Here is a 44039-nt window from a genome sequence, read left to right as displayed (position 1 = left end):
CACCCTCGTCGTTCCTGCGAAGGCAGGAACCCAGTGGCGTTGGTGATGCCTCATGCGCCGTCTTAACGACGCTGGGTCCCGACTTTCGTCAGGACGACGGAGGTTGGGGTACGGTTAATCGACAAAAACACCCTCGTCGTTCCTGCGAAGGCAGGAACCCAGTGGCGTTGGTGATGCCTCATGCGCCGTCTTAACGACGCTGGGTCCCGACTTTCGTCAGGACGACGGAGGTTGGGGTACGGTTAATCGACAAAACCACCCTCGTCGTTCCTGCGAAGGCAGGAACCCAGTGGCGTTAGTGATGCCTCATGCGCCGTCTTAACGACGCTGGGTCCCGACTTTCGTCAGGACGACGGAGGTTGAGGTACGGTTAATCGACAAAACCACCCTCGTCGTTCCTGCGAAGGCAGGAACCCAGTGGCGTTAGTGATGACTCATGCGCCGCCTTAACGACGCTAGGTCCTGTCCTTCGTCAGGATGACGGAGGGTGGGATACCGCTAATCGATAAAAACACCCTCGTCGTTCCTGCGCAGGCAGGAACCCAGTGGCGTTAGCGATGACTCATGCGCCACCTTAACGACGCTGGGTCCCGACTTTCGTCAGGACGACGGAGGGTGGGGTACAGGGTATCGATACAACCACCCTCGTCGCTTATTGGGCGCCACCGCCCTGCTCGTTCCACCCGCCACCCAGCACCTTGTAGAGCGTAATACGATTGCTCTGCTCGGTCAGCCGCAAGGCGATCAGCGTCTGCTGCGCGCTATACAACGAGCGCTGCGACACCAGCGTGGTGAGATAGCTGTCGACGCCGTTGCGATAGCGCGCCTCAGACAATCTATAACTCTTTTCGTTGGCCGCCGTCACCCGCGATTGCGCCGTCAGGCGTTGGTCCAGCGTGGCCCGCAACGACAAGGCATCCGCCACTTCGCGAAACGCGGTCTGGATCGCCTTCTCGTAATTGGCCACGTCGATATCACGCGTGATCTTGGCCGAATCGAGGCTGGCCCGCAGGCTGCCGGCGTTGAAGATCGGCAAATTGATCGATGGCACGAAGCTCCACGATGCACTGCCCGGCTTGAACAAGCCACCCAGCGTCTGGCTGGCCGTGCCGCCATTGGCCGTCAGCGAGATGCTGGGGAAGAACGCGGCACGCGCCGCACCAATGTCGGCATTGGCAGCCTTCAACGTGTGCTCCGCCGCCAACACGTCGGGACGACGCAGTAACACTTCCGACGGCAGGCCGGCAGGCGTGGGCAGCAATACGCTGGCCGCCTCCGGCAAGCCTTGCGGCAAGTCCTGCTCGTCGAGGTCGCCCCCCACCAGCAGACGCAGGGCATTGATGTCCTGCGCTACCTGCGCCGTGTAGCGGGCCACATCGGCGCGGGCGGACTCGACCGTGGCTTCCTGGCTGGCCAGGTCGACGCCGGAGGTGGTGCCGATGTCATGGCTGCGCTGGCTCAATTCATACGTGCGCGACTGGCTCTGCAAGGTGTCCTGCGCCAGCTTCAGCAATTCGCGATCCGAGGCCAGCGTCAACCACGCAGTGGCGACTTCGGCCACCAGGCTGATCTGGGTGCTGCGCCGGGTTTCTTCCTGGTAGCGATAGGTTTCCAGCGCCGCGTCGGACAGGTTCTTGAGACGTCCGAAAAAGTCCAGTTCATAAGACGAGATGCCCACCGTCACGCTTTGCTGGCGTGCGATGGTGGCGCGCCCGCTGGTGGTCAGCTCGGCCGGCGTGCGGCTGGTGCTGCTGGTGCCGGTGGCGCCGATGGCGGGAAAACGGTCGGCGTCGGTAATGCGATATTGGGCACGCGCCTTCTCGATATTGAGCGCCGCCACCCGCAGGTCGCGATTGTTCTGCAGCGACTGCTCGATCACCTTCTGCAAGCGCGTATCGAGAAAGAACTGGCGCCAGCCGATGGCGTCGGCGGCATTGGTCTGCGCGGCGCGCTCACCGTTGGCGGCAACGATCTGCTTGCCATCTACCCGCTGCGACCAGTCGGACGGCACCGGCGCCGCCACCTGTTGATAATCGGGCGCCAGGTTGGCGCAACCGGCCAATGCCGTGGCCAGGGCCAGCGCCATGACAGTACGTTGCACCATGGTCTTTTGCTTGTGTTGGAGTGCTTGCATCACACGCCCTCCTTTTGCAGGGAATGATCGGTGCCGCCAGTGCGCTCTGCGCGCGCCTTGGCGCGACGGTCGAGCCAGCTGCCGATCAGGAAGTAGAACAGGGGCACGAAGAACAGGCCCAGGACGGTCGCGGTGGCCATCCCGCCCAGCACTCCGGTGCCGATGGCGCGACGGCTGGCCGAACCGGCGCCGCTGGCGATGGCCAGTGGCAGCACGCCGAACATGAAGGCCAGCGAGGTCATCAGGATCGGACGCAGCCGCAATTGCACCGCTTCCAGCGTGGCGTCACGCAGCGACTTGCCGGACTCATGCAGCTGCTTGGCAAACTCGACGATCAGGATCGCGTTCTTGGCCGATAAACCGACCGTGGTCAGCAAGCCCACCTGGAAATAAACGTCGTTGGACATGCCGAACAATCCGGTCAGCAACACCGTGCCGATGATGCCCAGCGGGACCGCCAGGATCACCGCGAACGGCACCGACCAGCTCTCGTAGAGTGCGGCCAGGCACAGGAACACGAACAGGATCGAGATCGCATACAGCATCGGCGCCTGGTTTCCCGAGAGGCGTTCCTGGTAGGACGCGCCGGTCCACTCGAAACCGACGCCGGAAGGCAGGGCCGCGACCATGCGTTCGACCTCGTTCATGGCGGCGCCCGAACTGACGCCGCTGGCCGGCTCGCCGACGATCTCGAACGACGACACGCCGTTATAGCGCTCCAGCAGCGATGGGCCATAGCTCCACTTGCTGCTCAGGAAGGCCGAGAACGGCACCATCTGGTCGGCCGAGTTGCGCACATACCAGCGGTTGATGTCTTCGGTCTGCATACGGAAGGCCGAATCGCCCTGCACATACACCTTCTTGACCCGACCATTGGAGAGGAAGTCGTTGACGTAGGTGCCCCCCATGGCGGTCGCCAGCGTCGAATTGATGTCGGCCGTAGCGATCGACAGCGCATCGGCCTTGCGGTCATCGATGCTGACGCGCAGCTGCGGCGTGTCGTCCAGGCCGGTGATACGCACGTTGGCCAGCAACGGGTTCTGGCGTGCCTGCTGCAAGAACTGGTCGCGAGCCTTGATCAATGCATCGTGGCCCACCCCACCGACATCCTTGAGTTCGACGTCGAAGCCCGAGCTCTGGCCCAGGCCGCGCACCGCCGGCGGGTTCATCAGGAACACCCGCGCGCCGCGAATCTTGGACAGGTCGGCATTGGCCCGACGCACCAGGGCGGTAGCGCCCTGGCCGTCGCCGGTGCGTTCGCTCCAATCCTTCAGGCGGATGAAGGCACGCGCGCCGTTCTGGCTGTTGCCGCCGACACCGGCGCCGACGATGGCCAGCACCGAATCGACCACCTCGGGCTTGTTCATGAAGTATTCCTGCACCGTCTTCACCACGGCCCGGGTCTGCTCGGCGGTGGCGCCGGTCGGCAACTGGATCTGCGCCATCAGCACGCCCTGGTCTTCCTCGGGCAGGAACGACGTCGGCAGGCGTACGAACATCACCGCCATGGCCACCACGATCAGGGCATACATCAGCAGCCCGCGCTTGCCGCGCTTGAGCAGGCCGCCGACGCCGCCGCGATAGCGCTCGGCATTACGATCGAAACTGCGGTTGAACCAGGTGAAGAAACGCCCCTGCTTGACATGACCCGGTGCGTGCGGCTTGAGCAACGTGGCGCACAGCGCCGGCGTCAGCGTCAGTGCCACCAGCACCGACAGCGCCATGGCCGAGACGATGGTGATCGAGAACTGGCGATAGATCACGCCGGTGGAGCCGCCGAAGAAAGCCATCGGGATGAACACCGCCGACAACACCATGGCGATACCCACCAGGGCGCCGGTGATTTCCTGCATCGACTTGCGGGTGGCATCCTTGGGACTCAGTTTTTCTTCCGCCATCAGGCGCTCGACGTTTTCCACCACCACGATGGCATCGTCGACCAGCAGGCCGATGGCCAGCACCAACCCGAACATGGTCAGCGTGTTGATCGAGTAGCCGAACATGGCGAGGATGCCGAAGGTACCCAGCAACACCACCGGCACCGTGATGGCCGGAATGAAGGTGGCCCGCAGGTTCTGCAGGAACAGGTACATGATCAGCACCACCAGCACGATCGCCTCGATCAGGGTCTTGACCACTTCTTCCAGCGAGACCCGCACGAACGGCGTGGTGTCATAGGCGATGTTGGTCTTGAGCTGCATCGACGCCGGGAAGTAAGGCTCGAGCTCGGCCAGTTTCTTCTTGACCGCATCGGCGGTATCGAGCGCGTTGGCGCCGGTGGCCAGCTGGATCGCCAGCGCCGACGACGGCTTGCCGTTCTGCTGCGAGGCGACCTGGTAGCTTTCGCCGCCCACTTCGACCCGCGCCACATCCGACAGCTTGACCACCGAGCCGTCGGCCGACGACTTCACGATGATGTTGCGAAATTCGGCCGCGGTAGTGAGCTTGCTGCGGGCCGTGATGGTGGCATTGATCTGCTGCCCGGGGACCGCCGGCAAGGCGCCGATTTCACCGGCCGAGACTTCGGTGTTCTGCGCCGTGAGCGCGCTGGTGACATCGGACGGCATCAGCGCATATTTCTGCAGCTTGGTCGGATCGAGCCAGATCCGCATGGCGTAGTTGGTGCCGAACGCGGTGACGTCGCCCACCCCCTCGACGCGGCTGATCTGGTCGGTCAGCGTGCTGCTGATGAAGTCGCCGATGTCGATGTTGGTGATGCGCGGGTCTTCCGAGGTCAGCGACACCACCATCAGGATGTCGGTCGAGGCCTTGGTGACCGTGACGCCGTTGTTCTGGACCGCCTGCGGCAGGCGCGCGGTGACCTGCTGCAGCTTGTTCTGCACCTGCATCTGGGCCACGTCGGGATTGGTGCCGGCGGTAAAGGTCAGCGCCACGGTGGCGCTGCCGGCCGAGCTGGAACTGGCCGACATGTATTGCAGGTTGTCGAGGCCTTTCATCTGCTGCTCGATCACCTGGGTCACCGAGTCTTCCAGGGTCTTGGCCGAGGCACCGGTATAGGTGGCGCGGATATTGACCTTGGGCGGCGCGATGTCCGGATACTGTTCGAGCGAAAGCTGGCGGATGGACATCAGCCCGCCCAGCATGATGATGATGGCGATGACCCACGCGAAGATGGGCCGGTCGATGAAGAAACGTGCCATGTGCGCTCCTTACTTCGCGCCGCTGTTGGCAGCGCCGGATGCGGTGGCGCCGGCGGTGCCGCCCAGCGATGGGTCGGCGGCAGCAGCGGCGGCTTCCTTGGCCAGGTCCTTTTGCAGCGTGTCGGTGACGTCGATGGCGCGCGGGGTATCGCCCGGACGCACCTTCTGCAGGCCGTCCACGATCAGCTTGTCCCCTTCCTGCAATCCCTTGCTGATCCACCAGCTGTTGCCCACCGCACGCACGGCGGTCAGGATCCGTTGCTCGACCTTGCCGCTGGCGCCGATTACCAGGGCGGTGGCGGCACCGGTCTGGTCGCGGCTGACCGCCTTTTGCGGCACCAGCAATGCGTGCTCGTCGACGCCTTCTTCCAGCACCGCCCGCACGTAGGAACCCGGCAGCAGGATGCCGTCCGGATTGGGCACCACCGCGCGCAGCGTGATCATGCCGGTGCCGGTATCGACCGACAGGCCGGAGAATTCGAGCTTGCCGCGGCGGTCGTAGGTCGAGCCATCTTCCAGCAGGATCTTGACCTGGGCCGCGTTGTCGCCGCTCTTCTTGATCTGGCCGCTGGCCAGTTCGCGCTTCAGGCGCAGCAGGTCGACCGTGGACTGGGTCACGTCGACATAGATCGGATCGATCTGTTGCACGGTCGTCAGGGCGGTGGTCTGGCTGGCCGTCACCAGGGCGCCGGGCGTGACGCTGGATTTCTCGATGCGACCGGAGATCGGCGACAGGATGCGGGTGAATTCGACATTGATGGCGGCCGTCTTGACTGCCGCCTTCTGCACCTCGACATCGGCCTGGTTCTGGCGCAGGGTGCTCTGGGCGTCGTCATTGTCCTGCTTGGCGACGGCGTCGATCTTGTCGAGTTCGGCGTAGCGCTGCGCCTTCAGGCGCGACGAGGCCAGCGTGGCTTCGGCCTTGAGCAGCGAAGCCTTGGCGCTGTCGAGCGCGGCCTGGTAGGTCGATGGATCGATCTGGTACAGCGGCTGGCCAGCCTTGACGGTGGCGCCTTCCTTGAACAGCCGCTTCTGGATGATGCCCCCCACCTGCGGCCGGATGTCGGCTGCCAGGTAGGCGGTGGTGCGTCCGGGCAACTCGGTGGTGACGGCCTGGCGCTGGGTCTTGACCACTACGTAGCCGATCTCGGCCTGGGTCGCGACAGGCGCCTGGTTGCCCGACTTCGAGCAAGCGGCCAGCGTGGTGGCCAGCAGGACGGCGATGGCCAGGGAGCCGGCGGCGGTATTCTTTTTGAGCATTGTCGTGGACTTTCTGCGCGACGACATACTTGCCAAAGTGGCAAGCGACAGGCGCAATGAGCTATCGGACCGGCAAGGATACGAAGCAAATGTGGAGCAAATTTGAGGATATTGTGCTTTGCAACAAATCACCCTTTGCAGGATTTATCTTGATACCCTGACGGCCTGACTTTCTGCTCCAAGACCCGCATGACCGCGCGCAAAAACCTTCCTGCCCCGCTGGCGGACCTGACCGATCGCTTCTTCTATCGCGCCAACATCCGCCTGAAACTGTTCTACGCGATGCTGGCGCTGATCGTGGTGGTGATCGTGGCTGTCAACGGCGCCGGTCACTACATCTTCACCCGCGACTTCCTCGGTTATCTGAACGAACAGGCCCAGCAACGCATGGAAGACATGGTGCCGCGGCTGGAACAGGCCTACCGCGACAACAACGGCAGCTGGGAATTCATCCGCGACAATCCGCGCACCTGGTTTGCGCTGATGAAGCCGGCCATCGTCGAGCACAACGGCGCAGGTCCGGCGCCCGGCCCTACCTTCACCCCCTCCGACCTGACCGGGGCGACGCTGCGCTTCTCGCTGCTCGACACCCAGCGCAAGTTCGTCATCGGCTATCCCAACGTCGGCGCCGATGCGATGCTGCGTCCGCTGATGAGCAATGACACGCTGATCGGGTGGGTGGCGCAGACGCCATTCGAAAGTGTCATCGGTGCGGTCGACCTGCGCTTCCAGCAAAGCCAGTTCCTGGCGCAGACCGCCATCGCGGTGATTGCCATCATGCTGGCCGCGTTCCTGGTGGTACGCATCTCGGGGGTGTTGCTCAAGCCGCTCTCGCGGGTCACCAGTGCCACCCATAAACTGGCCGGCGGCGACTATGCGACCCGGGTCGAAGTCGAATCCGGCGACGAGGTCGGCCAGTTGGCGCATGACTTCAACCTGCTGGCCATGACGCTGGAGCGCAACGAAAAGCTGCGGCGCGAATTCATGGCCGATGTCTCGCACGAACTGCGCACCCCGCTGGGTATCCTCAACGGCCAGCTCGAGGCGCTCGAGGATGGCGTGCTGCAGGCCGACGAACACACCATCCGTTCGCTCAAGAGTGAAGTGGTGCATCTCAACAAGCTGGTCGGCGACCTGTACGACCTGTCGCTGGCGGACGCTGGCGCGCTGACCTATCGCAAGGCCGATATCGACCTCGCGCTGCTGTTGCGCGACACGGTGCAGATGATCGAGGAACGCTATCGCAAGCGCGGGCTGCGTATCGAAGTGAGTCTGCCCGAATCGATGCCGGTGCATGCCGATGGCGCCCGGTTGCAACAGCTGTTCAATAACCTGTTCGAGAACAGCCTGCGCTACACCGACCACGGCGGCCTGCTGCAACTGCACTGCCGGCTCGAACAGCAGCAATGGCAAGTGATCTTCGACGATAGCGCACCGGGGGTCGAGGCGCCTGCGCTGGCGCGCCTGTTCGAACGCTTCTTCCGGGTTGAGGCGTCGCGCAGCCGGGCCGGCGGCGGCGCCGGACTGGGGCTGGCCATCTGTCGGCGCATCGTCGACGCCCATCAGGGCAGTATCGTGGCCGAAGATTCGCCGCTGGGCGGGCTGCGCATCCGGGTCAGCCTGCCGGCCGGATTTGCCACGCCTGTGGCCGAACTCGTCCAGGAGTCAACCCCATGAGCGAAGCCGATTTCCAGTTCGCGCCGCCGACCAACGCCGACATCCTGATCGTGGAAGACGAACCCAAGATGGCCGAACTGCTGCAGAAGTACCTGGCCGCAGCCGGGTATCAGTCGCGCCATGTCGACCACGGCGATGATGCGCTGCCGGCAGTGCGCCAGAAACGCCCGGACCTGATCCTGCTGGATATCATGCTGCCCGGACGCAGCGGCTGGGAGATCTGCCGCGAGCTGCGCGAATTTTCCGACGTGCCAGTGCTGATGCTGACGGCACGGGTGGAAGAAGAAGACCGCCTGCGCGGCCTGGAGCTGGGCGCCGACGACTATATCTGCAAGACGCCCTTCAGCCCGCGCGAGATCGTGGCCCGCGTCAAGGCCATGCTCCGTCGCAACAGCCGTGGACAACAACAGCCCACATCAGCGTCCGAGCTGGCGGCGCTGGATGTGGACGATGCCCGCCACCAGGCGAGCATCGCCGGTGAAACCCTCAACCTGACGCCACTTGAATTCAGGTTGCTCAAGACCTTCTCCAGCGCACCGGGGGTAGTCTTCTCGCGCGACCAGTTGCTCAACCACCTGCATGACGAAAACCGCGCCGTCACCGATCGCGCCATCGATACCCACATCAAGAACCTGCGCCGCAAGCTGGAGCCGTTCTTCCCCGGCCACAACGTGATCCAGGCAGTGTACGGCGTGGGCTACAGCTTCGAGTTGCCACGACGGCCACCACCACCGTAGCGGTGGCCGCGCCGCTCAGGCCACAGCCAACACGGCAGTGGCGCCCGCACGGGCGATGGCCTGGTCGCTGTTCCCAAACAACGGGTTGACCAGCGTGGCCGACAGGATGCCAGCCCCCAACTGGCTCCACTGGCCGTGATGGGCATAGTGATAGGCAAGTTCACCGCCAATGGCCAGGGTGTCGCTGCCCCGCAGACGATGATGCGCCAGCGCCGCCGAGACCGACCAGAGGTCGAGCCCGGGCAGGTCATTGCGCGCCCGGTCGTACTGCTCGGCTATGCCATTGAAGTCGTACAGGGCAATCTTGTGTTGTCGGGCGATATCGTCGGCATCTGCCTGGTAGTCGTCGGTGCTGTCGAGCACCAGTTGCAGCAGCGTGCCGCGCACCTGCGCAGCGTCGCCGTACCAGTTCTCGACGCTGATGCTATCGCCCGAATCCAGTTCGAGCACCAAGTCAAGGCCGGACTTGCGCAACGCCAGCTGGTCGAGACGCACGCCGCCCAGCGACAGTGTCGGTCCGCCGGCCGTGGCTGCAGCAGCCCCGGGACCGGCATCGAACGCGAGCGTATCGTGACCATCGCCGCGATTGAAGACGATGACATCGCCCTGGCGACCACGCACCAGGCGGTCGCGCCCGCCACCACCTGCCAGCAGATCGCAGCCGTCGCCGCCGGTGAGCGTGTCGTCGCCCTGCCCGCCTTCCAGCAGGTCGTTGCCGGCGTGGCCCCATAGCTGATCGGCGCCGCCCCGGCCATTCAATACGTCATGGATATCGGCGTCCAGATCGTCGCCCTGCCACCATTTCGCCCCGCCCCTGCCGTGCAATATGTCATCGCCTGCGGTCGCGTTGACGGCGATCGAGCGGCGCTCCAGTTCCGGAAAGCTCCAGCGACTGCCGTCAACGAAATTGATCGCCTCGATATACGCCTGGCCGCCGTCGAACAGGTTCTTCAGGGTCAGGCGGCTAAGCAGGTCGTCGCTTCCCAGCACGAGATGATGGCCGACGCGCGCCAGTGTGATGTCGGTTTGCCGCAGTTCGGCGGCGACTTCGATGATATTGCCGCCGCGATCCGGTCCACCACCTTCGTCGACGATATCGAAGCCCATGCCGATGTCGAGATAGTAGGTGTCAGCCCCGGCGCCGCCGTACAGCAGATCGTTGCCGTCGCCGCCATGGATCAGATCGCACCCCAGGCCGCCATGCAACACGTCGTTGCCACGACCGCCATCGATGCGGTCATCACCGCCCCCGCCATCGATCACGTCGTCGCCACGACCTCCGGTCAGGATGTCATCACCGGCGCCACCATCCATGTAATCCGGTCCGCGACCACCATCCATGACGTCGTTTCCCGAGCCGCCATGCATGATGTCGGCATGCTGGCCACCGGCCATCCGGTCATTGCCCGGGCCGCCATACATCCGGTCGCGACCGTCGTGACCATTGATGATATCGTCGCCGCCGAGACCGAACATCTGGTCGCCGTCGCGCGACCCTTCCAGTACATCGGCGCTGTCGTCATAGCCGTAGAAGGCGCCGCCGCTGATGGCCAGTTCGGACAGACTGCGATGCACCACGCGACCATCACGCAATTTCAGGCGCAACGCTTCACGAATGGCGGCATTGCTCCACCGGGTGCCGTCGGCAAATTCGATCTGCGCCCGGTCGAAACCGCGCCGTACCCGCAGGCAGCCGGGCTCGCTGCCTGCCACCTGCAGGATCAGGTCGTCGTGGTCACGCATCAACATGAGGTCTGCCGGAAGGATCCTGGCATCGATCTTGATCATGTCCACGCTCTGCGTCCACAGCGGCGCCGGCGAAATGAGGTCGACCTGGACGCTGCGCCGCATGGTCACCGTGTCCAGCACCGGCGTGCCATAACCGAAGATGCTGTCGCGACTCTTGCGCTGTCCCGACGGATCTTCCAGGCCCTGCGCGCCGGCCTGCTGTTGCTGCCTGATCGTAGTGCCCCAGCCCCGTCCGAACGGCAGGTCGGTGGGCTCGGCCTGGTGCTGCGCGGCCTGCGCCTCGATGGCGGCAATATCCCATGTCGTGCCGTCGTCGAAGCGCACCTGCTCGACACGATAGCGCGGCGCCCGGAACCAGTTGCCCACCCGCAGGCCACTGGTGGTGCGGCGAATCCGCAGCAGCAAGTCGTCGCCATCGCGCAGGACCTCGATATCGGCAGGCGTGAGAGCAGTGGTGACGCGGATGGTGTCGGCGTTACCGTGCGTGAAGTCGTCATCGTAGACATAGTCCTGCCCCATCGCGCGCCGTAGTTCGTAGGTATCGTTCCCGGTGCCGCCGATCAGCACGTCGTTGCCGAAACCGCCATCCAGGTCATCGTCGCCAGGCCCGCCCACCAGCCGGTCGTTGCCGCGATCACCCGTCAATGTATCGTCGCCCGCTCCGCCGTCGATGCTGTCATTGCCCTTGAATCCGCTGAGCACGTTATTGCCGGCATTGCCGATCAACCTGTCATTGCCTGAATTGCCCATGCCATTGAGGTTGGCGTGGCCGGTCAGCTCGAGACGCTCGACATGACGGCTCAACTTGAAACTGACCGATGCACGGATGGTGTCCCAGCCTTCACCCTGTTTTTCCTGGATGGCGGTGTCTTCATCGTCGACGATATAGGTGTCGTCCCCCTTGCCACCGACCAGCCTTTCCCGCCCCGATCTTCCGACCAGGATATCGGCCGCGTCGGTACCGACCTGTTGGCTGGCGCGCGACACCGTTGCGGACCCTGCCTGCACCGACGCTTGCTGCTCGTCGGTGGGCGATTGCGGTGTCGGCGTCTGGCTGCCCTCCTGGTTGACGGGATCTGGCTGGGTCTGGCCTTGCTGTTGATTCTCCATGATGATCATGCTCCATGAGACGGTGACTGTAAGAGCGCTCCGGATGGGAAAAGCGCACGGTAATGGCTATCCACTACCGCGCGCCCATGGTCACGCCGTCGTCATCGCGAAGACATCAATGACGCACGAGAAATGCCGGCATTGGCATCGAGCGACGTTGATGCTCATCCATAGAAATAACCGTCATGCCGGATTTCGCTGGCGATCAGCTTGTCGACGCGACCGAAGCCGTTTTGGTTGACGGCATGCAGCGCCATGTGCGCGTCCATGCCGCGCCAGTCGCCCTGGGTCGCGTAGCGATAGGCCAACTCTCCACCATAGGCAGTGGTGTCGCTGCTGCGCAGGTGGAACTCGCCCAGGGCTGCGGCAATCGACCATTGATCCAGGCCGGCATCGATCTCGCGCGTCTGGTCGAACCGGTCCACCAGCGCACGAAAATCGAACCAGGCGATTTTCTTGCCATGCATCGGATCGGCTGCCCCCTCCTGGTAGTCGCCGCTGGATTCGGTGACGAACTGCAGGCGCTGGATGATCTTTCCTTCGTCATTGCGATAGGGCAGGTGCGCGTTCCACACCTTGTACCAATCACCGAGGCGAATGCTGTCGTCTTGTCCCAGATCCAGAACAAGGTCGTTACCGCTGCGGGACAGCGCCAGGTCGCCGTAATTGATGCCGCCCAGCGACAGGGTGCCGCCCGGGTGACCCGCTTCGGCAGAGTAGCGGTCGAAGTGATAGAGCGTCTCGATCTTGTCGCGACCATCGCCTCGGTTGAAAGCGATCACGTCGGGCTCCTTGCAGCCGTAGAGGATGTCATTGCCACGCCCGCCGATGAGCAAGTCGCGACCGGCGTCGCCGCGCAGGATATCGTCGCCGTCGCCGCCGTCCAGCAGGTCGTTGGCACCATATCCGTACAACGCGTCGTTACCGCCCAGGCCCTGCATCAGATCGGTTCCCGATATATCGGTGGCGTAGAGACTCATCGGGCGATGACGACTGAATTCCAGGAACCGGTCGGTGCCGTACAACAGGTCGGCCGCTTCGCTTGCGGTGGCAGTGCGGGAACGTCGTTCCAGTTCACGGAAGTCCCAGCGCGTGCCGTCGGCGAACTGCATCGACGTGATCGGTTCGAACGGGACCGAGAACATGCTGCCGACCGTCATCCGGTCGCTGGTCCCGGCGATATCCATGTACAGGCTGCGCGTGTCGCGTGAGAAAAGAATGTCTTGCGGTCGCACGCCTTCCAGCACCTTGATGATATTGGCCGCATCGTCGCGGCGATTGTTGTCGTGCACCGTATCGCGCCCCATGCCCCGGTACATCAGGTAGGTGTCGCTGCCACGCCCACCGTCGAGCATGTCGTCGCCGGCGCCGCCATCGAGCACATCATCGTCGTCGCCACCGTAGAGTCTGTCGCTGCCGGCGCCGCCCTCGAGAAGATCATCGGCGCCGCCGCCATGCAGCGTGTCATCGCCGTCGCCACCGTCGAGATGGTCTTCGCCCAGCAGGCCATACATCACGTCATGATGGGCGCCACCGTGGAACACGTCGGACGTATCGTCATAGCCCCGCCAGAGATTACGACCAGGCTGCTGGCCGGTATGGCCGGTGACCGGCACGCCCCGCTCTATGCCGGGCTTGATCTTCTCGCGCACGGTTGCGTTATCCCACAGGACGCCATCGGCGAAGTCGATGCGAATCCTGTCCTGTCCCTCGCGCAGCGTCAGCGCGTTTTTCAGGTACCAGCCGCTGCCCAGTCGCAACCGCAGATCGGTGTCGGCCTCGCTGCGGCCGTAGCATCGATCAAGCGACAGGTCTTGCCCGCTGTAGCCGGCGCCGATCTTGACTGTGTCGATGCCGGCGCTGATGTTCTCGAACACTGCGCCCCGGCAGTAGCCACGGCTTGCATGGGTCAGCAGCGGCACCGTATCCTGCACCGGCACGCCATAGGCATAGATCGAGTCGCGCCCGATGACGTCACGCTCGCCGAACGGGTCGGATCCGATGGCCGGCACTTCGGCGCGTGCCGACATGATTGCCGCGCTCCATGCCTTGCCAAAGAGCAGGTCGCCGGCGTGCGCCTGGGCCGCGTTCCCCTGCTCTGCAAGCGCGGCACTGTGCCATACGCTGCCATCGCCGAAATGCACTTGCGCGACCTGATGGCGACTGCCGGCAAACCAGTTTCCGATGCGCATGCCTTCATCGCTGCCGGCGATCAACAACAGCAGATCGTTGCCATCGCGGCGCACCGCGATATCCTGCTGCGACAATCCGGCGCCGACGTCGATCCGGTCGGCGCGCCCGGCGGCATCGTCTTCTTCCCACACATAATCCTGCCCCATGCCGCGCGCAAGCAGATAGGTATCGTCGCCGGCCTCGCCAATGAGCACATCGTTGCCGGCGCCGCCGTCGAGCAGGTCGCGCCCGGACCCGCCCACGATCCGATCATGGCCAGCGCCGCCGTAAAGGCGATCGTCACCGGCGGCGCCGTCGATGCTGTCGTTGCCGAATCCGCCCAGCAGGCGGTTGGCGCCGAGATTGCCGATGAGACGATTGTCGAGATCGTTGCCGGTGCCGTCGATGGCATCACTGCCGGTCAGCTCCAGCCGTTCGACATGGCCCTCAAGCAGGAACGACACCGAAGATTTCACGCGGTCCCGGCCCTCGCCTTCATGCTCCACGATCCGGTCGCCAGCATGGTCGACGATATAGCTGTCGTCACCGGGACCACCGGCCATCACGTCGGCGCCGCCTCTTCCATCGATGATGTTGTCGCCGATATTGCCGTCGATGGCATTGTCCAGCGCGTTGCCGGTCGCGTGCGCATTGCCATAGGAATAGCCTTTCAGGTAGCCGGGAGCGCGGCCGTCATCGCGTGTCTGCAGCGTAAGCGCTTCGACATTGTCGGCCAGGGTATGGCTCACGCCGGAAAGCACGTGGTCATAACCGCCGTCGGCGCTTTCGATGATGGTGTCGCCCGTGTTGTCGACGACATAGGTGTCATCTCCCGCCAGGCCCTGCATGCGGTCGGCGCCACGATCGCCATCGATCACATTGACACCGTCATCGCCAACGAGGAAATCGTCGCCGGTGGTGCCCCGCAGCGCCGGGGCCGGCGCCCGCAGGGGTGACTCGGCATCGTCGTTGAAGATGAAGTTGGACGCGCCAAGCTGCCCGGCATCGACGGCCCTGAGCGTAATATATTGCGTCGCGCTCCGGGCCGGGCCCAGCCAGACCCGCAGGTAGCGTTCGCCGTTGTAATACAGGACGGAGAAGTTCAGGTCGTCAATACCGTGCACGCCGGCAATCTTCGACAGGTCGATCTTCTCGTCGGGATCACCGACGTCGAAGTCGCTGACCAGGTTCTTCATCAGGCCCAGTGATACCTGGTGGCCGCTATCGGCGGCCACTACGAAACGATCGCTACCGGCGCCACCCTCGGCCCTGGCAGCGAGCGGCGCGCTGCCCTCGACGCGAATGAGGCTTGCCGTCAACAGCGCTCGCTCCTGCGCGTGGCCGGCGAGCGCGTCATCGCCGTCAAGATGCAGGATATCGTCGCCGTCGCCGCCCGACAGCAGGTCGCGGCCGGTGCCGCCATACAGGATATCGTTGCCGCCACCGCCGTAGAGGCGGTCGTCACCGGCGTCGCCGTGCATCACGTCGTCGCCCGCAGCGCCAGTGGCCCGGTCGTCGGCGTTGCCCAGCCAGAATGTGCCGCTGCTGGCGGCCACGATATCGTCGGCCAGGTCGGAACCCCAATGCAGGGTCCCGCCACCGCTCACCTCGCGCACCTGTACGCCATCGGCCACGGTCAGGCTGTGCGCATGGCCTCGCCGGAAAAGGAGGCCGCCGATCCAGCTGCCGGCCATCTGCTCCGGATAGGTATTGACGTCCTTGAGCACGATTCGCCTGCCGCCGTTATAGATGCGCAGCACGGCATCGTTGCCTTCTGTTTCGACATTGATCTGACGCAGCATCGTGCTGGCCGAAAAACCCGACATCAGCAGCTTGTCTTCGCCCAGCGTGAAATCGGTAATGACATCGTCCGGCGCCGTGACGCCCCACGGTTGCGGGCGTCCCAGCTCGATGACGAAGACATCGCGCCCGGCGCCGCCACTGATCGTACTGCCGCCATCGCGGCTGACAAACAGCACATCGTCACCGGCGCCGCCCAGGAGCACATCGCTGCCATGTCCGCCCACCAGAATATTGGCGGACTGGTTGCCGATCAGCGTGTCGTCGAACTCGCCACCGATGACATTCTCGAACTGTTCCGGCCGATCAATCACCAGGGCCTGACCGGCGACGACGGCGTAACCTTGCATCAGATCGACCTGGCTGCCACTGCCCATGGCGGCCAGGTCGATGGTGTCGACGCCACCGTTATCGTCCTTGAGCAGGTTGCGCCCGGTCAGCGCGACCAATGCCCCGAAGGCATCGGTGTAGACATAGTGATCGTCGGCGCTGGCGAGGCTGCCATAGGCGTTGAGGCTCCATTCATGCAATATGCCGGTCTCGCCACTGACGGCATCGGCGACTTCCAGGGTCCATTCGCCTGCGGCCCGCTCGCCCCGCAGGCGCGCACTGGTGAAGACATGCTCGAGCCCATGCGCGCCGTCGAAGAAGGCGCTGTCGCCAAGTTCTCCGGGCCCGGCCTGGGGCGGGCGTCCGGGTCGTTGCATCAGGATCGATTCGGTTCCCGCCGGCGAAATCAGCCTGATCGTCAGGTCGCCCGGCCGGGCATGACTGATCTTGAGGAGAACCTCGACATGTTCGATCAGCAGATCGGCTTGCGGCACCCCGGGCGCCATGGGCTGCGCGCTCTGCAGCAATTGCATGCTGTGCTGCAGTGGCGCCTGGCCATCAGGGATCGCCAGGTCGATGGTCCCCGAGTGCGCAGGCTGGGCCGCCCATACTTCGTTGTAGGCCGTGTGTTGCGTGATCCAGCGCTCGGCCAGACGCACGGCGGCACGCGCGTCGACCTCGCCGTAGCCGTAATCGTGGCTGACCACCATGCCGCCGCCGTTCCAGTTGGTCGCGCCATTGACCTGCCAATCGGAACCGACGTCCTCGACCCAGTGCGCCGACCATGCCAGGATCTGCTGCACATCGCGATAACCGAGCGCTGGATTGGCTTCCAGCATCAGCGCCACGATGCCGCTGACGATGGGCGCGGCATAGCTGGTGCCCGTACGCCGCATGTCGGGCGCGCCAATGCCGGTGACCAGCGCCGCGCCCGGTGCGCTGACCAGCACGCTGGCGCCAGGGGTGGAAAATCGCTGGAGCATGCCGTCCGGGCCGCCATGCCGTGCCACCGCTCCCACCGTGATATTGGTGCGGCTGTTGCTCACGCTGTTGTAGTTGGTGTTGGTGCCCTTGATGCGCTCGTTTCCGGCCGCCGCGACGATCACGGTTCCCAGGCGCTCGCGCCCACGGCGAACGGCATCGGCAAACGCCGGCAAGTGCGCATTGAGTGTTGCCGGCTGGGCGATGAGCGCAAAGCGTTCGATTGCGCCCCAGCTGTTATTGGCGACATCGTAATGACGCATTGCCGACAGCAGCGGCGTATCCGAGTCTCCGATCCAATGCCCGCCGACAGTCGCACCGTAGGCGACACCAAGTCCAGCCTCGCCATTGCGCGCGGCGACCATGAGGGCCGCGACAATGGTGGCGTGCAGACTGGGCTGGTCGCCGTCGGAACCGCCACTACTGCCCGCCGCGTTGACGACCCAGGCAGGGTTGAGGTTGGGCGCCAGTTCGCGATGCCGCACATCCAGGATAGCGCGGCTATCGGCTTCATCGGCCCCGGGTTCGAACTGGCCTATCGTCACGCCACGCCCGATGTAGTCGCGCCAGACCGGCAGGACATTGGCCTGATCCAGATGCCACTGCTGCGTCAGCAACGGGTCTTGCGGCAAGTCTCCGCTTTGCAGATAGACCGTCGCAGGGGCGGAAGAAATACTGCCCTGCATGTCGCGCACCGTATAGCGAAAGGACATGATGCCGGCAAAATCGGGGGCCGGCGTGAACAACACATCACCCGCCTCGGTGAGCGTCACGCTGCCGCCGACAGCATCGGTGACGGCCGCGATGCCGAGCCCGGCGCCTTGCCAGTGGAGATCGTTGGCGAGCAACTGGCTGGCGGCAATCAGGTGCGGCTGGCGGCGCTCTATTGCCTTTGCCTCGGCATCCAGCCTGATCACATCGGCGACCGGATGAGGTGGCGGCGCAGCGCCGACATCATCGGTGGGAAGGTCGATCTGGGCATCGATGAAAGAGGCCGTCTCGACATTCCTGACGAAATCGCTGCCGCCACGCCCTTGCACCAGATCGGTAATCCACACGCCACCGCTGGTGGCGGTAAATCGATATTGCGCCAGTCGCCCGGCAAATCTGACGACGTCGCGGCCGTCTCCTCCATCGATGATTTCGTCTCCTTTCTGGCTGAAGAGGATGTCGTCTTCGGGGCTACCGGTGTTTGCCGCGGGCGGCGAGACGTCATGCTGGTATGTCGTGACCATGCTGTTACTCCTGGAATTTGTCTGGATCGGATAAGGGTGGCGGCCTCGGCGGCCGGACAGCGGACAGTTTGTCGAACAGGATTTGCAAGACGTTGACGGTCGGCATCCTGACGCTGCGCAGAGCATGCATCTTGTCGTTCGGATGACGAGCAATGAATCGCGCTCACGCGAGAACCGACGCGATCTGCCTGCAAGAAAATGCGAGATTTGCTGCCGACTTGTGCATCGACAGCGCAACGGGATCATCTTGACGGGCCGATGCCGGCGCCCCTGACATAGGCGCGCCGGTGATGCTGAAAGAGTGAAATGGATGGGACTTAACGCTCGCGACCGTACTCGTGCAGCGTCTTCTGGATCGGTGAAAGCAGATATTGCAGGACGGTGCGACGACCGAGGTGGATCTCGGCCGTCACCTGCATGCCGGCCAGCAGGCCGTGTCGCTTGCCGTCGACGCCCTCCAGCGCCTGCCGGTCGAGCCGGATGCGCGCCTTGTACGGCGGCAGGCCGGTGTCATTTTCCTTCTGCTGGCTGGCATCGGCCCCGAGATGCTGCACGCTGCCGTTCATCATGCCGTAGCGCTGGAACGGAAACGCCGCCAGCTTGACCTGCACCTGCTGCCCTTCGCGGACCAGCCCGACGTCTTCGTTGCGCACCCGCACGTCGGCATACAACGGTTCATCCGCCGGCACCATGGTCAACAGGATATCGCCCGGTTGCACCACGGCGCCCACCGTGGTGGTGGCCAGGTCCTTGACCACGCCGCTTGCGGGCGCCTTGAGTTCCATCAGGCCTTCGCGATAGGTGCTTTTTTCCAGGTCTGGCTGCAATTGCGCAATACGTGCCAGGAGCGTCGCCTGTTCTTCTTCGAGTTCGCGCCGGTAGTGGCTCTGGCTATGCGCCAGGCGACGCGACTGCGCCTGGATCGCGGCGGCAAGCGCCGACACCATGGCACGCTGGGCGTCGAGCTCGCCGCGCTTTTCGGTAGCGTCGCGCTGGCGTTCGCTGGCGGCCAGCACGCTGGCAAAGCCTTCGCGCTGCAACGCGCCGAAGGCACGCGCCGATTCTTCATAGACCGGTAGCGTATCTTCCAGCTTGCGCTGCTGACGCAGTGCACTGTCGTGCTCATGTTCGGCACGGCGCAACACCGAGCGCTCCTGCCCCAGGTTGTCCAGATGTGCGCTATGTCGCGCGGCGTATTGCTGCTGCACGTGCTCGAAGAGTTGCGGATCGTCGCTCGCCCGCCGCTGCATCGGACGCTGCCCCAACTCGGCACGCACACGCCGCAGTTGCATGTGCTGGCGCATCAATTCACTATCGACCCCGACACGTTCGGCGCGCGCCACGGTGGTATCGAGTCGCACCAGCGTCTGGCCGGCAACCACCTGATCACCCTCGTCGACCAGCAGCTCACGCACCACCCCGGGCTCGGCCGGCTGCACGATCTTGAGCAGGGTCTGCGGCACCAGGCGGCCATGGGCACTGGCGACGACATCGAGCTTGCCCACGCAAGCCCAGATGAACAGTACGGCCAGCAGCAGGCAGACGCTCCATAGCACCACGCGCGCGACCTGACCCGGATCTTCATGTTCGAGCGCGGCCAGTGGATGAAGCCAGCCCGCGCTGAGCTTAGACGGAGCTGCCTGGTCGTCCGCTGGCGTGGCGGCAGATGATGCGGTCGTTACCGATGGCGCGCTCATGGTGTGGCGTCCTCGGCGGCCACCGGTGGTGTCATGGCCTCGACCCCGTGCGGTGTGATGCGATAGAGCGCATCGACCACCAGGCCCGGCGGCAGCCCGTGGGTGATGAACAGCATCGTGACCTTGCCCCGCAATTGATTGACGGTCTGGGCGAAGGCGGCGGCAGTGACGCCGTCAAGCGCGCTGGTGGCTTCGTCGAAGATCAGGATCTCGGGACGCTTGAGCAACGCCCGGGCAATCGCGATGCGCTGTCGCTGCCCGCCGGAGAGGCCGACGCCGCGTTCACCGATCTCGCTCTGGTAGCCCTGCCCCAGGGCTTCGATGTCGGCATGGATCTCGGCCATGCGGGTGGCCTGGCAAATCTGCTCGAAGCTGGCCAGCGGATTGGCCAGCAACAGGTTGTCGAGGATGGTGCCGGCAAACAGCGTGGTCTCTTGCGGCACCACCCCGAAGTGCCGGCGCAGCTCATTGGCGCCCAGGTGCCGGATATCGATGTCGTTGATCAGGATGCGGCCTTGCCGAGGCACATAGAAGCCCTGCAGCAGCTTGGCCAAGGTGCTCTTGCCGCAACCCGACGCGCCCATCACGGCCACTGTCTGGCCACTGTCGATGTTGAGCGACAGGCCCTGATACAGCCAGGGCTGCTGGCTGTCGTAGCGGAACCCCAGCCCGACGATACTGACTTCGCCACGTCGCTGCGCTTGCCGCGTGGGCTGCAGCACATAGGGCTCGGGGACGGCATCCATCAGGTCGCCCAACCTCGCCACCGCCAGGCGCGCCTGCTGGAATTGCTGCCACAGGCCGACCAGGCGCATCATCGGCTGCGACAGGCGGGCGGCAAACATCTGGAAGGCGATCAACATGCCGATCGTGAATTCGGGCGACTCCATCACGGTGTAGGCGCCGATGCCCAGGATCAGCAGGGTCATGGCCTGCTCCAGCAGGCCGGCCACGGTGTCGTAGGAATTGCCTAGCTGGCGGGTCGAAAAACCAGCCTGCAGATAGGCCGCCAGGAAGCCGCGGTAGCGACTGCGCAGTTGCGGCTCGAGTTGCAGCGACTTGACGGTCTCGATGGCCGCCACGTATTCGGTCACGAAGGCCTGGTTGCGGGCGCCCATCATGAACTGCCGTTGCAGCCGGGCCTGGAACAGGGGTGCTACGGCCAGGCTGAGGCCCATCACCATGGCCAGCACCGCCAGCACGATCAGCGCCAGCGAGGTGCTGTAGTAGAACATGATACCCACGAAGATCATCAGGAAAGGCAGGTCGAGGATCAGCGTGATGGCAGCACCGGCGAGGAACTCGCGAATCGTCTCGACGCCCTGCAGGCGTGCCGTGACCACGCCGGTCTGCCGGTGCTGGAAGTACACCGGCGGCAACCGCAGCAGATGCTCGAAGACGGCCGCGCCGAGGCTGGCATCGATGCGGTTGCCGGTATGCAGGATCAGGTATTGGCGCAACCACGACAGCAGCGCCGAGAACAACGCAAAGCAGGCCATTCCGATCACCAGCACCACCAGTGTGCTGCGGGTGTGATGCACGATGACCTTGTCGATGATGGTCTGCGTCAGCAACGGCGTGCCCAGCGCCATCAGCTGTATCACCAGCGAAGCCAGCAGGACCTCTTGCCACAGGCGCCGGTACTTCAGCAGTTCGGGACCGAACCAGGCGAAACCGAATGGGCGGCGCAGCGCCCGCCCGTCCGGGTCGCCATCGGTCGGTTCGCGCACCGGCCGCGACACCAGCAGCACATCGCCGGTATGGCGCTGCGCGAGTTCGTCGATGCCGATCTCTTCCGGGCCGGCCTGCCCTGGCAGCGCGATCAATGCGCTGCGGTCATCACGCCCCAGGAGCAGGCACGGGCGGTAGCGCTGGTCACCACTATCAGGCAGCGGGTGCAGCCACAACAGCACCGGCGCGACCAGGGTGCGCAGGCGTTTGAGGCTGCGTCTTCCAGGCTGCACATCGAAGCCCGCCTGTTCCAGCGCCTTGGCCAGCAAGCCTGCGCAGTAAGGCGCGCAGAACTGCTCTGCCAGCAATGCCGAAGAAAACGGCGTGCGATGCAGCGCACACAGGCTTTGCACGATCCAGAAGAAATGTTCGCGCGTCAGCTCGCGCGAATCGGCGGCGGGAGAACCTCGCCGGAAGAATTGGCTGAACGAATGTTTCGACATGAAAACATTCTCGTGTCCAGCGCCACGCGGTCCGGGAAACTACGTCCCGGATAAGGTCCAATTTCGAATTAGTTGTACCGCACATGCAAAAGGACAGCCGCATGGCTGTCCTTTTTTTCATGCCTACATCAGGCTCGCCTGAGGTTCGCGTCAGGCCCGATTGAGCTTGAACACGCTGACCACCTGCGTCAGCTTGCCAGCCTGGTCCTGCAACGACTGGGCCGCGGCTGCAGCTTCTTCGACCAGTGCCGCATTCTGCTGGGTGACTTCGTCCATCTGGGTGATGGCGCGATTGATTTCATCCAGGCCGGTGCTCTGCTCGTGGCTGGCCGAAGTGATCTCGCCCACGATGTCGGTCACGCGCCGCACGCTGGCGACCACTTCCGACATGGTGGCGCCGGCCCGCTCGACCAGCTGGCTGCCGACGCCGACCTTCTCCACGGAGTCATCGATCAAGCCCTTGATTTCCTTGGCGGCCGAGGCCGAGCGCTGCGCCAGCGAACGCACTTCGGATGCCACCACCGCAAAGCCACGTCCCTGTTCGCCGGCACGTGCTGCTTCCACTGCGGCATTCAGGGCCAGGATGTTGGTCTGGAAGGCGATGCCATCGATCACGCTGATGATATCGACGATCTTCTTCGACGATTCGTTGATCGAGCCCATGGTCTGCACCACCTGGCCCACCACGTCGCCACCCTGGATGGCGATCTCGGAAGCCGATACCGCCAGTTGATTGGCCTGGCGCGCATTGTCGGCGTTCTGCTTGACGGTGGCGGTCAGTTCTTCCATGGCCGACGCCGTTTCTTCCAGCGAGCCTGCCTGTTGCTCGGTGCGCGACGACAGGTCGAGGTTGCCGGTGGCGATCTCTTCCGATGCCGTGGCGATGGTATCGGTGCCGACCCGCACTTCGCCGACGATGCGTTGCAGGCTGTCGTTCATGGCCCTCAGCGAATGCATCAGCATGCCGGTCTCGTCGGTGCTGGTGGCGCGGATATCCACGGTCAGGTCACCCTGGGCCACGCGCTGCGCCACTTCCACCGCATCGTTGAGGGGGCGCGATACGATGCGCGCAACGGTCAGGGCCAGGCCGAACGCGATCACCACGATCGCCGCCAGCAAGCCGACGATCCACACCCGGGCCGATGCGTAGGCATGGTCGGCCAGCTCGTCCGAACGGGCGCTGCCGCTGTCGTTGACCTTGACGATGCCATCGAGCTGCTCGTTCATGGCCCGGAACAGCTTGTTGGATTCACCCTTGAACAGGGCGCGCGCCTCTTCGGTCTTGTCAGCCGTACTCAACGCAGTCAACTGCTTGTCGATCTCGACATAGGCCGCGAAGGTCTTGCTGAATTGCTCGTAGATGGTTTTTTCCTCGGGCTCCGAGATCTGCTTCTCGTAGGCCGCACGCTGCTTGGCCAGGATTTCAAGGCGCGACTTGATGGCCTTCTCGGCATCGGTGCGGTCGCTCTCCTGCTGGGACGTCAGCATCTGCAATTCGGAGATGCGCATGCGCGGCAGCGAAGCCTGGATGGCCTGCGCCGACTTGATCGTCGGCAGCCAGTTCTGGGCGATGTCGGTCGACGCCTGATTAACGGCATTGAGTTGCCGCAAAGAAAACACACCAAGGATCACCGTCAGGACGATCACGGCGGCAAAGGAAAGAATAAGTTTTCTGGCTATCTTGAGGTTGTAGAACCAGGTCATGGCGCCCTCGAATCGGCTAAGCATGCAATATCGCAATTTGCATTCTAGGCACCTCATCCTGAGCCCATATCGAAAAGCACCGATGGCTTTAGCCAGCATTTGCTGCATTGCCTGGCGCCAGGCTGACAATGCCGTCAGCATTGGTCGTCGCCGAACAACAGGATTCAGGCGCGCGGACGGATCAAGCCACAGTCGATGAACACTTCGCGCGCCAGCGGAACGATCTGTTCACGCGCGGCTGGCGCCAGTTCTTGCAGATATGACACGAAATAATTGATGGGTGGCACGGCGGGGTTCACCTTAAGTATCTTCAACGCGCTGCTGGCGGCTGCCTCGCGCGCCATTGGTCCGGGCACGATGGCGATGCCATGACCGTCGGCCACCAGTTTCTGGATCAGCGCAATCGAATTGCAGCTGCCGCCGGCCGGCACGATGGCGGCATGCGGCCCGAACCAGTTGACGGTGGCCGATTGCAACGACGACGGCGCGACCAGGTTCAATACCGTGCAATGCGCCAGGTCCTGCGGCCCGGGCACGCGCACCGGTGGACGAAAAGACCGTGGCGCCACCCATTGCAGATCGACGCTGCCCAATGGCTCGTCGACGATGTGGGCGGCCGACATCGGGCTGCTCAGGATGGCCATGTCGAGCTCGCGCGCATTGAGGCGGCGACTGAGCTCGGTGCCGATGTCTACCTGCAACTCGACCCGCAGCTTCGGAAACAATAACTTCAGGCGCGCCAGGAAGGTCGACAAGCCGATCATGGCCGACGATTCGTTGGCCCCCAGCCGCAGCAGGCCAAGGCCCGGGGCATCTTCCGGCCGCGCCCCCGAGAAGCGCTCGGCCAGTTTCAGGATCTGCTCGGCCAGCCCGAACAGCTCGCGCCCACGCGGCTTGAGGCCGAGCTTGTAGCCACCACGATCGAACAGTTGTTCACCGACGATGTCTTCCAGCTCACGCAAACGTGCAGTGACCGCCGGCTGGGTCAGGTTCTGGTGCCGCGCGGCGGCGTGGACGCTGCCCAATCGGGCTACCCAGTAAAAGCTCTCAAGCTGCTGCAGGCTAGGTCGCATGATAAATATTTTTTATCTTGATGACGTCAAATGGTAATTATCTTTAATTATCTGCGGAGCCTAGAATTTTCGCCAGTGACATGGGGAACACACGCGCCGGCGTGATCAAGGCGGTCTTCCCTGCGCGCGCCCTCACCGCCTCCAGGAGAATTTGATGCAGACCACCCCAGCCGCACTCGACGCCACTTCCACCGCTGCCCAATGCCGCCGCCTGATTCGCAGCGGCGGCTGGCCCGCGCCCACTGCCGGCCTGGCATCGCGTTACGTGCAGGTCAACCTGGTCATGTTGCCGGCCGCCGAAGCCGATGATTTCCTGCGCTTCGCGCAGCGCAATCCCAAGCCTTGCCCGGTGCTGGCCGTGAGCGAACCGGGCGACTTCGCGCCGACGTCGATGGGCAGCGATCTCGACTTGCGTCATGACGTGCCGCGCTATCGGGTATTCGAACATGGCCAGTTCAAGGCCGAAGCCGAGAACATCGCCAGCCTCTGGCGCGACGACCTGGTCACCTTTGCCATCGGCTGCTCGTTCACCTTCGAACACTCGCTGCTGGACAACGGCATCGCCATCCGTCACATCGACCAGGGGCGCAATGTGCCGATGTACCGCACCTCGCTGCAGACCCTGCCGGCCGGCAAGTTCGGCGGCGACATGGTGGTGAGCATGCGCCCGTTCAAGGCGGCCGACGCCATTCGGGCGGTGCAGATTACGTCGCGCTTCCCGGGCGTGCACGGGGCGCCGGTGCATATCGGCGACCCTGCGCTGATCGGCATCGACGATCTTGCGCGACCGGACTTCGGCGATGCCGTCACCGTCGCCGACGACGAGCTGCCGGTGTTCTGGGCCTGTGGCGTCACGCCGCAGGTGGCGTTGCTGCAGGCGCGCCCGACGCTGTGCATCACCCATGCGCCCGGCCACATGCTGATCACCGACCTGAAGAACAACGACTACGCGGTGCTGTAGGCGATGTCCACCTCGATCTTGCAAGGCGTGCTGGTGGCGTTGATCTGGGGCGCGCAACCGGTGGTGTCGCGCTATGGCTATCAATTGGGCCTGTCGGCCGAGGACGCGACCCTGGTGCGCTATCTCGCCAGCGGCCTCCTGATGCTGCCCTATGCGCTCATGCGTGGCCTGGGCAACGCCTGTGGCATCGGCTGGCCGCGTGCGCTGTGCCTGTTCATGCTGTCAGGCCCGTTGTTCAGCCTGATCCTGATCGGCGGCGTCAGCTATGCCCCGGCCTCGCATGGGGCACTGATCCATCCCGGCCTGACGCCCTTGTTCGGCGCCCTGATCAGCCGCTTCGTACTCAAGCGCGCGGAACGCTTCTCGATGGCGGGCATGGCCTTGCTGCTGGCAGGCATCGCCCTGATCGGCTTCGACAGCCTGCACGGGCAGGCGGCCGCGGGAATCGACGGCGCCTGGCGCGGCGACCTGCTGTTCGTGCTCTCGGCCTTCATGTGGGCCTGGTACATGGTGCTCAACAAACACTGGGGCACGCGACCGCTGGATGTCGTCGCGCTGGTGCAGGTGCTGTCCCTGAGTTACGTCGCGCCCTACCTGATGCTGCACGGCATGCAGGCCTTCGCGCACCCCGCCAGCGCCCTGGCATTGCAGGCCTTCTTCCATGGCGTACTTGTCAGCGTGCTCAGCGTGGCGATGTTCAACGGGGTGGTGGCCAAGCTCGGCGTGAAGGCATTGATGCTGGGTGCGCTGTCGCCCCTGTTCGGTCTGGCGATCTCGGCGCTGGCGCTGGGCGAGACGCTGCGCCCGGCGTTGCTGGTGGGCGCAGCGGCCATCGTGGCGGGGCTGGCCTGGTCCATGCGAACCCCGACCGCGCCGATAGTGCGCCAGGTCTGACAGCCGACGGGCGGACGCATTTCACGCATGCATGGCAGGGGAAACGGCATGGTGGGTCACCCGGCGGCAGCCATCCGTGATGCGTGACCTCCTTGCATCACAAAATCCTGGCAATCCTGCATTCCTTCGATAGCACTCAAGACACCCTTCCCCGAGACTATGCGCCAGGCAGATCCTGGCCACGATGGCGACGGCTGCCTTTTCTTGCGAAGGAGCTAAGCGTGCATCCCACCGTCAAGGTGCGGGTCGATCTGCTGGGGGACGACCTGGTGCAGCACACCATCCTCAGGTTCACCGACGCTCGTGGTCGGGTCATCGAATACGGCCTGGCGCCCGACGCCATGCACGCCCTGCCCACCGCCCCCGATGCTGAAGACATCCGGCACAGCGCCGAAGGGCCGACGTGGGTGCTCACCGAAGCGCAATACCGACGCCTGGTGAGTGAGATCCAGCGCTCGCTGGCCAACACGCCCTGCCCCCTTGCCTGATGCCCCTTGCCTGATTCCCATTGCCTCAGAACGGCCGGTCTGCCTTCACCGCAGGCGGCGCCGATCCGTCGTCGCGACGCTCATGCCAGTCGCCGCCCAGGGCCTTGATCAGGAACACCGACACCAGCAATCGCTGCCCCATCAACTGGGCCGATTGTCGTTCGCTGTTCAATAACGATTGCTGCGCCGTGATGACATCGAGATAGGGCGTCACGCCGCCGTCATAGCGACTGTTGGCCAGGTCCAGCACGCGCCGGGCACTGGCGATGGCCGATTGCGATTGCTGGTAGGCGCGGTCCAGCGCGGCGATGCCGGTGATGCCGTCTTCGACTTCCTGCATCGCGGTCAGCACCGTGCGGCGATAGCTGGCCACCGCCCCTTCATAGCCGGCCTTGGTGAAATCGACGCCGGAACGCAGACGCCCGGCGTCGAACAGGCTCTGGCTGGCCGATACGCCGAGCGACCACAACAGGCTGGGCGCGTTGAACAGGCTGCCCCAGTTGCGGCTGTCCACGCCGTACGAAGGCGACAGCATGAAGCTCGGATAATAGGCGGCGCTGGCCACCCCGATCTGCGCATTGGCGGCGGCCATGGCGCGTTCGGCGCTGGCGATGTCGGGCCGGCGCTCAAGCACATCCGAGGGCACGCCCAACGGGATCGGCGGCAACTGGATCGGCGCCGTCGAGGGCGCGATGGCGAAGACCGGCGCCGGCGTGCCGGTGAGCGTGGCGATGGCATGCTCGTATTGCGCGCGCTGGCGTCCCAGGATGTCGACCTGGGTCAGGGTGTTGTCCAGCAAGGCCTGCTGCTGCGCGACGTCCAGTCCCGAGGTTGCGCCCAGGTCATGGCGCGATGTCGCCAGTTCCAGCGCGCGGCGTTGCAGGGCGATGGAGCGCTTGACCACGTCGATCTCGACATCGAGCTCACGCAGGTTGAAATAATTGCTGGCCAACTCGGCGCCCAGTAACAGGCGCGCGTTCTCGACGTCGGCCGCCGATTGCTGAGCCTGTGCGCTGGCGCCTTCCACCACGCGCTGCACGCGCCCGAAGAAATCAAGCTCGTAGCTCACCCCCAGGCCCAATGCGAAGTCGTTCTGCACGGTGCCGTAGTTAGGCGAGTTGTAGTTGGTCAGCGGGCGGTTGGCCGAGATGCGCGAGCGCGCAGCGCGGGCGTTGATGCCCACCTGCGGAGATTGTCCGGCCGCAGCCACGTTGAGTTGCGCGCGCGCCTGCGCCAGCCGGGCCACGGCAATCGCCAGGGTCTGGTTGCCGCCCAGCGCCTGCTGTTGCAGCGCATTGAGTTGGGCGTCGCCGAAGCGCTCCCACCACGGTCCACGCACGGCGGCATCCTGCGGCTGCATCACCCGCCACGGCGCCTCTGGCGTCCAGGCTGCCGGCATGTCGACTTGCGGCGCGACATAATCGGGTCCGCTGGCGCAACCGGCCAGGGTCATCATCAAGGCGACGCCGGCCAGTGTGATCGTGACGCGCCTGCTGATCACGATGCCGCCTTCTTCTTGTCGCCGTCGGCGCCGGCTTTTTCTTTCTTGACCTCCTTGGCAGGCTCGACCACGTCACCCTCGGCCAGCGAATCGGAAGGATTGAGGATCAACCGCTCGTTGCCCGTCAGGCCATCCAGCACCTCCACCGTCAAGCCAAGGTTGCGTCCCACCCGCACCTTCTTCAGGCGCACATGATTGTTTTCATCCAGCACCGCCACCTGGGCGCCGTCGCGACGAAACATCAGGGTGTCGGCCGATATCAGCAGCATGCCGCTGGACGGCAACGGCAATGCGACCTGGACGAAGGCGCCCGGCAACAATGCATTGTCGCTGTTGGGCAGGCTGACCTCGATCTGCATGGCGCGCGTGGCAGGGTCGATGGAGCCCGCTGTGCGCGCTACCTTGCCCTCGAACTTGCGCCCCCGCAATTCGGCCTGGGTGATGGTCACCTTCTGGCCCGCCTTGACCAGGTTGGCATACGACTGCGGCACGTTGATATAGGCCCGCAGCGGATCGGTCTGCGACAGCACGAACAAGGCCCGGCCCGCACCCGGATCGATCAGGTCGCCGACATCCACATTGCGGCGCGTGATGATGCCGGCGAACGGGGCGACGATACGCTTGAAGCCTTCCACCTGGCGCAGACGCTGGACGTTGGCCTCGGCCGCGGCCAGGTTGGACGTGGCCTGGGTGTAGGCGCTGCGACGCTCGTCGAGTTCCTGCTGCGACACGGCGTCCTTCTTGCGCAGCGCTTCCCAGCGCGCCATCGAACTCTTGGCCAGGTCCATGCTGGCTGCTGCCTGGGCGCGGGCCGCCACCGCCTGCGACAACTGCTGGTCGATTTCAGGGGTATCGAGCTCGGCCAGCAAATCACCCTTCTTCACTTCGGCGCCGATGTCCTTGTACCAGCGCTTGAGGTAACCGCCGGAACGGGCCGCGATGGGCGACTGCACGAAACCCTGCAGCGTACCCGGCAGGACCAGCGTCTGTCCCTCGGCGGTGCTCCTGGCATCGGTCACGCGCACATAGACCTTGGCGCGCTCGGCGGTGCCGGTCTCGAGTTCGCGGGCATTGGCCGCGCGGCTCACCAGCGTACGCGCCGCGCCTGCCGCCAGCAGTACCAGCACTACCACCAGCACCAGCCTGGCGCGCCGCATCATCTGCTGTCGCTTGGCCAGTTCGGCCTCGTCGGGCAGGGCATGGATACCCAATTCGGAATGACGTTCTTGCGACATGACTCAAACCTCTCCTGGCACATGGTTGGCCGAGGTCGCGGGCGGGTTGCGCCGTTGCGCCCTGCGGGCCAGTCTCTGATGCACGCCGGCAAACACGACCGGCACGAAAAACAATGTCGATACGGTGGCAAACAACAGCCCACCGATCACCGCGCGCCCCAACGGCGCATTCTGTTCGGCACCCTCGCCCAGGCCCAGCGCCATCGGGATCATGCCGATGATCATCGCCAGCGCCGTCATCAGCACCGGACGAATGCGGGTCGAGCCCGATTCAAGCGCGGCGGCCAATGGCGTGGCGCCCTCTTCCCGCCGCTGGCGCGCGAACGCCACGATCAGGATACTGTTGGCGGTGGCCACCCCCATGGTCATGATGGCGCCGGTCAAGGCCGGCACCGACAGCGTGGTGCCGGTGATGAACAGCATCCAGGCGATGCCCGCCAGCGCCGCCGGCAAGGCCGCGATGATGATCGCCGCATCGATCCACGACTGGAAGTTCACCACCACCAGCAGGTACACCAGCACGATGGCCATCGCCAGTCCCACCCCCAGGCCGAGGAACGAAGACTTCATCGTTTCGACCTGGCCCCGCACTGCCACCTGGGTACCGCGCGGCAGGCGTGGCCGCATCTCGTCGACCAGCTTGTCGACCCGGCTGGCGACGCTGGCCAGGTCGGTGCCCTGGACGCTGACGAACACATCGATGGCCGGTGAAATGTTATAGCGCGAGGCAATCGCCATCTGGCGCCCGGCGCGCACATCGACCAGGTTGCCCAGCAACTGGGTGCTGGCATTGGGTAGCGCGGCATTGACAGCGGCGTTGGCGCCGGCGCCCACCGGTATGTTGAGCAAGGCGTCGAGCGAATCGACGGCGTATTGCGGCGACTGCACGGCAATGCTGTAGACCACCCCATTGTTGGGATTGAGCCAGAACGCCGGTTGCGTCTGGGAGCTGCCCGACAACGCAATCAACAGGTTCTGGCCGACGTTGGATGCCGACAACCCGAACTGCTGCAGGCGGGTACGGTCGATGCGCAGGTCCAGCGCCGGACCGTCCAGGCGCTGGTGCACGTGGGCGTCGACCGCGCCCGGTACCTGGCGGATCTTCTTGGTCAGCTCGGCGGCCAGTTCGGCATTGGCTTCCATGTTGGGGCCGGTGAACTGCACATCGATCGCGGCCGGCAGGCCGAAGTTGAGGATCTGGGTCACGATGTCGGCCGGCTGGAAGAAGAACTCCACGCCCAGAAACCGCTTCGGCAACTCGGCCCGCAGCAATGCCATCAACTCTTCGCTGGGACGGTGGCCCTCCTTCAGCGCCATCAGCATCTCGCCATCCAGCGTGCCGATGGTGCCGGCGTTGCTGTACGACAGGTTGATGCCCGAGTTGGGCACGCCGAGGTTGTCGAGGATGGTCTCGAGCTCATGCTCGGGTATGAGCTCCCGGATCACCCGCTCGACCTGGTCGGCCAGGCGCGCGGTTTCTTCGATGCGGGTACCGGTGGGTGCGCGCATGTGCAGGCGTAGCTGGCCGGCATCGACGCTGGGGAAGAAGTCACGCCCCAGGAATGGATACAGCAGGCACGACAGCAGGCAGAAGCCCAGGAAGCCGAACGCGAACCGGCGCCGGTGCGCCAGCAGCGATGACAGCACCAGCGTGTAGCCCCGCCGCACCCGTTCGAAGCGCGCATCGAAGGCCAGGTACACGCGCTGCAACAGGCTCTGCTTGGATTGATCGACCTGCCCATGACTGCCCATGAGCAGCATGACCATGGTCGGCACCAGGGTGCGCGAGAGGATGTACGACGCCACCATCGCAAACACCACCGCCTCGGCCAGCGGCACGAACAGGAAGCGCGCCACGCCCGACAGGAAGAACATCGGCACGAACACGATGCAGATGCATAGCGTCGACACGAACGCGGGCACGCCGATCTCGCCGGCGCCGATGATGATCGAATCGTGCAATGGCTTGCCCAGATGCATGTGGCGCTCGATGTTCTCGATGGTGACGATGGCCTGGTCGACCAGGATCCCCACCGACAGCGCCAGGCCGCCCAGCGTCATCAGGTTGAGCGTCTCGCCCAGCGCCGCCAGCGCCAGGATCGCCGCCATGATCGACAGCGGGATGGTCAATGCGATGATCAGCGTGCTACGCCAGTTACCCAGGAACAGCAGCACCATGGCAGCGGTCAGGCCGGCCGCGATCAGGGCCTCGCTGATGACGCCGGCCACGGCCGCCTTGACGAACAGCGACTGGTCGAACAGCGGCGTGATCTTGACGTCTTCCGGCATGGTCTGCGACGCCACCGGCAACATCTTGCGCAGGTTGTTGACGATATCCAGGGTCGAGGCGCCGCCATTCTTGAGCACCGACAGCAGCACGCCGCGGGCGCCATCCTGGCGCACCACGTTGGTCTGCGGCGAGAAGCCGTCGCGCACGTTGGCCACGTCCTTGATATAGATGGTGGCGCCGTTGGTGGTGCGCACCGGCAGGTCGTTCAGGCCGGCCACCGCCTCCGGCGAGCCGTTCATCTTGACCGTGTATTCGGTCGCGCCGAACTTGGCGGTGCCGGACGGCAGGATCAGGTTCTGGGTATTGACCGCATTGACCACGTCGATCGGCGCCAGGCCGCGCGCCTGCATGGCCTGGGTGTCGAGGTCGACCGAGATCAGCCGGGTCTTGCCGCCATAGGGAAACGGCACGGCCACGCCCGGAATGGTGATCAACTGCGGGCGCAAGGTCTGCACTGCCGCATCGAACACCGCCTGCTCCGGCAGCGACGGCGACGACAGCGCCAGTTGCATCACCGGAATGCTGGACGCCGAATACTTGATCACCAGCGGCGGCGTGATGCCCGGCGGCAGCTGACGCAGCTGCGACTGCACCGACGCCACCACCTGCGAAATCGCATTCTGGATATTGGCCTTGGGCTGGAAGAACACCTTGATCACGGCCACCCCGGCCAGCGACTGCGATTCGATGTGCTCGATATCGCTCACCACGGTGGTGAGGCCGCGCTCGTTCTGGGCGGCGATGCGCTGTCCCATCTCCTGCGCCGACAGGCCGTTGTAGTTCCAGATGATGCTGACCACCGGGATATTGATCTCGGGGAAGATATCGGTGGCCATGTTGAGCAGCGTCAATGGCGTAGCCAGGACGATCAGCATCGCCATCACGATGAAGGTGTACGGGCGGCGCAAGGCCAGCGCGACCATGTTCATGGACTGGAACTCATTTCATCAAACCGCGAGTGTGCGCAGCGCCGAGTGTCATCGGTGCGCCCTGACGACCCATGGTCGCCACCCTCTCCCGCTTGCTTTTTTATGTCATGCGCGGCCGCGTCAAGCCCTCGAACGGCTGCACTCCCTGATGCGTGATACGTGATGCCTGAAGCTTCGTATAGCAACAACCGTGCCGCGACTGCCTCCCCTTTCCTGACCAGTGCGTCGCATCGGGCCGGAACTTGCATTTTTGTTAGTGGGCAACCATTTGGCGTGGGCTATTGTAGCGGCGCACAACGCGCCATGACGGCTCGCCAGCGGGAATTTTTTCTGACAGAAATGTCAGCAAGCATCGGCCGATGACAGTTGTGGCAAACTGCCTTCCCGTGTCTGCCTTCTAACATTCTCACCCCATGGAATTCCTGCGTCAGCGTATCGAAGCCAGCGTGCTGGCCATCAGCCGGCCGCCCGGCAGCGCCGATTTTCTGCGCCCGGCGGGCGACCCCGGGCTGTTCGGGCCGGACTCGGCCGCCTGGCAGGTGCATGGCGATTTCACGGCCATGCTCATCGGTGGCGTCGGCGCGCTCATGTTGCAGATGTTGCATCCGCTGGCGCTGGCGGGGGTATGGGATCACTCCAATTTCCAGGCCGACATGCTGGGACGCCTGCGGCGCACTGCCCAGTTCATCGCCGGCACCACCTTCGGCGGGCGCGACGATGCGCAACGGCTCATCGCCCGCGTACGGCAGATTCACCTGGGCGTTTCCGGCCACGCCAGCGATGGCCGCCACTATGCCGCCAGCGATCCTGAGCTGCTGAGCTGGGTCCACTGCGCCGAAGTCAGTTGTTTCCTGCGTGCTTATGTGCGTTACCGCAATCCCGGTTTTCCGGCCTCGGAGCAGGATCGCTACTACGACGAGATCGCCACCGTCGCCCTTGCCCTGGGCGCGCGTGATGTGCCCCGTTCGGGCGCTGCAATGGACGCTTACCTGCAATCGATGCGCCCGCAACTACGCTGCGACGAACGCACCCGCAAGACCCTGGAACTGGTCATGCAGGCACCGGCGCCGAATGCGCTGGCGTTGCCGTGGACACGCTTGATGATGCATGCCGGCGTCGACCTGCTGCCACCCGCGGCCAAGCAGATGCTGGACATCGCGCCGCTCTCACCGCGCCGCGCATGGCTGTTGCAACGTTCGGTATGGCTGGCTGCGCGACCGATCCGCTGGGCGGTGCGCAACGGGTCGGTGCACCTGGCGCGACGTCGCTTGGGATTGCCCGCACGCGACGGCGACTAGGGCCTGTTCACATTAAATCTGCGAGATGCGTTGCCCCCAGGCGGCGTGCTGGCAAGGCGTGCGGCAAGGCTGGTGGTCGCGCCACCAGCCTTGCCGTGCAACGCAGCCAGCGCGCCGCATGGGGGCAACCCTTCGGGAGAGGCCGGCAAGCGTCGCCTGCCGTTGTTGCAGCTCCTTGCCGTAGCACCACTACGGCGCGTCGCTACGCCTAGCCAGACAACGCTTGCCGACCTCTCGCACTCGCAGATTTAATGTGAACAGGCCCTAGGACCTCAGCGGGTGCTGCGCAGGTAGGCCAGGATATCGTCGATCTGGCGCTCGCTGCCGATGCCCCAGAAGCGCATCTTGTTGCCCGGCACCACGTCACCGGGCGATTTCATGAAGGCTCGCAGGCGCTCTTCGGTCCAGACGAAATTGGCGTTGGCCATCGCGCTCGAATACTTGAAATCGTTAGTCGATCCGGCACGCCGCCCGATCACGCCCTGCAGTTGCGGGCCAAAGCCGCCACGCGCGGATGGGCCGACCTGATGGCAACTGGCGCACTTGGCAAAAGCGGCGCGACCGGCCACGGCATCACCACCGGCGGCATGCGTGGCGGTAGACCAGGACAACATCAAGGCCAGGGCGGCCATGACTAACAGGAACGGCGAAGCAGGTTGCGGCATGTGAGATGGAGCATTCGCCGCATGAGCGCTTCAGCGGCGAACGTGATGTTAGAGATCGATAGTGAAGTGGCTCAGTTCCAGTCCCGACTTCTGCAGGAAGTCGAACACCGAATCGGCCGTCGTGGTCTCGATTCTATCGCTGAATCGCTTTTCATCCGGATGATCGTCGAAGGCGATGTTGGCCTTGAACATGCGACCGCCCAGACGCGTCATCGGACCCAGCTTGAGTGTGGCCGGCTGGTAGCCCTTGAACTTGAGCCAGGCCTGCGCCTGTTCGCGGTTGGCGATCTGCGGTTCGATGGCGCGCGCCAGGGTTTCCATCAGCCACTGGTTGGATTGCTGGTAGCGGGTGGCCCACGGGTAGGCCAGCATGTTGTAGCGCGGCTCGTGCAACGCCACGGCTTGCTCGCGGCGCACTGCTTCGCGCAGGCGCTGTTGCACTTCGGGGCGCGGCACCACCACATGCGCCTCGACCTTGAACAGGTCATCCATGAAGAACTGGCCCATGCCCTGTTCATAGATATTGCTGACGGCGGTGCCGCACTCGTTGAGCTTGTGGACCACGCTCCACTGGGCGCCATCGCGATAGGCGAATGCCAGGTGCGAATATTTCTGCCCGTACTTGCCAAGGTCCTGGCCGATGCGACCAATGATGACCACCTCAGCGCCGCTGGCGTTGAGACGGTCGATGGTCTTGACCGCCAGTTCCAGTTCCTGGCGTACCAGGGTCTCGCTGGGCTCGACCCGCTCGCAGGCCTGGCCGGCCTGAACCGGCGACGACAGCGTCCAGGCCAGCATGGCCAGCGGCGCCAGCCGCACGATGCGCATGAGCTTGTTCATGATCATGGCCCGGCTCACGACAGTTTCTCGCTCTTCATCAATGCGCGACCCAGTTCGCTGGGGATGATAGCCAATACCTTGCCCGCCGAGACCAGCAGCATGCCGGCCGAAGTGGCCACGAACTTCACCGATTCACCCACGCCGACCGATGCCGCGCCACTTGCATTGGCCGCCAGCGTGACCGAACCGCGCACGCCATTGCTGACGTTTTCCAGCACATAGACGGTGCCGTCGGCAGAGGCCTGGACGCCCTTGACCACATATTGCCCGGCGCCCGAGATGAAGGCGGCCGGCAACAGCACCGACGCCGCGACGGAGACTGCCGATGCGTTGCTGGGGGTCGACTGGGCATGGACCGGCGCGCAGAACACGGCCGCGGCAGTCAGCGAGATCAGGGTCAGGCGGCGCAGGATGCTGGTTTTCATGGTGTTCTCCTCAAACGTTGTGGCCGGTGTCAGTCCCGATGACCGAGCCGGCGAAGCGCAATGTAACAACGCCGTGGCGCACTGTTGAGCGCGACAGCACAAAGCGCACTTTCCGTGACAATTGGTATCGAAATACAATACTGGCCGGAACAATAACGATAAGGGTGGGTCATGGCGCAGGCGGAATCGCTGGTCAACGCGTTGAAGAACGTGCTCAAGGCGCGCGGTATCACTTACGGCCAGTTGGCCAAGGGGCTGGGGCTGAGTGAAGCCAGTATCAAGCGGGTATTCGCCGAGCGCAGCTTCACGCTGGAACGGCTGGACCAGATCTGCACCATGCTGGGCCTGCAGATCAGCGACCTGGCGCGCATGATTTCCACTGAAGAGCCGGTGCCTTCGCGCCTCTCCGTCACCCAGGAAAAAGAACTGGTGGCCGACCCGCGACTGTTGCTGGTGGCGGTGCATGCGCTGCACCAGTGGAGCCTGGAAGAGATGGTCGACTCGTTTTCGCTGAGCCTGCCCGATTGCATCGGCCTGCTCACCCGGCTCGACCGACTGGGCATTCTCGACCTGCTGCCCAACAACCGGATCCGGGTCAAGGTCGCGCCGGATTTCTCGTGGCTGCCGGGCGGCCCCATCCAGCAATACTTTCGCGCCCAGTTGCGCAACGATTTCTTCAACTCCCACTTCGACCGGCCGGGCGAGAAGATGATCATGGTCAGCGGCACCTTGTCCGACGAAGCCAACGCCGGCATACAGCGCGCGATGAACCGGCTGTCGGCCGAGTTTCTCAGCGCCCATCAGCAAGACCTGAACCTGCCCCTCGAGCGTCGCAATGGCAGCGCGCTGATCATCGCCCTGCGGCCATGGATGCCGGAACCATTCATGCAATTGCGCCGCTATCCTTCGCGCGGCCCCAATCGCGACTGACAGGCCAACTCAATGCGCGTCCGGCGAGGGCGCCTTGGGCGGCGCCACGCGGCGCATCAACGGCACCATCAGCGTCGCCGTCAACAGGCACAGCATGATGACGAAGAAGGCATCGGCACAAGCCTGGGTCTGGGCTTCGCGCATGACCAGGCGTGCCAGCGAACGCAGACTGCCGCCCTCGGCCGCGCCGGGCGCGATGCCCATGCCCTGCAGATGTCCGGCGCCGTTGCGCAGCATCTCCAGCATGGCTTCGTTGCCGGCATCGAGATGCTCGGCCAGCCGCAGGAAATGCAGGTTGGTGCGATCGTTGAGGATGGTGCCGCACACCGCGATGCCGATCGCGCCGCCCAGGTTGCGCATCAGATTGAACAGTCCCGAGGCCAGCTTGAGCCGCTCCGGCGCCAGCGAGCCCAGGGTCAGGGTCACCACCGGGGCCACCGCGAACTGTTGCGAGAAGCCGCGCAAGGCTTGCGGCAACAACAGCTCACGCCAGCCCCAGTCATGGGTGATCGGGGTGAAGTTCCACATCGACAGCGTGAAGCAGGCCAGGCCGAACATCATCAGCCAGCGCAGGTCGATACGCCGCGCCAGCATGGTGTAGAACGGGATGGCCAGAATCTGGAACAGGCCGGTCGAAAAGATCGCCAGCCCGATGTCGAGCGCAGAAAAACCGCGCACCCGCGCCAGGAACACTGGCGTCAGGTAGATGGTGGCAAACAGGCCGATGCCAGTGACGAACGAGAAGAAGCAGCCCAGCGCAAAGTTGCGCTGCTTCAGCGCCCGCAGGTCGACCACCGGATGGGCATAGCTCAGGCTGCGCCAGATGAAGCCGATCCCCGCCACTGCCGCCACGACTGCGGTGGTGCGTATCACCTCGTCGCCCATCCAGCCATAGCGCGGTCCTTCTTCCAGCGTGTATTCGAGGCAGCCCAAGGCCAGCGCCAGCAGCAGCATGCCGGGATAGTCGGCGCCGCGCAGCAGCGCGGGATCGGGACGATCAATCTTGACCATCATCGGCACCACGATGGCCACGAAGGTCCCCGGCACCAGGTTGACGAAGAACAGCCAGTGCCACGAATAACTGCTGGTGATCCAGCCGCCGATGGTCGGGCCCAGGGTCGGCGCCAGCGAAGCCAGCGCACCCACAGTGGCTGCCGCCAGCACCCGTTGGTGCCCCTGGAAATAGAAAAAGGCCGACGTGAACACCAGCGGGATCATCGAGCCGCCCAGGAACCCTTGCAGCGCCCGGAAGGCGATCATGCTGTTGATATCCCAGGCCAGCCCGCACAGCAAACTGGCGGCGGTAAATCCGATGGCCGAGGCAGCGAACAGCCAGCGCGTCGACATCACCCGCGACAGCCAGCCCGACAACGGAATGACGATGATCTCGGCGATCAGGTAACTGGTCTGCACCCAGGCGGTTTCATCGGCGCCGGCAGACAGCCCGCCGCCGATATCGGCCAGCGATGCCGACACGATCTGGATGTCGAGCAGGGCGATGAACATGCCCACGCACATGGTGGCAAAGGCCAGCACGCGCTGGCGCGTCGACAACTCCGGAAACGCGGGTGGTGCTGCAGGCGCTGCACGCATGTTCAGCTCCGGCTATCGCGCAGGTCGACATCGGCGGTCACCGACAGGCCGGGCCGCAACCGCCCCAGGCGCGATGATTCGCCATCGAGGGCAATGCGCACCGGCACCCGCTGGACAATCTTGGTGAAATTGCCGGTAGCATTTTCTGCCGGCAGCACGCTGAACTGGGCGCCGGTGGCCGGGGCCAGGCTCACCACATGGCCGCTGAACCGTTCGCCGGGCAGCACGTCGGCCTTGATCACCACCTCCTGGCCCGCACGCAGGTGAGCGATCTGGCTTTCCTTGAAATTGGCGTCCACCCACAAACCCTGCGCCGGCACCACCGACAACAACTGCGCCCCGAGGTTGGCATAGGCGCCAGGCCGTGCACGCCGATTGCCGACCACGCCATCGACCGGTGCGCGCAACTCGGTATAGGCCAGGTTCAGTTGCGCCAGTTGCAGGTCAGCCTGCGCCTGCTGCAAGGCGGCCTCGATCTGCTGGCGGCGCGCGGCGATCACGTCCTGCTGGCGCCGGGTAGCCGCCAATGCCGCCTGCGCCTTCAGGCCGTTGGCCTGCGCCTGGCGATAATCGGCATCGGCGCGCTGGGCGCTCTGCAGCGACACCGCCGACTTCGCCACCAGGTTCTGATAGCGCTGCCAGTCGTCGCGGCTGCGCGCGGTTTCGGTGTCGGCAGCGCTGACGCCGGCGCGCCCCTGCTCGATGACCGACTCCTGCAGGCGACGCTCGGCATCGGCATTGACCAGCGCCGCCTGCTGCGCCGCGACCGCCGCGCGGGCCCGCGCCAACGCCGCCAGGAAGTCGCGCTGGTCCAGCTTCACCAGCAGCTCGCCGGCACGCACGGCCTGGTTGTCCTGCACCAGCACGGCGTCGATATTGCCGGCCACCTTGGGCGCGATCACGGTGATGTCGCCGCCGACATAGGCATCGTCGGTGCTCTCGACATGACGCCCGATGCTGAACCAATGCACGCCCCATGCCACAAGCGCGATCACCACCAGCGTCAACAACAGGATTTTCAGCCAGCCGGTGCGGCGCGGCGTCGGTGAGGTGGAAGTGGTCTGGGTGCTCATGGTGTCGGTTACCTGTGGGATGAAAAGATAGGAGTTGCTTTCAAAACGATAGTGAGTTTAAACTTGACACTATCATTTTGCAAGTAACTTGGCGGATCACGCTCATGACCATCGAACACCCTCGCCCTTCTTCCCTGCGCGCACTGACTGCGGCGCTGGTTGGCGCCATGCTGCTGGCAGCGTGCAGCAGCGGTCCGGATTACCATCGCCCCGACTACCAGGACGCGCCTTTGCGTCATGCCCCGCAACTGGCGCAGCGCGCCACCGCCACGCCCATGCCGCCGCTGGAGCGTTGGTGGGAAGGCTTTGGCGACGCGCAGCTATCCGACATCGTCACGCGTGCACTGGCGCAGAACCTCGACCTGGCCGCTGCCATGGCACGCGTCGAGCAGGCGCGTGCGGTGGCGCAACTGGCGGGCGCCCGTGGCCTGCCGCAGGGTGATCTCACCGGCCAGGCCGCGCGCAACCACCAGTCACTGCACAGCCCATTGGGACGCATCGCCAGCACCTTGCCCGGATACGAGCGCAACCAGAACCTGTTCGAACTGGACGGCGGCGCCAGCTGGGAGCTGGACCTGGCCGGCGCCATCCAGCGTGGCGCCCAGGCCGCCGACGCCGAACTGGAAGCGACGCAGGCGATGCAGGCTGGCGTGCGGGTGACGGTCGCGGCTGAAACGGCGGACGCCTACTTCCGGATTCGCGCCGCGCAAGCCCGGCTTGCACTGGCGCTGCGACAGGTGCGCGCCAGCGCCGACCTGGGCGACCTGGTGCAACTGCGCCTGCATGACGGCCTGGCCAGCCAGGGCGAAGTAGCGCAGGCGCAGGCACGACTGGCGCAGGCGCGGGCGACATTGCCGCCGCTCCGCATCGAGCTTGAACGCCAGTCGAATCGGCTCGATGTATTACTGGGTGTGCAGCCGGGCACGTTCGCGACGCGACTGGGCCAGCCGGGCGTCGATGCCGTGGTGCCAGCCATTGCGGTGGCCACCGGCAGCGCCGAACTGATGCGGCGGCGACCAGATGTGATCGCCGCCGAACGACGTCTGGCGGCGTCCAGCGCGCGCATCGGCGTGGCCGAGGCGGCGCGTTATCCGCAACTGTCGCTGTCGGCGCTGGCGGGCGTCCAGAGCCTGGGGGCGGCCGGACTGTTCACGGCCGACAGCCTGCAGGCGCAGGGCGGGTTGGGACTGCGCTGGCGGCTGTTCGACTTCGGCCGCATCGATGCCGAAATCGCCCGCGCCAGAGGAGTCAATGCGGAGGCGCTGGCGAACTATCGGCACAGCATGCTGCGCGCCACCGAGGACGTCGAGAATGCGGTGGTGGTGCTGCTGCAGCTTGAGCAGCAGTCGCGCGATCTTGCCCAGCAGGTGCACGCGCAGCAGCAGGCGCGCGGCAATGCCGAAGATGCCTATAAGGGTGGGCTATCGAGCCTGGCAGAGGTGCTCACCGAAGATCGCCTGCTGATTGCCGCCCAGGACCAGATGGCGCAGGTGCACGCCGACAATGCGCGGGCGGCGGTGGGACTTTTTCGGGCCATGGGTGGGGGATGGTGACGATGCCTTGCTGACGCTGGGTACCGGCCTGCGCCGGTACGACGGAAAACTTATGACTGAACTTCCGTCGTCCTGACGAAAGTCAGGACCCAGCGTCTTGCGTTGCGCCTGCGGGAGGTACGCAAGACACCGACTCAGTGAGGGGCTTGATCGACCCGCTCGCGCTGCGCCTCATACGCCTTCAGATGCAGGTAGGCCAGTTGCAGCAACGTGGTCTTGGCGCCCTTGGCTTCACCGCGACGAATCAGGTCGCCGACGATATGGTCGGCTTCGATCCGGTTGCCATTGCCGATGTCGCGAAACATCGAAGCCGTCAGCGTCGAGCCGTGTTCGGTGAGCATGCCGCGCGTGCGGTGATAAAAGCTCTCGCCCGGGCGATGTCCTTCCAATTCGGCCACGCCCGCGCATTCGGCCAGCACACCTTCGATGAAGGCCAGGCCGCCGGGTCCTTGCAGGATGTCGCCGATGCTGGCGCGCATCAGCGAGGTGGCGCTGGCCAGGGTCGCCAGCATGGTCCATTTTTCCCACATCGCCTGCAGGATGTCATCGCTCTGCCTGAGCTCGAACCCCTCCACGGTCAACGCCTGCTCCAACCGGCGCGTACGCTCGCTGCTGCCGCCGGCGAGTTCGCCGAAGGTCAGGCCGGCGTAACTGTTGAGGTGCCGGATGACGCCATCGGCATCGAGCGTGCTGGCGATGACGCATTGACCGCCCAGCACCGCCTCGCTGCCGAATCGACGCGCCAGTACATCAAGGTGCTGCATGCCATTGAGCAGCGGCAGGATCGCCGTGCCGGGACCGACCGCCGCCGCCGCCATCGAGGCTACCGCATCATCCAGGTCATAGGCCTTGCTGCTGAGGATCACCAGATCGTATTGCGCCTGCAGGCCGGCACTGTCGACCAGCTTGACGTCGGTCAGGTCGAGCTCGCCCGAGGGGCTGCGCACCCGCAGGCCATGTTCACGCAATAACGCGGCGCGCCGCGGGCGCACCAGGAAGCTGACATCGCGACCGGCCGCGTGCAGACGCGCACCGAAATATCCGCCGACAGCGCCGGCGCCTACTATCAGGATCTTCATCCCGTTCTCCTTGGGGTTGGCTGCCGCTATTGTGGCCGCATTCACGATAGCGCGTCGGGCGCGCACAAATAGCGCTCGCCCCACTGGCGCATCGCCGCCAGCAAGGGCTGCAATGCACGGCCGGACTCGGTCAGCAGATATTCGTCGCGTGGAGGATGTTGCTGGTAGGGCCGCCGCTGCATGACGCCGGCGGCGACCATGGTCTGCAGGCGCCGGGCCAGGATCGCCGGAGAAATCCCCAGGTTGCGCCGGAACTGCTCGAAGCGGGTGCTGCCGCGCAGGGCGTCGCGCACGATCAGCACGGTCCACCCTTCCCCCACCAGTTGCAGTGTGGCCGCCACCGGACAATCGGCGGCGGCCACGACGGGACTGGCAGGCTTAGCCGGCATGGACGAGATAGCGATCTGCGGGACGGTTGCGCGACAGGTTCGGTCCCAGCGCCTGACGTGCGGCCTGCAGCGCATCCCAGTCGGCGCGCGCGGGCAGCGACGGAATGGTCACCAGTTCGCCCTGGTCGAGGCCCGACAGGGCAGCGTCGACCAGGTCGCCGACTTCCATCAGCATCTCGGCGGGCAAGTCGTCGACGCTGCCGCCGGCGCGGTCCCAGATCTCGGTGCGGGTCGCGCCCGGCAGCACGGCCTGCACGCGCACGCCACGCGGGGCCAGTTCCTGCTGCATCGACTGGCTCAGGTTCAGCACATAGGCCTTGGTGCCGCTGTAGACGCCGTTGAACAGTTCGGGCGCCAGCGCCAGCACCGAGGCGATGTTGATGATGGTGCCGCTGCCGCGCCCACCGAAGGCCGCGGCAGCGGCGGCGGCCAGGCGGGTGACCGAGATCACGTTGAGCTGGATCATCGATTCGACGCGGTCGATATCGGTGTCGATCAGTTGCCCCTGCACCGCCATGCCGGCGTTGTTGAGCAGCAGCGTGATGGCGGCATCGGTGCGCAGGCGTTGTTCGACGGTCAGCAGATCGGCACGTTTGGTGAGGTCGGCCGGCAATACCTCGACCTGCACGCCATGACGCGCTTTGAGTTGCTCTGCCAGTTGTTGCAGGCGGGCGGCATCGCGCGCCACCAGAATCAGGTCATGGCCGCGTGCGGCCAGGCGTTGCGCATAAGTGGCGCCGATGCCGGCCGAGGCGCCGGTGATGAGGGCGGTGCCCAGGTTGGTCTGCTGGTTCATTGCTGTCCTTTGTGGTCGGTGATCCGGAACGTTCCGGGGGGTTACTTCCATCATGGTAGTTACTATCATTATAAAAGTAACTTGACGACTGTCAAGCGGGTTCGCG

Annotated in this window: 28 protein-coding genes; 8 read left to right on the top strand and 20 right to left on the bottom strand. The window is 64.7% G+C overall.

Going from position 1 to position 44039, the window contains the following annotated elements; translation table 11 throughout:
• Window positions 1-652 precede the first annotated feature (652 nt).
• From LBW87_RS20650 to LBW87_RS20640, 3 genes are read right to left on the bottom strand one after another with little or no spacing between them, the layout of a single operon-like run.
• Window positions 653-2134 (bottom strand): efflux transporter outer membrane subunit, encoded by a 1482-nt coding sequence (locus LBW87_RS20650; RefSeq protein WP_320442747.1) that lies wholly within the window; start codon window positions 2132-2134, stop codon window positions 653-655.
• Window positions 2134-5295, bottom strand: a complete 3162-nt coding sequence (locus LBW87_RS20645) for an efflux RND transporter permease subunit (protein ID WP_225203346.1) — start codon at window positions 5293-5295, stop codon at window positions 2134-2136. The genes LBW87_RS20650 and LBW87_RS20645 overlap by 1 nt, the downstream gene beginning before the upstream one ends.
• Before the next feature lie 9 nt (window positions 5296-5304).
• Complete coding sequence (locus LBW87_RS20640) at window positions 5305-6555, bottom strand: efflux RND transporter periplasmic adaptor subunit (RefSeq protein ID WP_225203345.1); 1251 nt, start codon at window positions 6553-6555, stop codon at window positions 5305-5307.
• A gap of 189 nt (window positions 6556-6744) precedes the next feature.
• Between LBW87_RS20640 and LBW87_RS20635 the strand changes: the two genes are divergently transcribed.
• Window positions 6745-8232, top strand: coding sequence for an ATP-binding protein (locus LBW87_RS20635; RefSeq protein WP_225203344.1), 1488 nt, complete (start codon window positions 6745-6747; stop codon window positions 8230-8232).
• Window positions 8229-8969, top strand: a complete 741-nt coding sequence (locus tag LBW87_RS20630; protein WP_225203343.1) for a response regulator — start codon at window positions 8229-8231, stop codon at window positions 8967-8969. The genes LBW87_RS20635 and LBW87_RS20630 overlap by 4 nt, the downstream gene beginning before the upstream one ends.
• 15 nt (window positions 8970-8984) lie before the next feature.
• Here LBW87_RS20630 and LBW87_RS20625 read toward each other — a convergent pair whose 3' ends face one another.
• From LBW87_RS20625 to LBW87_RS20600, 6 genes are all read right to left on the bottom strand, one after another.
• Window positions 8985-11828: a calcium-binding protein gene (locus LBW87_RS20625; protein ID WP_225203342.1), complete on the bottom strand. Its 2844-nt coding sequence runs from the start codon at window positions 11826-11828 to the stop codon at window positions 8985-8987.
• Between the two features lie 164 nt (window positions 11829-11992).
• Complete coding sequence (locus tag LBW87_RS20620; protein ID WP_225203341.1) at window positions 11993-18346, bottom strand: S8 family serine peptidase; 6354 nt, start codon at window positions 18344-18346, stop codon at window positions 11993-11995.
• A gap of 317 nt (window positions 18347-18663) precedes the next feature.
• Window positions 18664-20043 carry an HlyD family type I secretion periplasmic adaptor subunit gene (locus tag LBW87_RS20615; protein WP_225203340.1) on the bottom strand — a complete coding sequence of 460 codons (1380 nt, stop codon included), beginning with the start codon at window positions 20041-20043 and terminating at the stop codon, window positions 18664-18666.
• Window positions 20040-22217, bottom strand: coding sequence for a peptidase domain-containing ABC transporter (locus LBW87_RS20610; RefSeq protein ID WP_225203339.1), 2178 nt, complete (start codon window positions 22215-22217; stop codon window positions 20040-20042). Before LBW87_RS20610 ends, LBW87_RS20615 begins: the two co-directional genes overlap by 4 nt.
• Before the next feature lie 150 nt (window positions 22218-22367).
• Entirely contained in the window at window positions 22368-23921 is a 1554-nt protein-coding gene (locus LBW87_RS20605) for a methyl-accepting chemotaxis protein (RefSeq protein ID WP_225203353.1), read from the bottom strand.
• Between the two features lie 164 nt (window positions 23922-24085).
• Entirely contained in the window at window positions 24086-24994 is a 909-nt protein-coding gene (locus tag LBW87_RS20600) for a LysR family transcriptional regulator (RefSeq protein ID WP_225203338.1), read from the bottom strand.
• A gap of 154 nt (window positions 24995-25148) precedes the next feature.
• On the opposite strand from LBW87_RS20600, the gene LBW87_RS20595 reads away from it, so the two are divergent.
• The 3 genes from LBW87_RS20595 to LBW87_RS20585 all read left to right on the top strand — a co-directional run bounded on the left by LBW87_RS20595 (window position 25149) and on the right by LBW87_RS20585 (window position 27337).
• Window positions 25149-25955, top strand: coding sequence for a putative hydro-lyase (locus LBW87_RS20595; protein WP_225203337.1), 807 nt, complete (start codon window positions 25149-25151; stop codon window positions 25953-25955).
• A 3-nt stretch (window positions 25956-25958) separates the two neighbouring features.
• Complete coding sequence (locus LBW87_RS20590) at window positions 25959-26849, top strand: DMT family transporter (RefSeq protein WP_225203336.1); 891 nt, start codon at window positions 25959-25961, stop codon at window positions 26847-26849.
• Window positions 26850-27070: 221 nt separating this feature from the next.
• Window positions 27071-27337, top strand: a complete 267-nt coding sequence (locus LBW87_RS20585; RefSeq protein WP_225203335.1) for a hypothetical protein — start codon at window positions 27071-27073, stop codon at window positions 27335-27337.
• Window positions 27338-27362: 25 nt separating this feature from the next.
• Here the strand turns inward: LBW87_RS20585 and LBW87_RS20580 are convergent, their stop codons facing one another.
• Genes LBW87_RS20580 through LBW87_RS20570 form a run of 3 tightly spaced genes read right to left on the bottom strand, consistent with a single transcriptional unit; the run spans window position 27363 to window position 33292 of the window.
• Complete coding sequence (locus LBW87_RS20580) at window positions 27363-28793, bottom strand: efflux transporter outer membrane subunit (protein ID WP_225203352.1); 1431 nt, start codon at window positions 28791-28793, stop codon at window positions 27363-27365.
• 41 nt (window positions 28794-28834) lie between these two features.
• Window positions 28835-30073: an efflux RND transporter periplasmic adaptor subunit gene (locus tag LBW87_RS20575; protein WP_225203334.1), complete on the bottom strand. Its 1239-nt coding sequence runs from the start codon at window positions 30071-30073 to the stop codon at window positions 28835-28837.
• Between the two features lie 3 nt (window positions 30074-30076).
• Window positions 30077-33292 (bottom strand): efflux RND transporter permease subunit, encoded by a 3216-nt coding sequence (locus LBW87_RS20570; RefSeq protein ID WP_225203333.1) that lies wholly within the window; start codon window positions 33290-33292, stop codon window positions 30077-30079.
• 413 nt (window positions 33293-33705) lie between these two features.
• Between LBW87_RS20570 and LBW87_RS20565 the strand changes: the two genes are divergently transcribed.
• A complete protein-coding gene (locus LBW87_RS20565) occupies window positions 33706-34590 on the top strand; it encodes an oxygenase MpaB family protein (RefSeq protein WP_225203332.1) in 885 nt (294 codons plus the stop codon).
• Between the two features lie 272 nt (window positions 34591-34862).
• On the opposite strand, the gene LBW87_RS20560 is transcribed toward LBW87_RS20565, so the two are convergent.
• The 3 genes from LBW87_RS20560 to LBW87_RS20550 form a co-directional block, all read right to left on the bottom strand.
• Window positions 34863-35222, bottom strand: a complete 360-nt coding sequence (locus LBW87_RS20560) for a c-type cytochrome (protein ID WP_225203351.1) — start codon at window positions 35220-35222, stop codon at window positions 34863-34865.
• 81 nt (window positions 35223-35303) lie between these two features.
• The gene (locus tag LBW87_RS20555; RefSeq protein WP_320442746.1) at window positions 35304-36095 is read right to left on the bottom strand and encodes a DUF2145 domain-containing protein; all 792 of its coding nucleotides are present in this window, start codon (window positions 36093-36095) and stop codon (window positions 35304-35306) included.
• Between the two features lie 14 nt (window positions 36096-36109).
• Window positions 36110-36520, bottom strand: a complete 411-nt coding sequence (locus LBW87_RS20550) for a hypothetical protein (protein ID WP_225203331.1) — start codon at window positions 36518-36520, stop codon at window positions 36110-36112.
• A gap of 171 nt (window positions 36521-36691) precedes the next feature.
• Here LBW87_RS20550 and LBW87_RS20545 point away from each other — a divergent pair, with 171 nt between their 5' ends.
• Window positions 36692-37450 (top strand): helix-turn-helix domain-containing protein, encoded by a 759-nt coding sequence (locus LBW87_RS20545; protein ID WP_225203330.1) that lies wholly within the window; start codon window positions 36692-36694, stop codon window positions 37448-37450.
• A 9-nt stretch (window positions 37451-37459) separates the two neighbouring features.
• On the opposite strand, the gene LBW87_RS20540 is transcribed toward LBW87_RS20545, so the two are convergent.
• Both LBW87_RS20540 and LBW87_RS20535 read right to left on the bottom strand, forming a co-directional pair.
• A complete protein-coding gene (locus tag LBW87_RS20540) occupies window positions 37460-39043 on the bottom strand; it encodes a DHA2 family efflux MFS transporter permease subunit (protein ID WP_225203329.1) in 1584 nt (527 codons plus the stop codon).
• A 2-nt stretch (window positions 39044-39045) separates the two neighbouring features.
• Window positions 39046-40116 (bottom strand): HlyD family secretion protein, encoded by a 1071-nt coding sequence (locus tag LBW87_RS20535; protein ID WP_225203328.1) that lies wholly within the window; start codon window positions 40114-40116, stop codon window positions 39046-39048.
• A 104-nt stretch (window positions 40117-40220) separates the two neighbouring features.
• On the opposite strand from LBW87_RS20535, the gene LBW87_RS20530 reads away from it, so the two are divergent.
• Window positions 40221-41669, top strand: coding sequence for an efflux transporter outer membrane subunit (locus tag LBW87_RS20530; RefSeq protein ID WP_225203327.1), 1449 nt, complete (start codon window positions 40221-40223; stop codon window positions 41667-41669).
• 134 nt (window positions 41670-41803) lie between these two features.
• Here LBW87_RS20530 and panE read toward each other — a convergent pair whose 3' ends face one another.
• The 3 genes from panE to LBW87_RS20515 are packed head-to-tail and all read right to left on the bottom strand — an operon-like array spanning window position 41804 to window position 43933.
• Window positions 41804-42748 carry a 2-dehydropantoate 2-reductase gene (panE, locus tag LBW87_RS20525; protein ID WP_225203326.1) on the bottom strand — a complete coding sequence of 315 codons (945 nt, stop codon included), beginning with the start codon at window positions 42746-42748 and terminating at the stop codon, window positions 41804-41806.
• 41 nt (window positions 42749-42789) lie between these two features.
• On the bottom strand, window positions 42790-43137 hold the full coding sequence (locus LBW87_RS20520) for a winged helix-turn-helix transcriptional regulator (protein WP_225203325.1): 348 nt from the start codon (window positions 43135-43137) through the stop codon (window positions 42790-42792).
• Entirely contained in the window at window positions 43127-43933 is an 807-nt protein-coding gene (locus LBW87_RS20515; protein ID WP_225203324.1) for an SDR family NAD(P)-dependent oxidoreductase, read from the bottom strand. Before LBW87_RS20515 ends, LBW87_RS20520 begins: the two co-directional genes overlap by 11 nt.
• Window positions 43934-44039 lie beyond the last annotated feature (106 nt).

Source organism: Herbaspirillum sp. alder98, assembly GCF_020179755.1.
Classification (GTDB): domain Bacteria; phylum Pseudomonadota; class Gammaproteobacteria; order Burkholderiales; family Burkholderiaceae_D; genus Herbaspirillum.
Note: the sequence above shows the minus strand (reverse complement) of the source record. Positions and strands in the feature narration are given on the sequence as shown.

Excerpts from the sequence above, each read along its gene's own strand:
- LBW87_RS20650 (WP_320442747.1), bottom strand. The coding sequence starts at position 2,134 with ATGCAAGCACTCCAACACAAGCAAAAGACCATGGTGCAACGTACTGTC.
- LBW87_RS20645 (WP_225203346.1), bottom strand. The coding sequence starts at position 5,295 with ATGGCACGTTTCTTCATCGACCGGCCCATCTTCGCGTGGGTCATCGCC.
- LBW87_RS20640 (WP_225203345.1), bottom strand. The coding sequence starts at position 6,555 with ATGCTCAAAAAGAATACCGCCGCCGGCTCCCTGGCCATCGCCGTCCTG.
- LBW87_RS20635 (WP_225203344.1), top strand. The coding sequence starts at position 6,745 with ATGACCGCGCGCAAAAACCTTCCTGCCCCGCTGGCGGACCTGACCGAT.
- LBW87_RS20630 (WP_225203343.1), top strand. The coding sequence starts at position 8,229 with ATGAGCGAAGCCGATTTCCAGTTCGCGCCGCCGACCAACGCCGACATC.
- LBW87_RS20625 (WP_225203342.1), bottom strand. The coding sequence starts at position 11,828 with ATGGAGAATCAACAGCAAGGCCAGACCCAGCCAGATCCCGTCAACCAG.
- LBW87_RS20620 (WP_225203341.1), bottom strand. The coding sequence starts at position 18,346 with ATGGTCACGACATACCAGCATGACGTCTCGCCGCCCGCGGCAAACACC.
- LBW87_RS20615 (WP_225203340.1), bottom strand. The coding sequence starts at position 20,043 with ATGAGCGCGCCATCGGTAACGACCGCATCATCTGCCGCCACGCCAGCG.
- LBW87_RS20610 (WP_225203339.1), bottom strand. The coding sequence starts at position 22,217 with ATGTCGAAACATTCGTTCAGCCAATTCTTCCGGCGAGGTTCTCCCGCC.
- LBW87_RS20605 (WP_225203353.1), bottom strand. The coding sequence starts at position 23,921 with ATGACCTGGTTCTACAACCTCAAGATAGCCAGAAAACTTATTCTTTCC.
- LBW87_RS20600 (WP_225203338.1), bottom strand. The coding sequence starts at position 24,994 with ATGCGACCTAGCCTGCAGCAGCTTGAGAGCTTTTACTGGGTAGCCCGA.
- LBW87_RS20595 (WP_225203337.1), top strand. The coding sequence starts at position 25,149 with ATGCAGACCACCCCAGCCGCACTCGACGCCACTTCCACCGCTGCCCAA.
- LBW87_RS20590 (WP_225203336.1), top strand. The coding sequence starts at position 25,959 with ATGTCCACCTCGATCTTGCAAGGCGTGCTGGTGGCGTTGATCTGGGGC.
- LBW87_RS20580 (WP_225203352.1), bottom strand. The coding sequence starts at position 28,793 with ATGATGACCCTGGCCGGTTGCGCCAGCGGACCCGATTATGTCGCGCCG.
- LBW87_RS20575 (WP_225203334.1), bottom strand. The coding sequence starts at position 30,073 with ATGTCGCAAGAACGTCATTCCGAATTGGGTATCCATGCCCTGCCCGAC.
- LBW87_RS20570 (WP_225203333.1), bottom strand. The coding sequence starts at position 33,292 with ATGAACATGGTCGCGCTGGCCTTGCGCCGCCCGTACACCTTCATCGTG.
- LBW87_RS20565 (WP_225203332.1), top strand. The coding sequence starts at position 33,706 with ATGGAATTCCTGCGTCAGCGTATCGAAGCCAGCGTGCTGGCCATCAGC.
- LBW87_RS20560 (WP_225203351.1), bottom strand. The coding sequence starts at position 35,222 with ATGGCCGCCCTGGCCTTGATGTTGTCCTGGTCTACCGCCACGCATGCC.
- LBW87_RS20555 (WP_320442746.1), bottom strand. The coding sequence starts at position 36,095 with ATGAACAAGCTCATGCGCATCGTGCGGCTGGCGCCGCTGGCCATGCTG.
- LBW87_RS20550 (WP_225203331.1), bottom strand. The coding sequence starts at position 36,520 with ATGAAAACCAGCATCCTGCGCCGCCTGACCCTGATCTCGCTGACTGCC.
- LBW87_RS20545 (WP_225203330.1), top strand. The coding sequence starts at position 36,692 with ATGGCGCAGGCGGAATCGCTGGTCAACGCGTTGAAGAACGTGCTCAAG.
- LBW87_RS20540 (WP_225203329.1), bottom strand. The coding sequence starts at position 39,043 with ATGCGTGCAGCGCCTGCAGCACCACCCGCGTTTCCGGAGTTGTCGACG.
- LBW87_RS20535 (WP_225203328.1), bottom strand. The coding sequence starts at position 40,116 with ATGAGCACCCAGACCACTTCCACCTCACCGACGCCGCGCCGCACCGGC.
- LBW87_RS20530 (WP_225203327.1), top strand. The coding sequence starts at position 40,221 with ATGACCATCGAACACCCTCGCCCTTCTTCCCTGCGCGCACTGACTGCG.
- panE (WP_225203326.1), bottom strand. The coding sequence starts at position 42,748 with ATGAAGATCCTGATAGTAGGCGCCGGCGCTGTCGGCGGATATTTCGGT.
- LBW87_RS20520 (WP_225203325.1), bottom strand. The coding sequence starts at position 43,137 with ATGCCGGCTAAGCCTGCCAGTCCCGTCGTGGCCGCCGCCGATTGTCCG.
- LBW87_RS20515 (WP_225203324.1), bottom strand. The coding sequence starts at position 43,933 with ATGAACCAGCAGACCAACCTGGGCACCGCCCTCATCACCGGCGCCTCG.